Genomic DNA, 56,106 nt, shown 5'->3' with positions numbered 1-56,106 from the left:
CGGCGTCGCCCCATGGCGACATGATCTCCGTGCAGCCCATGTTGATGCCATCCTGCCGCAGCACGCCGGCCGGGCAGGCGAAGGCGTACGGGAAGACGGTGCGGCGGGTGGCCGTCACCGGATGGACGGCCGAAAGCGCGGACACGACCGACTGCGGCAGCGTCTCGTCGGCGAGGATCGCCCCGCCGCCGCTGTTGTCGATGCGCGGATGGTGGAAGGCCTCCTCCAGCGACATGCCGTAGTCCATCAGGAAGGAGGTGAGGTTGAGCACGGCGGGGAGGATCTTGCGGCCGCCGGACGCGCCGATGGCGAAGCGCCGCCCGTCCTTCTCGCCGACGGCCGGGCACACGTTCATCAAACAGGCCTTGTTCGGCGCCAGCGAGTTCGGCTTGCCGGGTTCGGGGTCGAACCACATGATGCCGTTGTTCATGAGCAGGCCGGTCGACGGCGAGACGACGCGCGAGCCGAAGACCGAGAGCAGGGTCTGGGTGACGGCGCACATGTTGCCGTGCCGGTCGACGACGCTGAAATGGGTGGTGCAGGACGGCGTGCCGGAGCCCTCCGCCTCGCCCGTGTCGCCCATTTCGCGCAGCCGCCGCTCGTAAGCGACCGTCAGCGCCCGGGCCATCTCGGAATAGCTGACCGCGTCCGGGGCGGAGGTCGGCAGGAAGGCCGCCTCCATCATCGCCAGGCACTCGACGAGATTGGCGCCCGCCGTCAGGCCGCGCGCGGCATGGACCGTGCCGCCGCGATAGGAGGTCTCGAGCGCCGGGTCCAGCACCGCCCGGTAGGCGGCAAGGTCGCCCTGCGACAGCGAGCCGCCCTTGGCCTGCACATCGGCGGCCATCGCCGCGGCGATGTCGCCCTCGTAGAAGTCGCGCGCGCCGGCCTCGGCGATGCGCCGCAGCGTGTCGGCCAGCCGGCCCTGGTCGAGGCGGATGTTGGAGAGCGCGGTCCAGCCGGCGGATTTCGGCCAGATCCCGTCGTCGAGGAACATGGCCGCCGCATCCGGATCCCTGGCAAGGTCGCGGGCGACCGAGGAAATGATCAGCGAGGCGTACCAGTCGACCAGCATGCCCTCGGCGGCAAGGTCGGCGGCCGGCATGACCAGGTCCTTCCAGCCCATCCGCCCCCAGGTGGCATGCGCCAGTTCCATGCCGGCGACGGTGCCGGGAACGGCAATGGCCGTGGCGCCCTGGACGTTGCGGTCGCCCTCCACGGCCGGCCAGGGGAAGAGATCGCTCGCCTTGCCCTCGCCCGACAGCGGATAGTCCGCCGGGTCGAGGCCGGCAGGCGAACGCATGCCGAAATTGATGCTGTGCGCCTGCTGCTCGTCCTCGCGCCAAACCACCATGGCGCCGCCCCCGGCCGGGCCGCTCATCCACGGCTCCAGCACGCCGACGGCGAAGGAGACGGCGACCGCCGCATCCACCGCATCGCCCCCGGCGGCCAGGACGGCCGCGCCGGTCTCTGCGGCCAGCCGGTGCTGCGAGGCGACGACGCCGCCGCGGGTCTCGATGACATGCTTGCGCACGGACTGGGTGCGCGAAAGATTGCTCATGGGATGTTCCTCACCACAGGCGGGACAACGGCGGGGCGACGGTGATCAGCGGGCGGGCGCCGCGTGCAGATGGCAGTCGACATGGCCCTGCGGCCCGGCGACATGGGGCGGCGGGGTGGTCTTGCAGATGTCCATCACCTTCGCGCAGCGCGGATGGAAATGGCAGCCGGACGGCGGGTCGATGGGGTTGGGATAGGCCGCGCCGAGATGGGTGTCGGGCACCGAAAGGTTCGGGTCCGGGGTCAGCACGGATTCCAGCAGCGCCTTCGTGTAGGGGTGGCGCGGGCCGGCGAAGAGCTCGGACGCCGGCGCCTCCTCGACGATCTTGCCGAGATACATGACGGCAACGCGGGTCGCCAGATGCTCGACCACCGCCAGATTGTGGCTGATGAACAGATAGGTGAGGCCCAGTTCCTCGCGCAGGTCGCCGAGCAGGTTGAGGATCTGCGACTGCACCGACACGTCGAGCGCCGAGGTCGGCTCGTCGCAGATGACGATCTCCGGGTTCATCACCAGCGCGCGGGCGATGGCGACGCGCTGGCGCTGGCCGCCCGACAGCTGGTTGGGATAGCCGCGCAGCACGCGCTGCGGCAGGCCGACGAGATCGAGCATGCGCGCGACGGACTTGGCCCGCGAGGCGCTGTCGCCGATCTTGTGGACCACCAGCGGCAGGGCGATGATGTCCTCGATGCACTTGCGCGGATTGAGCGAGGAATACGGGTCCTGGAAGATCGGCTGGATGCGCCGGGCGAGCACGGTGCGCTCGCGCGCGGTGACCTCGCGGCCGTCGATCAGCACCTGGCCGGAGGTCGGCGCCTCGAGGCCCAGCAGGATCTTGGCGAGGGTAGACTTGCCGCAGCCGCTCTCGCCGACGAGGCCGAGCACGTCCTTGCGGTGGATCTTCAGGCTGACGCCGCCGAGCGCATTCAGGGGCTTTGCGGCAGAGAACATGCCCTGCTTGACCCGGTAGGTCTTGGTGACGCCGGCAAGTTCGAGGACCGGAGCGGTGCCCGCTTCGGGTGCGACGGCTTCGGCCGTTGTGGTGGGGCTCATGACGGCGCTCCTGCCTGGACCTCGTGGATGCAGCGATACATGTGATCCTCGCCGGTCCGGCGCACCGGAACGTCCGAGGCGCAGGCGGCCTCGGCCACGTCGCAGCGCGAGCGGAAGGCGCAGCCTTCCACCTTGCCGATCAGCGAGGGCACGATGCCGGGGATCGAGCCGAGGTGCTCGCCGGGTTTGGTCTTGCCCGGAACCGGGATGCAACGCAGTAGGCCGCGGGTGTAGGGATGGCGCGGGTTCTCGAAGATCTCGCGGGCGCTGCCCTTCTCAACCACCTCGCCGGCATACATCACCACCACCTTGTCGGCGATGCGGGCGACGACGCCGAGATCGTGGGTGACCAGGATCATCGCCATGTTCATCTCGCGCTGGAGATCGGCGAGCAGGCGCAGGATCTGCGCCTGGATGGTGACGTCGAGCGCAGTGGTCGGCTCGTCGGCGATGATCAGCTCCGGCTCGCACATCAGCGCCATGGCGATCATCACGCGCTGGCGCAGGCCGCCGGAGAGCTGGTGCGGATATTGCGAAAGCCGGCTTTCGGCAGCGGTGATGCCGACCTTGCCGAGCAGCTCGATGGCCCGGGCCCGCGCCTCGGCCCGGCCGACCGGACGGTGCAGCTGGAGCGCCTCCATCAGCTGGTCGCCGATGGTGTAGGCCGGGTTGAGCGAGGTCATCGGCTCCTGGAAGATCATCGCCATGCGGTCGCCGCGCAGGGCGCGCATCGCCCGCGGCGACTGCTTGCGCAGGTCGATGCCGGAAAAATCGAGCCTCGCCGCATTGCAGCGCATCTTCTTCGACAGGAGGCCCATGATGGCGAGCGAGGTCAGCGACTTGCCGCTGCCGCTCTCGCCGACGATGCACAGGGTCTCGCCGCGCTTCAGCTCGAAGTCGATGCCGCGCACCGCATGCAGGGTGCCCTGCGCCATCGGGATGTCGATGGTGAGGTTGTCTACCTTGAGGACGGGTTCGCTCATGGATCTCAGCCCCTGTTTTCCGGTGCGGTGACGTCGCGCAGGCCGTCGCCGAGAAGGTTGATGGCCAGCACCAGGACGAACAGCGCGACGCCCGGAATGGCGATCAGCCAGGGCTCGAACAGCATCATCTGCTTGCCTTCCGAGATCATCAGGCCCCAGGACGGGGTCGGCGGCTGCACGCCGAGGCCGAGGAACGACAGCGCCGCCTCCAGCAGGATGGCGTGGGCCATTTCCAGCGTCGCGACGACGATCAGGTTGTTGACCACGTTCGGCATGATCTCGCGCAGGATGATGCGCCGGGTCGAGCAGCCGATGGCCCTGGCGGCGTTGACGTATTCGAGGTCGCGCACCTGCAGCACGGAGGAGCGCATCACCACCGCGAACCGATCCCACAGCAGCAGGCCGAGCACGCAGACCACCACCTGCAGCGAGCCGCCGAGAATGGCGACGACGGCGAGCGCCACCAGCACCACCGGCATGGCGAGGCGCACATTGATCAGGAAGGTGACGACGAGATCCACCCGGCCGCCGAAATAGCCGGCGGCAACGCCCATCGCCGTGCCGATGAGGCCGGAGATCAGCGCGGCGAACAGGCCGATGGCGAGCGAGATGCGGGCGCCGTAAAGCAGCCGCGCGAGATAGTCGCGGCCGAGATAGTCGGTGCCCAGCAGGTGGTTCGGGTCCGAGCCCGCCATCCAGAACGGCGGCTTCATGCGCGCCATCAGGTCCTGGGCGTACGGGTCGTGCGGCGTCAGGAGCGGGGCGAACAGCGCCAGCGCGACGATGATCGCCAGGACGGCGATGCCGAACACCAGGCCGTAATGGCCGAAGATGCGCTTGCGCAGGATCGCGGCCGGGCTCGGGGTGCGGAGGTCTTCCGCGACGGTTTCGATGGTGCGTGCCATGTCGGATCAGCCCACCCGGATGCGCGGATCGAGCCAGGCATTGACCAGATCCGACAGGAACGTGAAGACGATGTAGAACAGCGAGAAGATCAGGATCAGCGCCTGCACGGTCGGCAGGTCGTTGCGGGCGATCGACTCCCAGGCGAGATAGCCGGCGCCGTGCAGGGCGAAGATCGACTCGACGACGATGGAGCCGCCGAGCATGAAGCCCATCTGCACGGCGGCAAGGCTCACCACCGGCACCACCGCGTTGCGCAGCGCATGCTTGAACATCACCCGCGTCTCGCTGGCGCCCTTGGCGCGGGCGGTGCGGATGTAGTCGGCGTTCAGCACCTCCAGCATGCCGGCGCGCGTCAGGCGCATGATCGCCGGCATGGCGTAGTAGCCGAGCACGACGGTCGGCATGATGAAGTGCTTCCAGGTCGAGGAGCCGGACGGCGGCAGCCAGCCGAGCTGGATCGAGAAGACGACAATCAGCACCAGGCCGAACCAGAAGCTCGGCATCGCCTGGCCCATCACCGACAGGAACAGCGCGGTGCGGTCGATCAGCGAGTTCGGGCGCATCGCCGCGGCGACGCCGAGCGGGATGGCGGTGACCAGCGCGAAGGAGATGCCGCACACGCCGAGCAGCATCGTCGTCGACAGGCGCTCGCCGATCAGCTGGGCGACCGGCACGCGGAAATAGTAGCTCTGCCCGAAATCGCCCGACAGCGCGCCGAACAGCCAGTCGGCATATTGCACGAGGAAGGGCCTGTCGAAGCCGTAGAGGGCGCGGATCGCCTCGATGTCGGTGGCGGAGGCGTTCTCGCCGGCAATGGCCGAGGCCGGATCGCCGGACATGAACAGCAGGCTGAAGCTCAGCAGCGACACGGTGAAGGTCACCAGAATGGCGAGCCCCAGCCGTTTCAGGGTGAACATAAGCATCTCGGGTTCCGATCGTCAGGCGGCCGCATCATGCGGGGGCGGAGCGAAACGGGCTTGCCAATGGCGCAAGGAGCCGCGCTCCGGACCGGAAGGCGGACGCTCGCTCGGGCATGGCGAAGCTGCGGAAGGCACGATCCGCGCCCGGCGAGAGGAAAGCCGGGCGCGGGTCGCAGTCCGACGCTAGTTCCAGCGAACGTGGAAGAAGCGCACGACCTCGTCCGGGGTCGGGGTGAAGGTCGCCTCCTTCGTGAACACGTAGTTCGCGTTGTAGGAGAACAGCGGCACCCAGTAGGCCTCGTCGGCGATCTTGTTCAGCGCCTTGGAGTAGTTCTCCTTGCGCACCGCCGGATCGACGGAGGTGTCGGCCACGTTGAGCCACTCCAGCACCTCGTCGTCACGGGCGAAGTCTTCCTTGCCGTGCTTGAAGAACTGGCTGGTGATCGCCGAGGCGTCGTTGACCGAGTAGGAGCCCCAGGTCTGGAAGCTCATGCTGGTCTCGCCCTTGTGGCGCATGTCGCGCAGGGCCGAGTACTGCAGGAACTTCAGGTTGGCCCGGATGCCGACATTGGCGAGGTAGGACAGCATCGCCTCGGCATAGGGCCGGTCGCGATAGGCGTAGAAGTCGACCTCGAAGCCGTCCGGATAGCCGGCCTCGGCGAGCAGCGCCTTCGCCTTCTCCGGATCGAACTCGTACTTCGCGACGTCGAGGTCGCAGCCGAACTGGCTCGGGAAGCAGGCCGAATGCACGACCTTCGAGGCGCCCTTGAGCAGGTTGTCGACGATGGCCTGGCGGTCGATGGCATGGGCGATGGCCTGGCGCACCTTGGTCTTGGTCATCGGGTTGTCGGCACCGCTGCGCCCCGCAGCATCGAGCTCCAGATAGCCGATGCGCATGGTGCTCTCGTTGACGACGTTCACCCGGTCCATCACCGCGAGTTTCTCGGCCTGGTCGGCCGGCACGCCCCAGATGAAGTCGAGGCCGCCGCTGAACAGCTCGGCGAGCTGGGTGTTGACGTCCGGAATGGTGCGGATGTCGATGGTGCCGATGGAGGCCATGCCCTTCGGGCCGCCGTGATAGCCCTCGTACTTCTTCAGCACGAAATGCTTGCCCGGCTCGACGCTCTCGACCCGGTAGGGACCGGTGCCGACCGGCTTCAGCGCCATGCCGGCGGGACCGGCCTCGGCGTAATACTCGTTCGGATAGATGGAGACCGGACCGGCGAGATACTCGAGCGCGGCCGGGAACGGACCGTTGGTGAAGATGCGGACGGTGTACTTGTCGACCTTTTCCGCGCCCTTCATCCAGTTGACGTTGCGCTGGACGACGACGCCGTTCTCCGGCTTGGCGACGAACTCGACCGTGTAGACCACGTCGTCGGCGTCGAACTCCTCGCCGTTATGGAACTTGACGCCCTCGCGCAGCTTCAATTCCAGCGTGGTGTCGTCGACCCAGGTCCAGGAGGTCGCGAGGTTGCCCTCGTACTCGCCCGTCTCCTGGTTGAGATAGAGCAGGCCGTCCCAGATGGACCGCTGCAGGATCACGCCCTCGCGGGCGGAATTGAAGTAGCTGTCGACCGATTCCAGTTCCTTGGTGAAGGCGGCGTTCAGCGTGTCGTTGGCCTTGTCGGCCAGGGCGCTGCCGGCAGTCATGACGACGGCCAGCGCAACAGAGCTCATCAGGAGGCGTGTCTTCATCTGCTCAATCAACCGGCGCGGAACCGGTCCCTCTGGTTTAGATTATTATATACTAATACGTTTGACCGTATTATGGTTTAGCGTATTGGCCAGTTTGGAACGTGTCAAGAATCCAAAACTCACGTCATCCGCAAGAATCTTGCGCCAAAGACGGAGCGAAGGGACAGGGAGGGTCTATGCCGAAGGAAAAGCAGGACACTTTGTTCGTCGGCTCGCTCGACAAGGGGCTGCGCGTGCTCAGCCTGTTCAACGAGCATCACACGGTGCTGGGGCTGACCGAGATCGCCGAGCTCACCGGGCTCGACAAGAGCGCGGCGCAGCGGCTGACCAACACGCTGCACAAGACCGGCTATCTCAACAAGGACCCAGAATCGCGGCGCTACAGCCCCTCGATCAAGTTCCTGGAGCTGGGCAACGCCTATCAATGGGCCGACCCCCTGGTGCAGCTCGCCATGCCCAAGGCGATCGAGCTCGGTCGCACGCTCGGCGAGCGGGTCAATGTGGCACGGCTCGCCGGCCAGGAGATCGTCTACGTGATCCGCATTCCGACCCAGCTCACCGCCTTCGGCGCGATGGTGGCCGGACGGCGGTTGTCGGCGCTGACCACCTCGAGCGGGCGGGCGATGATCGCAAGGCTGAGCGAGGCGGAACGCAAGGAGGCGGTCGAGACCTGGCCGATCAAGGTGCTGACGCCCAAGACGACGACCGACCGCAGCAAGATCGCCGCAGCCATCGAGGAGGCGGTCGCCTGCGGCTACGGGCTCACCCATAGCGAGAACATCATGAACGAGATCGGCATCGCCGCGCCGATCATGTCCGGCGACGGGCGACCGGTCGCCACCGTGCAATGCTCGGTGTCGAGCCTGAAATGGAGCGTGGAACGGGTGCGCGGGGAACTGGCCCCGCACCTGATCGAGGTCGCCAACTCGATCCACCTGCCGCGCGGCGCGTAAGGCCGCACGTCGGGACACAGGTCAGGCGGCGAAGTCAGGCGGCGAAACGGTCGAAGAGATCCGGCGGGCCGACCTGCCCGCCCTTGAGCATCAACCGCATGCCGTCGAGCGGCGTGCCCGGCGCATGGCCGCGGCAGACGGCGACGCCGGAGCCGGCGCGCGCGACGAAGGAGAGGCTATCGAAGCCGAGCCGGCGCACCACCGCCCCCGAGGTGTCGCCGCCGGCGACCGCCAGCGCGGAGACCGGATGCAGGGCGAGAATGCGCGCGGCAAGCTCGGCAAGGCTTTCGGACAAGGCGTCGGGCGCAAGACCGTAATCCGCATCCGGATCGAGATGGGCGAGCACATGGGTGCCGGCGGCGAGCATCTGCGCGCAGCGCGCCGCGAAAAGCCCCTGCCCCTCCCCCGCGATGTCTCCCGCACCGAGGGCAAGGCGCGTGTAGCGCGATGCGGCTGCGACCTGGGCCGCCGTTGCCGCCGAACGGCTGCCGGCAAGCGCGAGGCGCGGCCCGGGAACCGGGGCGAGCGCGGACGCCTCGGACCCCGTCTCGGCCGGCTTTCCCGCAACCGCCTCGGCAACGCCGCTGGCGCCGACCAACAGCAAGGGCCGGCCGCCGGTCTCCAGCAGCGACAGGGCAAGGCCCAGCATCTCGATATCAGTGCCATCGACCGCATCGACCAGCACGCGGCGCCCGCCGCCCGCGATCATCGCCGCAAGGGTGGTGGCCGCATCGGGAAGGTCGGGCCGCGACAGCAGCGAGATATCGCCGAGCCCCTGTGCCGCCAGATGTCGGCGCAGGTCCGCCTCGCCCATCGGCGTGACCGGATGGCGGCTCATCACCGGATGGCGGTCGATGCGATGCACCTGCCCGTCGGGTGCGCGCGCAAACAGCGTGCCGAACAGGCAGAAGCGATGCAGGCCGGGCTGGCCGCCGACAATAACCGTGAGCGCCGGCGACAGCTCCTCCTCCAGCACGGCGACGGCCGCGCCGACATTGCCCACATGCGGGGCGGAATCGAAGGTGGAGCAGATCTTGTAATGCACGAAGCGGGGCAGGCATCCCCGCACCAGCGGCATCAGGGCGCGCAGGCGCGGCTCGACCTTAGACGGCGCGCAGGCGCGAAAGTCGGTGGCGATGCCGACGGCCGGAAACGCCCCCCGCCCGCGCGGCGTCTCCGGCAGGCGGTCAAGGCCTTGCCGCTCCAGGCACAGGCGCGCGCCGATGCCGGCTTCCGCGAGCGTCGCCAGCGTGTCCGACGCGCCGGTGAAATCGTCTCCGATGAAGACGTAGCCGCTCATGCCCGTTACCCGGCCGTTTTCCCGAAGAAGGACAGCGCCCCGGCAAGCTCCGGCCGGGAGCTTGCGGCCTGCTCCAGATCCTCGTTGGCGGCCACCGCCTCCCACGCTTGGCGCAGGCTGGCGACGCCGGCCGCCGGGCCCGAAGGATGGGCAAGGATGCCGCCGCCGGCCATGAACAGGAAGTCGCTGGACCCGGCAGCGCGCGCGGTGACCGGCAGAGTGCCGGCCCACTGGCCGGAGGAAAAGGCCGGCATCACCGCATCCGAGGCATCCGGGGCGTCGACGGCAAGCGGCTCAAGGCAGCGGCGCGCCGCCTCCTCGACCTCTCGGGGAGCGTCGGAGAACTTGCCGCCGATGCCGTGCACATGCATGTGGTCGACGCCGGCAAGACGGTAGAGCGCCTGGTAGGCGTCGAAGCCGATGCCGAGCAGCGGATGGCGGGCGAAGGCGCCGAAGCCGTTGCGGTGGCCATGCACGACGAGCGGCGTCGAGCGGCGCAGCGACTGCATCGCCGACAGGCCGCACCAGTTGAGGCTGGCCATGACGCAGGAGCCGCCCTCGCGCTCCACCAGGTCCGCATGGCGGCGCATGGCGTCGAGCTCGTCGGTGATGTTGAAGGCGACCATGACAGTGCGGCCGCTGCGCTCGCGATAGGCCCGCACCTGCGCCATCACCGCGCGAACGCGCGCCTCCAGCGGCGCATGGACCGGGTCGGCGCAGATCTCGTCGTCCTTGATGAAGTCGACGCCGGCCTCGCACAGGTCCGCAACCAGCGTGGCGATCTCGTCGGCGCTGAGGCCGACATTCGGCTTGATGATCGTGCCGAAGAGCGGCCGACCAGCGACGCCGAGCACCGCGCGGGTGCCGGCGACGCCGTGCAGCGGCAGGTCGAAGCGGGTGCGATAGGCCTGCGGCAGGGCGACATCGACGAGACGCAGCCCCGTGACCTCGCCGAGATCGTAGAGGTTGCCCGCGACCGTCGCGGCAAAGGTCGGCAGGTTGGCGCCGATATTGGCGAGCGGATAGGCGATGCGCACCCGCGCGCGCCGCCAGGGACCGGGCGTGCCCTGCCGCTCGAGCCAGGCGCTGGCAAGGCTCGGGGCGGTCGCCGGCTCCAGCTCTTCCACGGCGAGAACCTCGGCGCCGGCGCGCCCGCGCAGCTCGTCGCTCTCGCCGGCAACGCGCACGAAGGTGCCGCAGCTCTGCTCGCCCGCCATGATCGCCGCGACCTTTTCCGGCGCGAGCGGCGTCTCGACCAGATAGGTCGCCTCGACGCTGTCGGGTTTCAGGGGGATCGCCCGCATCGCGCGCCTCAGATCGCGGAGAGGTCGGGGAAGGGACGGACCGGATCGCTGCCGTCCCAGCCGTCGGAGGCCTTGCGGATCAGGTCGAACATGCGGCCCTTCGGCCCCATCACCTCGGACAGCTCGATCACCGTGCCGGGATGGGCCTCGCGGTCGAAATAGGCGAAGCGCCCGTTGGCGCCGACCTTGCCGCTCATCTTCACGCGGAAGCCTTCGGCCTCCATGCGGGCAAGATCGGCATCGTAAGCTTGCGTCCAGTAGGCGACATGCTGCAGCCCGCGATGGCCGGCGAGCCGGAAGTCGCGATACATCGACGGGGCGTCGTTGCGGGTCTGGATCAGCTCGACCTGCACCGGGCCGCTGTTGGCCAGCGCGACGGAATTGTGGACCTCGAAGGACTGGCCGTCGTAGCGGTAGTCCTCGATGGGCACCTTCGGATTGTAGTACCACGGGCCGACGCCCATGACCTTGTGCCAATGCTCCATCGCCGCTTCGATGTCGTCGACCACGTAGCCGAGCTGGCGGATTGCGCCGAGAAACCTGCTCATGAAGAACCCTATTGCGAGAGAAGTCGGGGAAGCCACGTCGACACGGCCGGCACGGCCGAGACGACCAGCAGCGACAGCGCGAGGGGCAGGAAGAAGGGCAGCACGCCGCGGATGACCGAATGGACCGGCATCCTGGCGACGATGGAGACCATGTAGAGGCTCATGCCGATGGGCGGCGTCAGCAGCCCGATCATCAGGTTGAGCACGAAGACGATGCCGAGCTGCAGCGGATCGACGCCGGCCTGGTGCAGCGCCGGGGCGACGATGGGCGCGATGATCAGGATCGCCGCGATGGATTCCAGGAACATGCCGACGACGAGCAGCAGCAGGTTGACCAGCAGCAGCAGCACCAGCGGATTGTCGGAGAGGCCGAGCAGCACCTGGCCGGCCATCGCCGGCACCTGGTCGAGCGTCAGCACCCAGGCGAAGACGGCCGCCGTCGACACGATGAAGAGGATGCCGGAGGTCGCCTCCACCGTTTCGCGCAGGCTCTCCCACACGGCCCTGAAGGTCAGCGTGCGATAGACGAGGAAGCCGATGGCGAGCGCATAGGCGACCGTGACGCCGGCGACCTCCGTCGGGCCGAAATAGCCGCTGAGCAGCCCGCCGATCAGGATCACCGGGGCGATCAGCGCCGGCAGCGAGATCGCCGCCTTGCGGGCGACGGCGGAAAGCGACGGGCTGACCGTGTCGCGCGGCAGGTTGTAGATGCGCGCCATGACGGCGACCTGCACCATCAGGAAGGCCGTGATCAGCAGCGCCGGGACGATGCCGGCGACCAGCAGCTGCACCGCCGAGACATTGGTGACGCTGGCATAGATGATCAGCGGGATGGAGGGCGGAAAGATCGGCCCGATGGTCGCCGCCGCGATGGTGATGCCGGCGGCGAAATCGCGCCGGTAGCCCTGCGCCGACATCTGGTCGATCTGGATCTTGCCGAGCGCACCGATATCGGCGAGCGCGGCGCCCGAGACGCCGGAAAAGATCAGGCTGACGAGGATCGACACCTGGGCGACCGCGCCGCGGATGCGCCCGACGACGAGGCGCACCAGGTCGAAGATATGGGTGGTGACGCCCATCGCGTTGAGCAGGCTCGCCGCCAGGATGAACAGCGGCACGGCGAGCAGCGGCGTCGAATCGAGCGCATTGATGCCGCGCTGCGCCAGCACATGCACCGGCAGGTCGAAGCCGACGATGGCCACCGCCGAGGCAAGGCCGAGGGCGACGGCGATCGGCGCGCCGAGCAGCAGCGCGGCGGAAAAGACGAGGAGAAGCACGAGGCTCATGGCAGGGCCTGATCGGAACCGGGGGGCGTCTCGCCGCGAAGAAGCGCGAGCAGACGGGCAAGGGTGACCAGCGCCAGCAGCACCATCGCGACGATGGCGGGCGCGTAGAACACCCAGTTGGGGATGCCGAGGGTCGGGGTGGCGAACTTCCACGCCCGCCCGAGGAAACGGTAGAGCCCGTAGAGGAAGAAGAGCGCGAAGGCGAGGACGCTGAGTTCGACCAGCATGCCGGTCCAGCGACGGGCGCCGAGGGGCAGCGACATCGGCACCAGTTCCACCGCCACGTGCCGGCCCTGCAGCGCCAGCAGCGGCACGCAGAGGAAGACGAGCGCGACGCCGCAGAAGCGGGCAAGCTCGTCCGCCCAGGGCATGCCGAGATCGAGCAGGTTGCGGCCGAGCACCTGGCCGACCACCAGCACGCTCATCGCCATCAGCAGCAGCACGGCGAGGGTGCGGCAGCTCGCCGCCGCACCCGCAAGGAGCCTGCCGCCCGGAGGCGTGCGATCGGCCCCTCCGGAATCAGGGGAGACTGGATCGGTCGCGCCGGTCATGGCCGCACCCTTTTCGCCAGTGTTCGGGGATCAGGAGATCGCCCGGATCTTCTCGTAGAGGGCACCGTATTTTTCGCCGAAGCGCTCGTCGACGAGCTTGCTGACCGAGGCGCGGAAGGCCTCCACATCGAGCCCGTCCTCGGGGCCGATCACCGTCATGCCGGCCTCGCGCAGCGCCTCAGTGTCCTTCTCCTCGTTCTCCTGGATCGCCTTGGTGGCGCGCTCGCGGATCTCCAGCGAGGCGGCAGCGACCGCCTCCTTCTGGGCCGGCGACAGGGCCTGCCAGGCGTCCTCGTTCATCACGACGACCTCGGCATTGGACATGTGGCCGGTCAGCATGAGATGCGACTGCACGTCGTAGAGCTTGACGTTGAGGATGACGTTGACCGGGTTCTCCTGGCCGGCGACAACGCCGGTGGCGAGCGCGGTCGGGACCTCGGACCAGTCGACCGGGACGGGGGCGGCACCCATGCCCTCGATGGCGGCCTGGTAGATCGGGAAAGGCACGGCGCGGATCTTCTCGCCGGCAAGGTCGGCCGGCTTGTAGACCGCCTTGTTGGCGGTGAGATTGCGGCGGCCGAAATAGTGAGCGTAGATCACGCGGACATTGGCCGCCTCGATCAGGCCCTGGTTGAGCTCCTGCATCACCGGCGAGTTGATGTCCATCACCTTCATCAGGTGGTCGATGTCGCGGTAGAGATAGGGCGTGTCGAGCGCCGCGAAGGGCTCGTAGAGCGAGCCGATGCCGCCGGCGGTGTTGTGCGAGAAGGCGATGGTGCCGAGCGAGACCGCCTCGGCCAGTTCCTGCAGCTTGCCGAGCTGCGAGGACGGATAGACCTGCACGGCGATGTCGCCGCCCGAATGCCTGCCCACCGCTTCCGCGAACCAGTCGGCCTGGGCGCCGGCGACGCTGGCCGGCTCGTTGTTGTGGCCGTAGCGCAGGGTGAGCGACTGGGCGCGGGCAAGGCCTGGCGCCATGGCGAAGGCACCCGCACCGAGACCGAGCGCAAGGGCGCCGCGCCGCGTGACGGAAAACAGCTGTCTGGTCATTGCTTCCTCCCAAGATGGTTCCATGGCCCGGATTGACCGGAGGCTCATGAGGTATTTTGACGATCCTCAACCGATGAAGGTCGCCGAAATCCGTTCCTCTTGACAAAAGGCTACGAAGCCGTGAGCATCACGTCAAACATCAAATATTGAGGTATTTTGAGGTGCCCTCAGGAGAGATCCGTCTCCCGTCCCAGACCCCCTCCATGGCGGACCTGGCCGAAGCGGCCGGGGTGTCGCTGGCAACCGTCGACCGGGTGCTGAACCGCCGCAAGGGCGTCAAGGACCGCACGGTCGCCCGCGTGCTCGCGGCGGCGGTGGAGCTCGGCTACATGAGCGCGGAGGAGCGCGAGAAGCTGGGCGGCCGGCGCCCGCCCAACGTCGCCTTCCTGCTGCCGATGGGCACCAACCCCTATCTGCGCCTGCTCGGCGACAAGGTGCGTGGCGTCGCCGACACCCAGACCCGCGACGCCCCGCCGCTGCGCTGCTTCTTCATCGAGAGCTTCGACGCCGGCGCGCTGGCCGCCGCCCTGCGCCACCACGCCCGCTGGGCCGACGGCATCGCCTTCATGGCCATCGACCACCCGCTGGTGCGCGAGGCCGCCGAAGAGGTGAGCGCGGGCGGCACCCGCCTCGTCACCATCGTCTCCGACCTGCCGCACCCGGCGCGCGAGGCCTATGTCGGGCTCGACAACCAGGCGGCCGGCCGCACCGCCGCCCTGCTGCTCGGCCGGTTCTGCGGCGCGCGCGAGGGCAGCGTCGCGCTGGTCGCCGGCAGCCGCACCTACCGTGCCCATGCCGAGCGCGAGATGGGATTCCTCGGCCTGCTGGAGGAGACCTATCCGGACCTCAGGGTCGTCGGCATGCGCGAGGGCCACGACGACCGCAACGAGAACTACAACCACACCCGCTCGCTGCTGGAGCAGAACCCGGACCTCGTCGGCATCTACAATGTCGGCGGCTCGTCCGACGGCATCGCCAGGGCGCTGGCCGAAAAGGGCATGGGCGACCGGGTCGTGTTCATCGGCCACGGCCTGACCGCCGACACCCGCCGCCTCCTCATCGAGGGCACGATGGACGCGGTGATCAACTCCGACCCGGACCAGGTGATCGGTGAGACGCTGGCCCGTTTCGCGCAGCCGGCAGACGGCGCGGGCCTGCGCCCGCCGCTGAAAATGGATCTGATCTTCCGCGAGAACATTCCCTCGCAATACCTTTAACCGGCTAATCCGGTTTTCTCCGGAAGCCTCTGCACCGGCATGCAAACTTTCCGTAGCGTCGCGGGAACCAAATCGCGCCGATGCACGTTCATCTCCCGACATCGCCTGTTTTGACAGGGCGGAACGGCGGCCGCCGGCCTCGTCCCGCGCCGCAAAGTGACGCGGTCGACCGACATGCACGCCGCCTGCGCGGCCGCAAAAGGAGTACGAACATGGGTATCGAGGTGGGGGGCCTGCTCGGCCTCGTCATTCTGGTTCTGGACGTCTACGCAATCATCAAGATCGTCGGCTCGGGCGCCTCCACGCTCGCGAAGGTCGTCTGGGTCGTCCTGATCCTGGCACTGCCCGTCCTTGGCTTCCTCATCTGGCTTGTGGCCGGCCCTTCGCGCCCCGCAACCGTTTGACGCTCCGTTCGCCAGCCCCGCAACGTCCGCATCGGTAAAAAGTACGGCGCCGGATGGAACCAAGTCCGACACCGCGCGTTTACGGTGCGGAGCTGAAGAAGGATTTTTCTGCCTATGCTAAATTACAGCGAGAAGTCCCTGAAGAAAGCGCCACCGAACACATCGGAAAGCGATGTCCACTCTCGCATCAGCAACCAGCTGCAAACCTACTACAACGAGGTGCTGACCCAGCCCCTGCCCCGAAGGTTCGAGGACCTGCTGAAGAAACTGGACGAAAACGGCGGTTCCGAGGGGGAGACCCGGTAATGAGCGAGCACAGCTTCGAGCTGAAAGAGGAAATGGTCGCCTGCATTCCCAGCCTGCGCGCCTTCGCGGCCTCGCTGGTCGGGATGGGCGACCGCGCCGACGACCTGGTCCAGGAAGCCCTGATGAAGGCGTGGTCCAATCTCGGCCGCTTCGAGCCCGGCACCAACATGAAGGCCTGGCTGTTCACGATCCTGCGCAACACGCTCTACTCGACGCATCGCAAGCGCAAGCGCGAGGTGCAGGACGTGGACGGGCGCTATTCGGCAACGCTCGCCTCCCATCCCAATCAGACGGGGCATCTCGATCTCGACGATTTCTGCCGGGCTCTCGACCAGCTTCCCGACGACCAGCGCGAAGCGCTGATCCTCATCGGGGCTTCCGGCTTTTCCTATGAGGAAGCCGCCGAGATTTGCGGCTGCGCCATCGGCACAGTAAAAAGTCGCGTCAACCGCGCCCGCGCCCGGCTGGCCGTCATCATGGGAACAGAGTCGACGAGCGAGTTCGGACCGGATCGAGCCGTGGAAGCTGTCCTCGCCCTTTCTCCCGGTACAACGGTGAAGATCAGTGCCATGGAGTAAACTGCCGCCCAACAGCACCCGGCTTGATCGACGGCTGTTCGCGCATATCGCTGCAGCCCTCATCCCCCTCGCCGCTCTCGCCTTCCTGCTGTCCTATTCCGATCTCGAGCGACGCTCCCAGGAAGAGCACAGGCGCTTCCTGGACTATGCCCGCCTGATCGGACAGTCGAGCGCCAAGGCGATTGCGCGTGCCGAAGGCTATGCCAGCGCGCTGACCTCCCAGGACTCCCAGGTCCTGGGAGATTGCCGTCGTGTGTTCTCCGCCATGCGCGAGGACCTGATCGAGGCGACCGAGCTTGCCATCTTCCGCGGCGAGGTGCCCATGTGCAACCTCGGCCTCGGCGAGGACGGCCAGATCGTGCAGCGCCCGCTCGGAACGCCGGGCGACGCCGTTTCCGAACCTTCCGCCAAGACCATCACCATCTCCAGGACCAACGAGGCCAGCGGCACCCGCATCGATATCGGCCTGCGGCCGCAGACGCTGCTGATCGCCCCGATCACCGCGACGGCGGCGACCAATATCGGCTTTGCCCTCGTCGACAAGAACAGTGCGGTGCTCGCCTCCCACGTCTACGAGGAGAACGACATCGGCAACTTCCTGCAGGTGGTCGGCGAAACCCGCGCGGACGGGGCGGACTTTTCCGAAAGCGATCGCGGCTGGTTCGTCGGCTCCAGCGTGCTGCCCGGCACCGACTACCGGGTCGTCACCGCCAGCCGGTCGCCCGAACACCGGCTGGAACTGTGGTTGACGGTGCTGCGCGCGCTGCTTCCGCCGCTCATCCTGCTGGCTGTCGTCTTCGTGGTGCTGCGCTACGGCATCCAGCGATTCCTGCTGCGCTATCTCAGCCACATCTATTCGACCTTCCGCCAGTACGGCACGGGAAACACCCGTGCGCGCGTCGGCCAGCTGGCGGGCGCCGCGCCGGAGATCGACCTGCTCGGCGTGACCTTCGACATGATGGCCGACCGGATCGAACGGCGCACCCACGACACCGAGGCCGCTCTCGCCGAGCAGCGCCGGCTGAGCCGCGAACTGCATCACCGCATCAAGAACACGCTGCAGATGATCATCAGCCTGGTCAGCATGCAGCGCCGCGACGCGACGGGCCCGCGCGAGAAGGCGGCCCTTCGGGTGACGCTGGAGCGGATCCTGGCGATCTCGGCCGCCTACCGGGTGTCCTACGCCTCGACCGAGGGCACCAATGTGGCGCTGACGGCCCTGGTGCACGAGGTGGTGGAGGCCTTGCGGGGACCGGCAACGCTGCCGCAGGGCCGGGTCCGCATCCAGACCAATGCCGGCGCCAATGCCGCGGAGATCGACCTCGACCGCGCGATCCCGCTCGCCTTCATCCTGGCCGAGCTGTTGCCGCCGCGGTTCGACTGCCTGCTGCCGGGAGAGGTCATCACCATCGAACTGGCCGGGGCCGACAGGATCGCCATGGTGATTTCCGGCGCCAGCCAGATCAACGACACGCTGGACGGCAACGAGACGGGCACGCCGGCCTCGCTGCGCTCGCGCCTGGTCCATGCCTATCTCCACCAGCTCGACGCGACCTGCGGCATGGAGGAGGCGACGGCCCGGCTGGAGATCCCGCTGCACCCGAGACCCGCGCATCAGGCTTCCGCATCGATGCACTGATGTCCCGCGCGCGTCTCGTCTTCAGTCTTTCGGGCCGGCAGGGATCTGTCGGCCTTTTTCGTCTTTCGTCCGGCACAGGAGGCCGCACGCAAAAAAGGCGCCGCGGGGGTTGAGACCCCGCGGCGCAGCAGGCAGGCGGACAGACGAGGGAGGAGTGAGCAGGCCGCCTGCGTCGACGGTCGATCGGCTGCTGTCAGACCGTCGGCGGGCGTCGGCCGCTGACCAGACCGTAGACCAGCGAAATCACGAAGAGGATGATCGCGACGACGAAGATGAGCTTGGCGATGCCCATGGCCGTGCCGGCGATCCCGCCGAAACCCAACACCGCCGCAATCAGCGCGACAACCAGGAAGGTCAGAGCCCAACCGAACATGTTACTTCTCCTTTGAACAGCTTCCCGGTAGCGCATCCGTTTCGCGAAACCGGTACTCATGTCCCATGCGGCGACAAGAACGGGTCGATTACTGAAGCAACCCGGCTTGCCTTACGCTTGCACCATCGTGCATGGTCATGAAGTCAACCCGCCAGCAGCTGATTTGTTCAATCCGGTCTGATTTTTTTTGAAGAGGCGCGCGATCGACAGGCGACACTGTCTGCCGCCCGACCGGCCGGCATTTTTCCAAGAACCTCTCCTGCAGGCGCAGGCCCCCGCCTCCCTCACGCGCGTTTCGCGCGCGCGCCCGACGCGCGCGCGGAGTCGCGCACGCGCACACCTGTTCTTTTTGCGGAGGCGCCCACCACTGTTGCCGGACGGCGTCCGCAGGGCTTGCCCATGGAGAAGAAAAGCACACGGAAAATCGAAAAATCGGGAACGCGCCCGGAACCTTTCGCCGGCGAGAGGGTTGTTCTGTCGTGACCGCAACGAAACCTGAGCCGAACCCAAGATCGGCGCGCAGGTTCGGGTTACGAGACATCAAATCAGGAGACTAAAGACATGATCCGCACGCTTCTGACGACCACCGCCCTCGCCGCCGCCCTGACCACCGGCGCCCTGGCGCAGGACCAGAAACTCAAGGAAGACACCGGCGTGACCCCGGCGGCTCCCGAGATGAACGCGACGCAGCCGGCTCCGGCCAATGACGCCGCCGCCCCGAGCGCGACCCCGAGCATGGACGCTCCGGCGACCTCCGGCGACACGGCCACCGCCCCGGCAACCCAGGAGCGCGACATCCTGGCCGAGGTCGGCGTGACCACCGCCGAGGAACTGATCGGCAGCACCGTCTACAGCGCCGACGACAGCGACATCGGCGAGGTTTCCGATGTTGTCGTGTCGAGCACGGGCGAGATCGAGTCCCTGGTGATCGACGTCGGCGGCTTCCTGGGCATCGGCGCCAAGCCGGTTGCCGTGGAGCTGTCCTCGCTGGAGGTCCGTCGAAACGAGAACGGCGATCCGCGCATCTACACCACGCAGACCCAGGAGACCCTGGAAGCAATGCCGGAGTTTTCGGCCGACGCCGTTGACGGTGTCCGCGACGCCGCGCCGGTCGAGTAATCGATCGACCCAGGCAGTCAAAGGGAGGTGCCGGCGCAGTCGGCGCCTCCTTTCTCCGTTGCCCGCCGCATGACGGCGGCAACGTTTCTTCCCTCAAGGAGACACCCATGCCGACCACCGCCGACACCAAGTCTGCCGCCGCCGCTGCCAAGGCCGCCCGCGCCGACGACGAAGCCGCGTCGATCCAGGAGAACATCGAGCGCCTGCGCGGCGACATCTCCTCCCTTGCCAAGTCGATCTCGCGCTACGGCACCGAGAAGACCGGCGAATATACCGAGCGTGCCAGCAAGGCCGGCAAGGACATTGCCGACGTTTCCCAGCAGACGCTCGACAGCCTGACCGAGGAGCTCAACCGCCTCGAGCGCTCGCTGACCGCCCATGTCCGCCGCAAGCCGCTGCAGTCGCTCGGCATCGCCGCCGGTATCGGCTTCCTGATCGCCCTGCTGTCGCGGCGTTGACCGCAATGCTGCGCCTTGCCTCTATCCTGGCACCGATCCTCTCGGTGGACCTCGGCGCAGCCCTGCGCCGAGCCCGCCGCTCCGCCCTGTTCTGGGCGCTGACCGGGCTGTTCGCCCTGGCCGCCTATGCGGCCGCGCTCGTCTCAGCCGGCCTTGCGCTCGCAGCCCACTATCCGCCGGCGACCGCAGCGCTGATGGTCAGCCTGTCGCAGGTGGGACTGGCCGCACTGGCGCTGCTCGGCCTTGCGATCAGCAATGCGGTGGAACGGCGGCGCCAGCAGAAGAGAGACAGCCAGCGGAACCTGGCGACGACCGCGGTGCTCGCCGCGGCGCTGCCGATGCTGCAGTCGCGCAAGGGCCTGGCCTTTGCGGCCCTCGCCGGCCTTGCCGTTATCCTGGCGACCCGGCGCGGCGACAGCGACGCGGACTGATCCTAGACGGAAGAGCCCGCCGCCTCGTCCTCGGGAAGCGCCATGAGCTCCCGCAGCCGCGCGCGCGCCCGGTGCACGCGGCTTTTCAGCGTTCCGGTGGCGCAGCCGCAGATCTCGGCCGCCTCCTCGTAGGAAAAGCCGGAGGCCCCGACGAGCACGATCGCCTCGCGCTGGTCGCTCGGCAGGGCATCGAGCGCGTGGCGGAATTCGTTCATGGCGATGGACGCGTGCTGGCTGGGCGCCACGGACAACTGCCCGGCGAGCTTTTCGTCCTCGTCCTGGACTTCGCGGGAGGATTTGCGCAAGAGGCTGTAGAAGCAGTTGCGCAGGATGCGAAACAGCCAGGCGCGCATGTTGGTGCCGGCAATGAAGCTCGCCCTAGCCTTCCAGGCGTTGAGGATCGTGTCCTGGACGAGGTCGTCGGCCAGGTCGGCGCGCCCGCACAGCGATACGGCGAAGGCCCGCAGGGCCGGAAGCTGCGCCAGCATCTCGCGCTTGAAATCGGCCGAGGAAAGCGCAGTTTCCGCCGTCATTTGCCGGGCTTCTCCGACGCCGCCTTCTCCGCCTCGTCGAGCTGTTCCAGCAGGTCGAGGAACCGGTCCGGGGTGCCCTCCTCCTGCACGGTGTCGTAAAGCTCCCGCAGGCGCTGCGTGATGTATTCCTGGCTCGCAGCCTCATGCGCTTCCGAGACGGCGGGGCGCCCCGTCTTCGCCGGTATCGTCGTTCCCGGTCCCGTCTTCTTCGTTCCGTTCATCCCAAAGCACCCGGTTCGTCCGTTTGACCCACTATAACCACCAGAGAAAAAAAAGCGCGAGGGAGGGAACTTTTCTCTCAGGCCCGCGTTAGACTGAATGTTGAGCGCCCGGACGGGCAGACAGGGAGTTCCACATGCCACTTTCGAACCGCATTGCGCCCCATCTTCCCTACTTGCGTCGATACGCAAGAGCGGTGACAGGGTCGCAGCAGTCGGGCGATGCCTACGTCGCCACCACACTGGAGACGCTGATTGCGGACGTTTCCTCGTTTCCCGAGACCGGCAACGACCGCGTCTCCCTGTACAAGGTCTTCGCGGCCGTCTTCGGATCCGTCCAGATGGACATTCCGCCCCTCGATTCGCCCTTCGCCTGGGAACGCCGGGCAACGGCGAACCTGTCCATGCTCCCCTCGCCGGAGCGCCAGGCATTTCTCCTGACATCGGTGGAAGGCTTCGCGCCGGAGGAAACCGCGCAGATCCTCGACGTGCCGGTCGACGAGGTGGAGGTCCTGCTGTCGGACGCGGCCCGCAACATCTCCCAGCAGATCGCGACGGACATCCTCATCATCGAGGACGAGCCGCTGATCGCCATGGATATCGAACATATCGTGACGGAGCTGGGCCACCGGGTCTGCGGCGTCGCCCGCACCCACAAGGAGGCGGTCGAGCTGTTCGCCCGCAAGAAGCCGCGGATGATCCTCGCCGACATCCAGCTGGCCGACGGCAGCTCGGGGATCGACGCGGTGAACGACATTTTGAAGAGCGAGCCGATGCCGGCGATCTTCATCACCGCCTTCCCCGAGCGCCTGTTGACGGGCGAACGCCCCGAGCCGGCCTTCCTGATCACCAAGCCGTTCAATCCCGACATGGTGCGGGCGCTGATCAGCCAGGCCCTGTTCTTCGACCAGACCGTCGAAGCCGCGGCCTGATCGGGCCTGAATGGTCTTGTCTGTCCAGATCCGGCCCCGCGCCACCGATGAGGTGGCGCGGGGCATTTCATGCGAGCGCCGGGAGGCTTACGAGCGGCCGAGCCAGTCGTCGACCTCGCGCTCGGCTTTCTCTTCCGCCATGCCGTAGCGCTCCTGGATCTTGCCCACCAGCTGCTTCCGGTTGCCGGCAATCACGTCCATGTCGTCGCCGGTGAGGTCTCCCCAGCGCTCCTGGACCTTGCCCTTGAATTGTTCCCAGTTGCCTTCGATCTGGTTCCAGTTCATGAAGCTCTCCTTGTACTTCAACGCGAGTTGACCTCGCATGAAGCGAACCCCCGGCCGGGAAAAAGGTTCCGCCGGGACTGCAGACGTACCGTTTCCGCAGGGGCCGCAGCGGGACGGAGCGCAGGCCCGGCTGCTGCGCAAACGAAGGACCCGGCGCGATGGAAAGATGACGTGATCCGGCTTCTGCCTCCGAGCATTCTGATCGTCGTCGCCCTGGCCGGCGCCGGGATGACGATGGTCGTGTACCGGGCGGAAAACGCCGCCGACCGGATCCGTTTCGAAACCATCGCGCAGGCCGCAGCCGACCGTGTCGTCGACCGCACCCGCCAGCACATCGCCCTGCTCGTTTCCACCCATGCCTTCTTCGCCGCCCACGAGAGCGAAGTGGCGCGCGATGCCTTCGCGCGCTTCACCGCCTCGCTGGGCCTGCAGAAGGACTACGAGGGCATCCGCGGCATCGGCTATGCGAGGCTGATCCGCACCGGCGAGGAGGCCGGGGCCGAACGCGACATCGCCGCAGCCTACGGGATCGACCGGGTGGTCTGGCCGGACACGGCGCTGGAGCAGCGCACGCCCATCGTCATGCTGGAGCCGCCGGACGAGATGAACCGCGCCGCCCTCGGCTTCGACATGTTCAGCGAGCCCAACCGGCGCGCAGCAATGCTGGCAGCGCTGGAAAGCGGCGCTCCTCGCGCCAGCGCGCCCGTCGAGCTCGCCCAGGAGATCACCGAGGACAAGCAGGCCGGCTTCCTCGTCTACATTCCCTTCCGCGCGGCCGCGGACGGTCCGATCGCCGGTTTCGTCTATTCCCCCTTCCGCGCCGGCGACCTGCATGCCGCCGCGCTCGGCGGCTCGACCCGCCTGCCGCTGACCTTCCAGACCGCCGACACGACCGAAGCGGAGGCGGTCGTTCTCTTCCGCTCCGAAGGCTTCGGCGACAGCGAGCCCTTCAAGAACCTGAAGACCCAGCGCACCGTCGATATCGCCGGGCGCAAATGGACGTTCAGCGCCCATGCGACACCGGACTTCCGCGGTCGGGACCAGCATCTCTATTCGATGGTAACGGGCGCGATCTCGCTGCTGCTGGCGCTGGCGCTGGCAATGTCGACGCGGTTCCAGATCAAGTCGGTGCAGGCGGCCCGCGCCCTGCAGGCCGCCTCGCAAAAGGCGGTGCAGGAAAAGGACCTGATGCTCCAGGAGATGAAGCACCGGATCAAGAACTCCATCGCGAGGGTGCTCGCCATCGCCCGCCAGACCGCCGCGAATTCCGAAAGCATCGACGAGTTCTCCCAGTCCTTCTCCGCCCGGTTGCACGCGATGGCGAACGCCCAGGACATGCTGACCCGCTCGCACTGGCGCCGGGCGGACCTGCGCGAGCTGCTGACGACCGAGCTGAATCAGGTGCTGGGCCCCGATTTCGGCGAGGAGCGGATCGAGGGGCCCAAGGTCCTGCTCGACGAGCGCACCACCCAGGCGCTCGGCCTCACCTTCCACGAACTCGCCACGAACGCGCTGAAATACAGCGGCATCGCCCGCGGCGAAGGCGACCTGCGGATTTCCTGGACCCTCGTCGGCAAGCGCAGGCACCGGGAGCTGCAACTCGACTGGGTGGAGACCTCCTCCGCGCCGGTCGAACCTTCGGGCAGCGCCGGCTTCGGTACGCGGCTCATCGACGCCAATATCCGCGGCGAGCTGGGCGGCCGGCTGGAGCGCGAGCATCGCCCCGACGGGGTGCGCGTGCGCATGATGATCCCGCTGAAGGATATCTGAGACGGAGACCGGCAAGGCCCCGTCTTTTCCCCGACCCCGCCTTGCCCTCGGGAACCTTTTTGCCGGCTGCCGCGTTGAACATCGCAGGCCGTGCGCTCCATGTTGTCGGGACAGGCGGGCGGAACCCTCGGCACGTTGCACGAACTGCATTCACGACTTTCGGGGAAGACGACCTTGTCGGCGACGGATTGGGAAACGGTGCTCGCCAATGCGGCACGCCTTGCGGTGATCGTTCTCGGCCTTCTGGCCGTGCTGCTGGCCATCGACCACGCCCAGATGATCCTCGCGCCGATCTTCCTCGCCGTGGTCATCGGGTTGATGTTCGGCCCGCTGTCGGACAGAATCGAGCAATTCGGCATTCCCACCTGGATTTCGGCACTCGGCGTCGTCGCCGCCTTCCTCACCCTCATCGCCATGACCGGAACCGCCTTCGCGGTGCCGCTGTCGGACTGGATGGACAAGCTGCCGGAGATCTGGGCGAAGCTGCAGTCGCAGCTGACAAGCTGGCAGGGTGTCATCGCGTCGTTCGGCGGCATGCAGGAGGAACTGCGCTCAGCTCTCGGCGAGACCACGGGCATGAAGGTGGAGGTGGACGACACCTCGGCGGTGGAGAGCGTCGCCTATTTCGCCCCGGCCCTGACGGCACAGATCGTGCTGTTTCTCGCCAGCATGTATTTCTTCATCGCCACGCGGAAGCAGTTCCGCGAGGCGGTGCTCGCCTTCTGCCCGACCTCGGCCCTGCGCGCCAGCGCAAGGCGCATCTTCGAGGATGTCGAGGCCAGAGTGTCGCGCTACCTGCTGTCGATCACCGCGGTGAACATCGTCCTCGGCCTTGCCGTGTCGCTGGCCCTGTGGGCGCTCGGCGTGCCCTCGCCGATGCTGTGGGGCCTGCTCGCCGGGGTATTGAACTACGTGATCTATATCGGGCCGGCGGTGATGGCCCTGCTGCTGACCGGCGTCGGCCTTGCCACCTCCGAGACGACCTTCGGCATCCTGGCGCCGCCCCTCGTCTACCTGTTCCTCAACCTGCTGGAGGCGCAGTTCCTGACCCCGGCGGTGCTGGGGCGCACGATGACGCTGAACCCCTTCGTCGTGCTGCTGGCCATCGCCCTGTGGATCTGGCTGTGGGGGCCGGTCGGCGGCTTCATCGCCGTACCGTGCCTGCTGATCCTCGATACGGTGCTGACCAACATGCTGCCCCTGAACGAGGCGACCGATGGCGCACAGGGCGACGCCTCGCCCATCGGAGTTGCCGTGCCGCCCGCCTCGGCCGCCCCGGCTCAGGCGCCGGCCGCACCCTCGGGCAGCGCATAGGTCGTCACGAACTGGCCGTCCAGCCGGTGCGCGGAAATGGGTATGTCGTAGATCGCCGTCAGGTTGGCGCCGGTCATCACCTCGCCGGCGCTGCCGTGGCACACGACCCGACCGTCCTTCATGCCGATGATGCGGTCGGAGAAGTTTCCCGCGATATCGATGTCGTGCAGGACCACCACCACCGCCTTGCCGAAGCGCCGCGAGGCGTCGCGCAAGAGGTGCATCATCGACACCGCATGGCGGATGTCGAGGCTGGCGAGCGGCTCGTCGAACAGCATGTAGTCCGTGTCCTGGGCCAGCACCATGGCGACATAGGCGCGCTGGCGCTGGCCGCCGGAAAGCTCGTCGAGGAAGCGGTCGGCGATGGGCTCCAGCCCGAGATAGGAAAGCGCCCGGCCGATCATCGCTTGGTCCGCCTCTCCCAGGCGCCCGCGCGAATGCGGATAGCGGCCGAAGGCGACGAGATCGCGCACGGTGAGCCGGGCGGCAATGCTGTTGTCCTGCTTCAGGACCGAGAGCCGGCGCGACAACTCCTCGCCCGGCGTCGTCGCGACGTTCAGCCCGTCGACGGCGACCGTGCCGCGGTCGGCGGCGAGCAGCCGCGCGATCAGGCCGAGCAGGGTCGACTTGCCCGCCCCGTTCGGCCCGATGATGCCGGTGAGCCCGCCGCGCGGAATGGTCAGGCTGACGCCGTCGACGACGACATGCCCGTCATAGGCCTTGGTCAGTCCCTCGATCTCGATCAACGCGCCATTCCCCTCAGCAGCATGACGATGAACAGGATGCCGCCGACGAACTCGGTGACGATGCCGACCGCCGAGCCGAAGCCCAGCATCTGTTCCAGCACCAGTTGGCCGCCGGCGAGCAGCAGGATGCCGATGAGCGCCGCCCCGACCAGCACATGCGCATGGCGGAAGCCCGGCACCAGCAGATAGGCGACATTGGCGACCAGCAGGCCGAAGAAACTGACCGGCTCGAAGCCGTTGAGCGGCCCGACAAGGGCGGTGGCGACGCAGACCTGCAGCGACACGAGGATGAGGATCAGCGAGACGGTGCGCCGATAGTCGAGCCCCAGGTTGATCGCCTGGTCGCGGCCGAGCAGCAACACGTCGAGCCGGCCGCGCAGGCGCCACAACACCAGCGACACGGCGACGATCACCAGCGTGGCGATACCCAGAAGGTCCGGCGCGACGCCGTTGAAACTGGCGAAGAGGCGATCCTGCAGCACGACGAACTCGTTCGGATCGATGATCCGCTGCAGCAGCACCATCGTGCCGCGGAACAACAGGCCGAAGACGACGCCGACCAGCAGCAGCACCTGCAGGCCCCGCCGCGCGCCGAGGAACAGCCAGCGATAGAGCGCGAGCGAGAAGGCCAGCATCGCCGCCGTCTCCACCGCGAAGAGCAGGCGGCTGTCGACGCTGGCGAGCCGCGCGGAGCCGAGGAAGAAGACGAACGAGGTCTGCAGCAGCGCATAGAGCGCGTCGAAGCCCATGATCGACGGGGTGAGGATGCGGTTGCCGGCAATCGTCTGGAAGATCACCGTCGAAATGGCGATGGCGCTCGCCACCACGCAGATCGCCAGCAGCTTGCGCCCGCGAAAGGCGAGCGCGAACTCCCAGTTGCCCTTGACCCCGACGGTCATGAAGGCGACCGCCACGACGAGGACCGCCAGCGCCAGCAAGGACAGCACCACGGCGGGCCGGCGTAGCGCCGCCTTGAGGCCGAAGCGGGAGGGCACGGCCGAAAGGGCGTGGTCATGCGGCACGGGAGGGACGTCCCAGCAGGAGATAGAGGAAGACGAGGCTGCCGAGCACGCCGAAGACGGTACCGGCGGGGATCTCGTAGGGCGCGACGATGATGCGGCCGGCAATGTCGCAGGCCAGCACCAGGCCGGCGCCGCAGATCGCCATCCAGGGCAGCGAGCGGCGCAGGTTGTCGCCCATGGCGAGGCTGACGAGATTGGGCACCACCAGCCCGAGGAAGGGGATGGAACCGACCGTCGTCACCACCAGCGCCGAGATCAGCGAGACGATGACGAGGCCGACGGCGAGCGTGCGTCCGTGGTCGAGGCCGAGATTGCGGCTCATGTCGCGGCCGAGCCCGGCGATGGTGAAGCGGTCGGCGGCGAGATAGGCAAGGATGCTCAGGGCCAGCGTCAGCCACAGAAGCTCGTAGCGGCCGGCGATCACCACCGAGAAGTCGCCGTTGCGCCAGGCACCGAGCGACTGGATCAGCCCGTGGTGATGGGCGATGTAGGCGGTGAGCGAACCAATGATGCCGCCAAACATGATGCCGGTCAGCGGCACCAAGAGCGGCGAGCCGGGCGGCACCGCACGCAGAAGGCGCAGGAACAGCGCGGTGCCGGCACAGGCAAAGCCGGCGGAAACCAGCGACTTCACCACCACCGGGCTACCTGGAAAGAACAGCAGCATCACCAGCATGCCGAGGCCCGCCGCCTCCGTGGTGCCGGCGGTGGTCGGCTCGACGAAGCGGTTGCGCGTCAGCATCTGCATGATGACGCCGGCAATCGCCAGGCACGAGCCGGCGAGCATCAGCGCGGCGGTGCGCGGCAGCCGGCTCTCGAGAAGCGCGACCAGCGCCGCCTCCCGCGTTGCCGGATCGAGCAGCCGGCCGGGCGTCAGGTCGGCGACGCCGACGAAGAGGCTGACGCTTGCCAGCGCCAGCAGGGCAAGGAGCCCCGCGGCAAGGCCTTCTATCGGGCCGGAACGTCTCGTCGCCATGTCAGGTGTCGCTGTTCATGGAAGGGGCCGCACCACGAAACGCTCAGTCGAGCGCGGCGGCGATCTCGTCCACCATCGCCTGCATGGCGGTGAGGCCGGTGCCGCTGAGATACCAGCTGTCCGGGTCGAGATAGACCACCCGGCCGTTGCTCCAGGCCTTGGTCCGGCGGACGATCTCGTTGTCGAGCAGGACGCTGGCCGCCTGGCCGCGCTGGCCGATGGCCGCGTCGCGGTCGATGACGAAGAGCGTGTCCGGATCGGTCTTGAGGAGGAACTCGTAGGAGACCGCCTGGCCGTGGGTGGCGACCGCAAGGTCGGTGGCGGCGGGCGCAACGCCGAACACCGTGTGGATGATGCCGAAGCGCGAGCCGGGGCCATAGGCGCTCATCCGCCCGCCGGTGGTCATGAGGATGAGGCCGGTGCCGGCGCCCTTCGCCTTGTCCCTGAGCGCGGCGATGGAGGCATCGAGCGCGGCGATGCGGCGCCCGGCCTCTTCCTCCCGCCGGGTGATGCGCGCCAGGAGCCGCACCTTGTCCTTGGCGTCCTCGATGTAGCGGGAGGCATCGACCGTGACGTCGACGGTCGGGGCGATGGCGGCAAGCTCGGCATATTTGGCGGCCGAGCGCCCGCCGGTGACGATGAGATCGGGCGCGGCGGCCGCGACCGCCTCGAAATCCGGCTCGAACAACGAGCCGATCTTGGGATAGGCGGCCTCGTCGTATTTTCGAAGGTAAGCCGGCTTCACCCCTTTCGGCACGCCGGCGACGGGAACGCCCAGCGCATCCAGCGTGTCGAGCGCGGCAAGGTCGAAGACGAGGATCGTCTTCGGGCCGAGCGGCACCTCGCTGGTGCCCTGCGCATGTTCGACCGCGATCGTTTCGGCGTGCAGCGGCGCGGCGGGGACGAGCAGCAGGGCGCAGGCCGCAAGAGCGGAGAGCAGGGAAACGCGGAAACAGGCGGGTATTTGCATGTCGTCCATCCGTTGGATGTGGGCACGGGGTATGGGCCGCGCGCTCACTCGGCGCAGTCGATGGCGAACTGCACCGCATCGAGCGCGGCAAGGATGCGGGACGTCTGGTGGGTGCGGCCCTCGTATTCCTCGTAGGAAAAGCGCAGGTGCCCCTCGCCCTTTTCCGCGACAAGGGCGGCGAGCGCGCGGGCATTGGTCACCATCGCGTTGTTGGCGATCCACCGGCGGCGGGCCTCCGCACCCTCGCCGGCGCGCGCGTCCTGCGGACCGAACTCTTCCTCCGCACCGCCCACGGTGACCCGAAGGCCCGGCACCGGTGCATCGGCGGAGGCGGCAGGCGGGCGGGCGATGGCACGCTCCAGATCGGCGAGCACCTGCCGGTCGTCGACCCAGATCGAGGGGCTGCTCGCCGCATAGCAGGCGAAGCTGCCCGGATCCGTGACGAGGCGGTGCAGCACCATCAGCCCGCCGAGCGAATGGCCGAACAGGGTCTGCGGCCCGGCGGTTTCGCCGAGCGCGCCGCGGACCAGCGGCTTCACCTCCTCCTCGATCAGGGCGAGGAACGCATCGCCGCCGCCGAGCTTCGGCCAGGGCTGGCCGTTCGGCCGCTCCGGCATGACATGGACACCGTCCGCCCGCCCGGTCGGCGGGGTCATGTCGTAAACGCGCCGGGCGACGCTGGCGCGGCCTCTCGGCCAGGCGATGGCGACAATCGCGACCGGCGAGCGGCCCGTGCGGGCCGCGAGCCCGTTGAGCGTGCGGGCGATGTCGGCGAGAAGCGCGAAACTGTCCTCTCCGTCGAAACTGTAGAGCACCGGCCAGCCGCCGGGGGGCGCCTTGCCTTGCGGCCGGTAGACCAGCAGGCGGAAGGCCTCGCCGCTCGCCTTGGCCGTGAAGGGGATCTCCACCGCGCCTTCGATCCGCGCAGGCAGGACGTCCGGCTCGGAAGCGTGCGCGAGCGTGCCCGCCGCGACCAGTACGGCGAGGGCAAGCACGATCAGGGCCCGCAGGCCGGACAGCGACATGGAGCTCAATCCTTGGGTTGCCAGACGATCTCCGGCTTTTCCCGCCAGGAAAAGCGCTCGAGATGGTCGTGGACGACGAATTTGGTGCGTGCCAACGTCTCCTCGGTCTCGGAGACGCATTCGATCTTCAGCTGCTCCGCGTCGGCCCACATGCGGCAGTCGCCGAAGGGAAAGTCGACTTCGCCGCGGGTGGCGTCGAAACGGGCCTCGACCTTGTGGGCGAAGTGCTTGCACAGCTGCTGCAGGTAGCGCGACGCGTTGGCGGTCGCAACGGTTGTCTGGATGCCCGGCATGAATGGCTGTCCGCTATCGGGTTGCGCGGGACGGGGCGAAGAGCAAGTCTCCGCCCCGCCTGTGTCGTGTGGTGCTTCCCTCGAGGGAAGCGGTCAGAACTTCGCCGAGAGCCGGAAGGTCGCGCTGCGCGGCTCGCCGTAGAAGTTGAACACCGAAGTGCCGCCGACGCGCGAATAGTACTTCTCGTCGAAGATGTTGTTCACGTTCAGTGTCGCGGTGAAGTTGTCGTTGATCCGGTAGCCGGCCATCAGGTCGGCCGTGACATAGCCCGGCGCCTTGATGGTGACGCCGCCCGACACGCTCGAGAACGAGCTGAACGCGGTGACGCCGCCGCCCACGAACACGCCCTCGAAGGCACCGAAGCGCTCGTCGAACGCGTACTTGGTCCACAGCTGGAACATGTGCTGCGGGGTATAGGTGCTGAAGGTCTGCCCGGCCTGGGCCGTGTTGAGATAGGTGCTGTCGGTATAGGTGTAGCCGCCGGCGATCTCCCAGCCCGGCAGCGGCGAGCCCGAGGCCTCGACCTCGATGCCCTGCACCTCGACCTCGCCCTGGGCGATGGAGGCGCCCGGCGTCGTCGGATCGGCCACCGCGCGGTTCGTGTCGCGCAGGTTGAAATAGGCGACCGACGCGTTGACGCCGCTGTCGAACAGCTCCGCCTTCAGGCCCGCCTCGTACTGACGGCCCTCGCGCGGGTCGATCATGTTGCCGGCCGCATCCGTCGCCGTCTGCGGCTGGAAGATCTCCGTGTAGCTGGAATAGGCGGAGAGCCAGTCGGTCAGGTCGAAGACGACGCCGGCATACGGCGTGAACTTGGCATCGACGTCCTGCTTGTCCGTGACCGCGCCGGTGATCAGGTTGGTCGTCGTGGCGCTGTACCAGCTGAAGCGGCCGCCGCCGATCAGGGTCAGCCGCTCGATCGGCTTCACCCGCAGCTGACCGTAGACGCCGAAGCGGTCGGACTCGGTGCCCGTCTGCACGGTGTAGTTGACCGTGGGCTGCGGCAGCGCGGAGTTCCAGTTGTAGATGTTCTGGTTGCCGGCGATGGTGCCGGCGCCCTGCAGCAGCGTAGCGTCGGTGTTCTGGTAGTCGACGCCGACGATGATGTTGTGCTCCTGGCCGAACAGCTCGAACGGCTTGCTGACATGCGCATCGAGAGCGAGCGAGCCGGCTTCGTAGTCGCGCGCCAGCCAGCGGGTGTCGGCCGTGTCGCCGCCGCCGGAAACGATGTCGCCGCCCGCGCCGACATAGCCGTTGGCCCAGGCGTAGAGGAAGTCGACATCCGTGTCCTGGTAGCGGGCCGAGATCTTGGCATGGCCGCCGTCGTCGAACTTGTGCTCCAGCTCGGCGATGTAGTCGGTGACGGAATTGTCGAACTGGTTCCAGTCGGCGCCGGTGAAGGTGGAGCGGTCGAGATCGAGCAAGCCGCCCGCCTGCGTCGTCGGCAGACCGTTGAACGGGGTGATGTCGCGGACCTGATGGCTGACCGAGACGGTGGCCGTGGTGCTCTCGCCGATATCGGCCTGGATCGTGCCGTAGGCGACGCCGACGCCGTTCTCGGTCGTATCGACGAAGCCGTTGCCGTGCTGCAGCACGCCGACGAAGCGGCCGCGCACCGAGCCGGACTCGTTGAGGCGGCCGGTCACGTCGACCTCGCCGCGCTTGTGTTCCCAGGAGCCGAAGGCGCCCTCGAATCTAGCCTCGAAATCGCTCTTGGCCTGCTTCAGCCGCATGTTGATGGCGCCCGCCGGCTCGCCGGCACCGCCGAACAGGCCGGCCGGGCCGCGCAGGATTTCCACATGGTCGACGATTGCCATGTCGGGCTGGGTGCCGTAGACGCTCGACAGCGGCGCCGGCAGGCCGTTGAAGTAGAGATTGTCGAACTCGAAGCCGCGCGAGAACAGGCTGGACCGGCCGTTGTCATTGTTGAGAACGACGATGCCCGGCGTCTCCCGCAGGGCCGTGTCGAGCGAGGTGTAGCCGCCGTCCTCCAGCCGCTCGCGGGTGAGAACCGTGGTCGACTGCGGGATCTGGCGGACGGGGACGACCTCCTTCTCGCCGACGCTGACGAGATTGGTGGTGTAGCTGTCGCTCTCGTCCGTCTCGTAGCTGGCGCCCTGTACGACGATGCGCTCGAGCACGGTGGGAGCCACATCCTGCGCCAGCGCCGAAGCGGGAAGGACGAGACCGAGCGCGGTCGTCGCGAGCAGAAGCCGGCCGATCCGCGGCGAAGCCTCGCCCGATACCGCCCGGTGGCCAATCTTCGTAGTCATGCACACCCCCATACACTGCCCGGCAGCGGGTGCCGAGCAGAAACTTGATAAAAACACTCATGTTTGTTAGAGGAAGCACCCGACCAATGCCACCGCCGGACCTTTGCGCAGGCGTCAAAGATGTTTGCGCGGCTCGCGGTGCCCGCAGGAGAGGCGGCCATTCAATGGCAACCGGCTGCAATATCAGGGACAACGACATTCTGGCGAACGACCTGCACGACTGCGCGGCCGTCACCGGCCCCGGATTCCAGCTGCTGCGACCGCTGACATCCTCGCGCGCGGCGGTGCTGCACGGCGATCACCGGATGACGCGCCTGCGCACGGGGCTGAACGTCCACACCTCCGACACGGTGACGCTGCAGGACATCGCCACCACCATCGAGCAGCCGCCGGGGCTCACGCTGATGCTGTTCCTGGACGGCGGCGTCGACGCGACGATCGGCGGGGTGCCGCTGAATGTCGGCCGGCACGAGGACGAGCCGGTGCGCGGCGTGATGATGTCGCGCACCCGGCCCGACCGCTTCGTCCGCCATGCCCGCAAGGGCGACCGGCTGCGCAAGGTGATCGTGACCATGTCGCCGCAGTGGCTGGCGGAAAGCGGCATCGACGACATTGCCGGCTGCGAGACGGTGCGCGCGTTCTGCAGCACGCATCTTGCCCGCTTCGACTGGATCGCCAGCCCGGCGATGATCGCCATCGCCGAGCAGATGCTGCATCCCCCGCACGACGGCAGCTATCCCGAGAGCCTCTATCTGGAAAGCCGGGCGCTGGACCTGGTCGCCGAGGCCTTCGCCGCGCTGGCAAGCGAGGGCCGCGAGGCGCTGCGCACCGGGCTGTCGCCGGTCGAGCAGCGCCGCCTGCAGGCGATCAAGGACATGCTGGCCGACCCGGAAGCCGACGGCCTGTCGCTGGAACAGGTCGCGCGGCAATGCGGGGTCAGCGTCAGCAAGATGCAGCGCCTGTTCCGTCTCGCCCATGGCGGCACGGTGTCGGAATATGTCCGCAGCACCCGCCTGGTGCGGGCGCGGCAGCTGCTGGAGCGCGAGGGCATCACCGTCGCCGAGGCGGCGCACGGCGCCGGCTACAGCAGCCCGGCCAATTTCGCCACCGCCTTCAAGCGGATGTTCGGCATCTCCCCGCGCGAGGCGCGGCGCAGCGCCCGCGCCTGAGGCAGGAGAGGCGCTTTCAGACGCCGAGGAACGGGTGCGGCCCGTCGAACCGGCCGACCGGGATCCAGTGGCTGAGCAGCACGCCGTCGCGCAGCTCGTGCAGCATCATCGCGCCCGGCTCCACCGTCAGGCTGTTGCCGGCATCGGCGCGCTGGTCGAGCGTCACCGCATGCGAGGTGCCGGGACAGACCTGGCAGATGCGCCCGTCGAGAAGACCGGCGATGGAGCGGTGCAGGTGGCCGCAGACGATCCGCACCTCGCCCCTGTAGCCGGCGATCACGTCGCGCAGCGCAGCCGCATTGTGGAGATTGTTGGCGTCCATCGCGGCGATGCCGGAAGTGATCGGCGGATGGTGCAGGCCGAGCAGCACCGGCTTGTCGCCGAGGCTGGCGAGACGCGCCGACAGGCTCTCCAGGCTCTGCGGCGCCAGCACGCCATGCGGGCGCCCCTCGACCAGCGTATCGAGGCAGATCACCGCAAGGTCGTCGAACTCGGCCACCCAGTCGATGGGCCCGCTCTCCGGCATCCAGCCGCTGACGGCAAGGCTTTCGCGCATGGGCTCGCGGGCATCGTGGTTGCCCGGCACCGCGCGCCAGGGCAGTTGCAGCGGCGCCATGATCTCCTGGAAGCGGCGGTATTCGGCTTCGGTGCCGTGCTCGGTCACGTCGCCGGTGACGATGACCATCGCCACCGGGCCGATGGCCGGTAGCCAGCGGTTGATGGTGGCGACCGTCTCTGCAAGCGCTGCGGCGGTGTCGACCTTCTCGTAGGCCAGCTGGCCTTCGGGGACGATATGGATGTCTGAAATCTGGATGATCTTGGTCATGCGGAAAACAAGGCCCTGAGCTGGGATTTACGAGCGGTCCTGGGGAAGAACGAGAAGGTCGCCGGCATCGATGCGCAGGCGCACGCTGTCGCCCGGACGCGGCGCCTGCCGGCCCGGATGGGTGGCGAACAGCGTCTCCCCGGTGATGCCGGCAATGCCGATGCGGTAGTGGCCGCCGGAAAAGGCGACCGTCTCGACGGTGCCCGCCAGCGGTCCCGCATCGTCGAGATGCACGTCCTCGGCCCGCACGAAGACCTCGGTGCCGGAGGTGCCGGCCGGCAGCGGCAGGTGCCCGCCGGGCAGCACCAGGCGCCCGTCGACGATGGAGCCGGGAAGCGGCATGGCATTGCCGATGAAGCGGGCGACGAAGGAGGAAACCGGCGTGCGGTAGAGCTCCTCCGGCGGTCCGACCTGCTGCATCCTGCCCTGCGACATGACCGCGATGCGGTCGGCGATGGCGAGCGCCTCGGCCTGGTCGTGGGTGACGAAGACCGCGGTGATGCGGAACTGCCGCAGCATGGCGGCAAGCTCGTCGCGCAGGCTGTCGCGCAGCGCCGCATCCAGCGCCGACAGCGGCTCGTCGAGCAGCAGGATGCGCGGGCGCGGCGCCATGGCACGGGCGAGCGCCACGCGCTGGCGCTGGCCGCCGGACAGCGCGGTCACCGCACGCTCGGCATAGTCGCCGAGCCGGCACAGGGCCAGCACCTCGTCGACGCGCTGCTCGCGCTCGGCCCTCGGCACCTTCCGCACCTTGAGGCCGTAGCCGATATTGGCCCTGACCGACATGTTCGGGAACAGGGCGTAGGACTGGAACACCATGCCGACATTGCGGCGCTCGACGGCAAGACGGGTCACGTCCTCGTCGTCGAAACGCACCTCGGTGCCGGCGTCCGGCGTCTCCAGCCCGGCGATGATGCGCAGCAGCGTGGTCTTGCCGCAGCCCGAGGGGCCGAGCAGCGACAGGATCTCGCCCTGGCCGACGGTGAGGTCGGTCGGCAGCAGGGCACGGGTGCCGTCGGGATAGGTCTTGCTGGCATTGCGGATGGTCAGCGTCATCGGGAAATCCTCTGTGCCCTGTCGGTGGCCCACTGCATCGCCATCAGCAGCGGCACGATCATCACGAAGAAGACGAGCGTGTAGGCCGAGGCGATCTCCAGGCGCATCGAGGCGTAGCTGTCGGCCAGGCCCACGGGCAGCGTCTTCAGGTAGGGAGTGTGCAGCATCCAGGTCAGGTTGAACTCGCCGATCGACAGCGTGACCACGGTCAGCGCGCCGGCGAGAATGCCCGGCATGGCATTGGGCACGACGATGGTGCGGAAGCGCGTCGCCGCCGAAGCGCCGAGCGTCGCCGCGCTCTCTTCCAGCGACTTCAGGTCCATCGCCATCAGCACGGCCAGCACAGAGCGCACCATGAAGGGCAGCGTGTAGAGCACGTGGCCGACCAGGATGAAGGTCCAGGACGTGCGGAAGCCCGTCATCGAGCCGTAGAGCTGCAGCAGGGCGAGCGCCAGGGCAAGGCCCGGCACCGCCAGCGGCAGCGAGATGAACTCCTCCAGGATCCGCGACAGGCGGCCTGGATTCTTGGCCAGCGCATAGGCCGCCGGCACGCCGATCACCAGCGTCACGCCGAGACAGGCGACGGCAAGGCCCATCGACAGCAGGATGCTGTCCGCATAGAGCCGCCAGACCTCGCCGACCCAGCGCAGGGTCAGGCCCGACGACAGGCCGCGGAAATAGTTGACGGTGAGACCGGCGACGATCGACTGGATCGCCGGGACGATGAGGAAGGCCGCCGTCAGCAGGGTGACGGCAAGCTGCAGGAACCGGGGAAGGGTCAGGCGCATCGCATCAGCCCCCCGCCGCGACGGTGGCGCCGGCGAAACTGCGCGCCAGCAGCAAGAGCACCCAGGTGGCGAGGCCGAGCAGCACCGACAGGGCCGAGGCCATGGCGATGTTCGCCGACAGGGTGAACTCGGTGTAGATCACCATCGGCAGCACGTCGATGTCGGTCGCCAGCGTGAAGGCGGTGCCGAACGCGCCCATGGCGGTGGCGAAGGCGATCGCGCCCGCGGCGACGAGCGAGGGCGCAAGACCCGGCAGGATCACGTCGAAGACGACGCGGTAGGGCGAGGCGCCGAGCGTGCGCGCGGCTTCCTCCAGCGCCGGATCGAGCTTCTCCGTCGCCGCCATCACCGTCAGCAGCACGCGCGGGATCGAGAAGTAGAGATAGCCGAGGAACAGGCCGAGCAGCGAATAGGCGAAGACCACATGGCCCGGCAGCAGCATGTTGAACAGGCCCTGGCGGCCGCCCAGCAGGATGATCAGGAAGCCGACCACCACGCCGGGAAAGGCCAGCGGCAGGGTCAGGATCGACAGCAGCGCACCGCGCCCGGGGAAACGGTTGCGCGCCAGGAACAGGCCTGCGGTGGTCGAGATCGCGAGCGCCGCGACGCTCACCGCCAGCGAGACGAGCACCGTCTGCAGCAGGGTCTGGAGATAGCGTGGGGTCTGCAGGATCTGCAGGTAGATGCCCCAGCCCTCGGTCCCCTCGCCAGAGGCCATCACCAGCCGCACCAGCGGCAGGGCGAGAAAGGCGAGCGAGAAGACGGCAAGCGGCAACAGGCAGAGCCCGATGAAGGTGCGGTTGGCCATGGCGATCCGTCGTCATGTTCATGTCGGAAGGCGCGCGCCGGAGGCGGCACGCGGGCAAGACCCACGGGGTTCCGGACGCGCGTTGCCGCACGCCCGGTTCCCATGGGAGGATGGCAGCGTTACTGGACTTCGTTCAGGTAGCGCTCGCCGAAGGCCGCCTGGGCCTTTTCCATCTCGGCATAATCGACCGCGACGGCCCGCTCGTAATCGGAGGCGGGAAGGAACTTCGCCGCGACCTCGGCCGGCAGCTCGACCGGACGGGCCGGCTGCAGATAGGCGTTGGTCCAGATCGCCTGGCCTTCGTCGGACAGGATGAAGTCGAGCACCTTCTTGCCCGTCTCCTCATGCGGCGCGCCGGCCACGAGGCTCATCACGTAGGGAACGCGGATCGAGCCCTCGCACGGCAGGACGAACTCGAAATTGCCGTCCTCCTCGTACTTGCCGCGATAGGCGTTGAAGTCGTAGTCGAACAGGATCGGGATCTCGCCGGACACGACGCGGGCGAACGAGGTCTGCTTGGGAACCATCGGATCGTTCTGCGCCAGGTCCTTGAAGAACTGGATGGCCGGATCGAAATTCGTCAGGTCGCCGCCGAAGGCGATGTTCGCAGCCACCGCACCGGCATAGCCGACGAAGGCCGAGGACGGGTCGAGATAGCCGACCATGCCGCGATATTCCGGCTTCTTAAGGTCGGCGAAGCACTGCGGCACCGGGGCCCCGCCCAGCGCGTCGACATTCACGAAGAAGCCGAGCGTGCCGTAGTGGACGGCGAACCAGCGGCCGTCCGCATCCTTGAGGCCAGCGGGGATCTCGTCGAAGCCGGCCGGCTTGTAGGGCGTGACGACACCCTCGTTGCCCGCCTTGATGCCGGTGGTCACGCCGTAATAGGCGACATCGGCCACCGGGCTCGCCTTCTCCGCCAGCAGCTGGCTGAGGGCCTGGCCCGAGTTCTTGTTGTCATGCGGCATCTTGACGCCGAGCTTCTCGTCGATGGCCTTCAGCATCGAGGCCCAGTCGGCCCATTGCGGCGGACAGTTGTAGCAGACGGCATCTTCGGCCTTTGCCGGCAAAACGGCGACCATTGTCATTGCGGTTGCAAAAAGCATATGTTTCACGGCGGTGACTCCTGCGGTTCGGTAGCTCGGGTTACTGTCTCGACGGCGGGGAAGTTGCCGCTTCTCCGCCGTCCGTGCTTCCCGGCGCAGGCGGTCCGAGACTGCCGCCTTGCCGGAAACTGAAAGTCCTGGCCGGATCCGGTCCTGCCGGCGGCGTCTCGCCGGCAAGCTGTGCCAGGACGGTTCGTGCCGCCCCCTCGCCCATCGCCCGCGGATCGGTCACCACGGTGGCAAGGTTCGGCTCCACCATCAGGCCCGTCGAGATGCCGTCGAAACCGACGATCGACAGGTCCCGGGGAATGCGCATGCCAAGGCCCCGCGCCGCCTTCATGGCCGCGAGCGCCAGGTAATCGTTGGATGCGAAGATGCCGGTGACGTCCCGGTTGGCGGAGAGCAGGGCGCGCAGCAGTTCCAGCAGCTGGCCCTCCTGCTCGGCGATCTCCAGCAGCACGGGCGGCGCCATGCCGAGGGCGGCACAGGCCTCGGCAAAGCCCTCGAAACGCTCGCGCGAACGATCCGAGCGGCCGAATTCCAGCGCCAGGAAGCCGGTATGCCGGTGGCCCCTTGCCGCGAATTCGCGCGCCACGGCCGCAGCGGCGGCCCGGTTGTCCACCGTCCAGGCGGGAAGATCGCCGCAGGAGCGGTTGTAGACCAGCGCGCAAGGCACGCCGCGCGCGCGCACCTGCTCCAGCCCCTCGCTCTCGTCGGCATTGCTGACCGTGACGATCAGCCCGTCGACCTGCTTGGCGAGCAGCGTGCGGATGGCCCGGCTCTCCAGCTCGGCATCGTAGTCGGAACAGGCGAGGATGAGCTGATAGCCGGCGCGGTTGGCCTCGGCCTGCGCGGCCTGCACCACATCGGCGAACACCGGATTGGCGAGCGAGGGCACGACGCAGCCGATGGTGCGGGTCGTGCTGCTTTGCAGCGAGCGCCCGAGATCGCTGAACTCGAAGCCGAGATCGGCGGCGGCGGCGAGCACCTTCTCGCGCGTTTTCTCGCTGGCCGGCCCCCGTCCGTTCAGGACACGGCTGGCCGTCGCGATACCGCAAGCGGCGCGCTCTGCCACATCCTTGATCGTCGGTGGCCGAATTTTCACCAGTCCCTCCCAAGCCGGCTACGGATCGCTACAATACCGCCGAATTTCGAAAATGGAAACGTTTCCATTCTCGATACAACGGACCGATGTCAGTTTGATGAAGGCATGCCCTGCCCGGCTTCTGCCCATAAGAGAGGCAGCGCGGCCCGGATCCGCGGCCGAGGCGGCGACGGCACCCGATGTATCAAGGCCTTGGCAGTTTTCGGGAGGAACTGGCGACGGGCATCGCCCTGCTTGCCGAGCCAAAAAAAATAAAATGGCGCCGTCCGGAGACGGCGCCATCGTCTTGCGCAGGAGACGCAAAGGGGTCAGCGGGCGAGGACCACGCCCTGGCCCGGCACCACGCGCAGCATCACGTTGGTCCCGGCAGATCGCCGGTCGCCGCCGCGCCGGTGCACCTCGTCCACCAGAACCGAACGGTCGCCGATCTCGACGAAGTAGCGAATCGTGTCGCCGAGGAACTCGCTCCCCGAGATGGTGCCGGCGATCTCGCCGGCGCCGTCATCGGCGAATTCCAGCCCGCGCGGCCGCAGCACGAAGCTCGCCTCGCCCTCGCCATGCGATCCCTGCAACGGAATCGAGGAACGCTCGTCGAGCACGAAGCGGCAGGCGCCGTCGCGCGCGATCACCCGGCCGTCGAGGATGTTGGCCGTGCCCAGGAACCGCGCCACGAAGCTGTTGGCCGGCTGGTCGTAGACATGATCAGGCTCGCCGACCTGCTGCACCACCCCGTCCGAGAGCACCGCGATCCGGTCGCAGATCGTGTTCGCCTCTTCCTGGTCGTGGGTCACGAAGATCGTGGTGATGCCGAGCCGGCGCTGCAGCGCCAGCAGGTCCTGGCGCATCTGGACGCGCAGGTTGGCGTCGAGGTTGGACAGCGGCTCGTCGAGCAGCAACACCTTCGGCTCGATCACCACGGTGCGGGCCAGCGCCACGCGCTGCTGCTGGCCGCCCGACAGCTGGGACGGATAGCGGTCGGCATAGGCATCGAGCCCGACGAGCTCCAGCGCCTCGCGCACCCGGCGGCGGATTTCCTCCGCCGGCCGGCGCCGCTCCTCCAGCCCGTAGGCGACATTCTGGCGCACAGTCATGTGCGGCCACAGCGCGTAGCTCTGGAACACCATGCCGACATCGCGCTTCCACGGCTGCAGGCCGATGACGTTGCGCTCGCCCAGCAGGATCTCGCCGCTCGGCCGCGGCCCGAAGCCGGCGATCGCCCGCAACAGGGTCGACTTGCCGGAGCCGGACGGGCCGAGGAAGGCGAAGAACTCGCCGGCGCCGATGTCGAGGTCGATGCCCTTGAGCACCTTGGTGGTGCCGAAGGACAGGGTCAGGTTGCGGATCCGGATCGGCGTCGCGCCGCTGGAGGCAGCAAGCTGGCCGGTGGTCTCAATCGCTTGAAGCATGGCTGTGCTCCCTGGTCAGTGCGAGCCGGCGGACGCGGATTGCTCCCGTCGCGCCTTCTCCACGAGATGTTGGGCGAAGTAGGTGGCAAGGCCGACGATCACGACCGTGATCACGCCGAGGGCAGCACCGGGCCCGCGCCCCGCCGCCGACTGCATGAACAGGTAGAGGCCGTAGGCGAGCGGCGCGTCGCTTTCCTGCGCCACCAGCATGATCGTCGCCGACAGTTCGACGGCGGCCGTTGCGAAGCTGGTGACGAAGCCGGCGACGAGACCGGCAGCCATCAGCGGCAGCACGATCCTGCGCACCGTGCGCAGCTTCGGGGCACCGAGGTTCTCCGAGGCCTCCTCCAGCGACGGGCTCACCTGCTGCAACGCCGCCGAGCAGGAGCGCAGCGCGTAAGGCAGACGCCGTGTCGCCAGCGCGATGACGATGATGCCCCACCATGTGGCCAAAGGCGCTCCGGTGAACGGTATGTCGACGCTGTAGAACAGGCGCAGATAGCCGATGCCGAGCACGACGCCGGGAACCGCCAGCGCGGCCATGGCGATATAGTCCAGCCACTTGCGCCCGATCAGCGTCGTGCGCGCCGCCAGATAGGCGATGGCCGTGCCCAGCAGCACGTCGATCAGCGCGGCGATGCCGGCATAGAGCAGCGTGTTCTTGATGAACGGCCAGGCCTTGTTGACCGCCACCGCATAGTGCTCGGTGGTGAAGCCGTCCGGCAGCACCGAGAAGGACCAGACCGTGCCGATCGACAGCAGCAGCAGGCCGATATGCGGCGCCAGCACGATGGCCAGCAGCGCCAGCACCACGAGATAGCAGCCGGCCGTTTCAAGCGCGCCGAGATCCCGCTTGGATAGGCCGCCGCCGCCCTTCTGGGTGGTGGAATAGTCCTTGCCGCGCATGGCGCTGATCGACACCCACATGGCGAAGATCGAGCAGACGATGAGGATGACCGAGATCACATAGCCCATCGGGTCGGAGATGCCGACCGAGGAGATGCGCAGGTAGGCCTGCGGCGCCAGCATGTTGTTGACGTTGAGCAGCAGGGGCGTGCCGAGGTCGTCGAACACCTTGACGAAGACCAGCGAAGCGCCGGCGATGTAGCCGGGCATGGCCAGCGGCAGCACGATCCGGCGGAACAGCCGCATGCCGTGCGAGCCGAGCATCTGCGCCGACTCCTCCATCGACCGGTCGATGTTGCGAAGGCTCGCCGACAGGTTGATAAGGATGAAGGGGAAGTAGTGGATCGACTGGACGAGGATCACCCCGTTCAGCCCCTCCATGAAGGGCAGCGTGAAGCCGAACCAGTCGCGCAGCAGCAGGTTGACGCTGCCGTTGGCGCCGAACAGCAGCTGCATCGCCACCGCGCCGATGAAGGGCGGCATGATCAGCGGCACGAAGCCGAGCGTCTGGATCAGCACCGCGCCGCGGAAGTTGAAGCGCGAGGTGATGTAGGCGAGCGGCAGGGCGAAGACGGTGGCAAGGACCACCGACATCGCCGCCACGTAGAAGGAATTGTAGAAGGACTCGCGGAACAGCGCGCTCCGGAAGAAGTCCATGAAATTGGCAAGCGTCAGCTGGCCGCTGCCGGGATCGGTGAAGGCGACATAGATCACCATCGCCACGGGCAGGATCAGGAAAGCGACAAGGAAGAGCAGGATACCGAGCGCGGCCGTCAGCGGCCCCCAGGATATGCGCTGCCCGAAACTTGCACGCGAAGAGACGGTCGACAGCGCGGCCATGCGCGGTCCTCCTCATCAACGGGCGGAATGTGCGGGACTTAAGGAACCGGGGCGGGCGACCCCTCGCCGGGACCGCCCGCAGACGCTTTTGGGCGTCAGTTCGCGGACTTCGCCTTTTCGGCGAGGTCCACCGCCTTCGCATAGTTCTCGACGATGCGGGCGTCCCACTCCTGCTCGACCTCGGCCTGACGGCCGCTGGACTTGTCGTCCTCGCTCTTGCGCTTGGTCGTGAAGATGGCGCCGAAGGCCGGGTCGTTCGCCGTCTCCAGGTCGACCGGGGTCCAGGCCACCAGGGCGCGCGCCTCTTTGATCAGGTCCTTGGCCGCCTGCGAGCCGCCCTCGCCCACGGCCGCCTCGGCCTCATGGATGGCCTTCACGGCCGCGGCCAGCTCCTTGTGGCGATAGGTGATCATGCTGTCGAACAGCGCGTTGACCGCGTTGTAATGCGCCTTGGAGGCGTCGCTGTCGAAGCTGACGCTGGCCTTGATCGTGTCGCCGACGAACGGGTTCGGGAAGCCTTCAGGCGCGTTGGCATAGGCTTCCGGGTTGACCGGCAGACGCATGATCTTCGGGTCGAGCAGCAGCTCCTGGCCCTTCGCCGACAACAGGAAGTCGACGAACTTCCGGGCGTTGTCCTCGTTCGGCGCGTTGGTGACGACGCCGACATTGGCCGGCACCAGGGCGGTCACGTCCGGATAGACGAAATCGACCGGGAAGCCCGAGGAGCGCGAGGAGAAGCCGAAGAAGTCGATCACCACGCCGAAGCCGAAGGAGCCGGTGTTGACGCCGTCCGGCACGCCGAAGGAGCGCTCGGTGATGGTGTAGGAGTTGCCGCCGATCCACTTGATCTGCTCCCAGCCCTTCTCCCAGCCCTCGCCCTGCAGGATCGTCTCGATCGTCAGGTGCGTGGTGCCGGAGCGCGAGGGCGAGGAAATGCCGACATGGCCGAAATACTGCGCCTTGGTCAGGTCCGACCACTGCTTCGCCGGCTCCAGGTCATAGGACTGGGCGTAGCGGGTGTTCCACATGATGCCGTAGCCCGACAGGGCGAAGCCCGTGTAGAAGCCGTCCGGATCGTTGATCGGATAGGCGCCGATCTTCTCCGGCAGGCCCTCGACCGACGAGGTGTACTTGACCAGAAGGCCGTCGCCCTTCAGCACCTCGAACGCATCCGGGGCCGAGGCCCAGAAGATGTCGGCGGAATTGTTCGACGCGGTTTCCTTCAGGAACTTCACGCCCGAGCTGGTGCTCTTGTTGACCACCTCGACGGTGACGCCGGGATTGGCCTGCTCGAAGGCGCTCTTGTAGACGTCGGTGACGTCGGCCGGATAGGACGTGACGATGGTCAGCTTGTCGCTGGCGGCCGCGAGCGTGGTCATGGACACGGACGCGAACAGGGCGGCCGCTCCCGCGGCAGCTTTCAGGGCAAAAGAGCTCACTTGTATTCCTCCCAATGGATCCGGCCTTTGCCGGCCGGTGCCCTTTCCCCTCTCAAATGCCGTGCCAGAACCGGAAATCCGGCCGATAAAATCGATAACTCAATAATTTCAATGAACTATAGAACAGACGCACAGGCGGCGCCGGGCACACCTGTTCCGAAAATGACTCAGCCCGGCGTCAGCGGTTGAGTCGAAATCGACTCACTCCGACGCGCCGCGCTCGGGCAGCTCGATGCCGAGCTTTTCCATCCGGAGATAGAGCTTCTTGCGCGGAATGCCGAGCTGGCGCGCGACCGCCGACAGGTTGCCGGACGAAGCCTCGATGGCCTCGCGGATCGCCGCTTCCTCGAACCTGTCGAGCCGCTCCGGCAAGCTTGCCGCCGTCCCGCTCCCGCCCGCCGGCTGGCGGGATCCGAGACCCAGCGCCAGCCGTTCGGCCCGGTTGCGCAGCTCGCGCACATTGCCCCGCCAGCGCTCGCCGATCAGCCCGGCCATCACCGCCGGCGCGATAGCCGGACATTCGCGCCGGCGCGCGGCCGCCGCCTCGCCGGCGAAATGGCGGAAGAGGACGGGAATGTCCTCCGCCCGCTCGCGCAAGCTCGGGATGCGGATCTCCGCCATGTTGAGGCGGTAGAACAGGTCCTCGCGGAACGTGCCCGCGTCCGCCGCCTCGCGCAGGTCGACCTTGGTCGCCGCCACCACCTTGACGTCGATGGGCACCGGCTCGTTGCTGCCGACCCGCTCGATGGCCCGCTCCTGCAACGCGCGCAAGAGCTGGGTCTGCAGGTGCAGCGGCATGCTCTCGATCTCGTCGAGAAACAGCGTTCCGCCCGAGGCATGCTCGAACCGGCCGATGCGCCGCTTCACGGCACCGGTGAAGGCGCCGGCCTCATGGCCGAATAGCTCGCTGGCGATCAGGTTTTCCGGGAGCGCGCCGCAGTTGATCGCGACGAACTGGCCCTGGCCACGCGGGCTGAAACGGTGCAGGCACCGCGCCACCAGCTCCTTGCCGGTGCCCGTCTCGCCGTGGATCAGCGTGTCGACATCGGCCGCGGCCACCGCTAGCACCTCGTCGCGCAAGAGCGCCATCGCCCGCGAGATGCCGATCAGAACGCCGGAGATCTCGCGATCCGCCGCCCGCTCGCCGCGCAGGCGCCGGTTGTCGAGCTCCAGCGCCCGCAGCCGCAACGCATTGGCGGCGAGCGCGATCAGGTAGTCGGGATCGGCCGGCTTTTCCAGGAAATCGAAGGCGCCCGAGCGCATCGCCTCCACGGCGCGCGGCACGTCGCCATGGCCGGTCACCAGAATGACGGGGATCGCCGGGTCGATGCCATGCACCCGCGCCATCAGCTCCAACCCGTCCATCTCCGGCATGCGCAGGTCCGAGATCACGATGCCGGCAAAGCGGCTGTCGAGGCCGGCCAGCGCCGCCAGCGGCTCGCCATGGGCCCGTACCGCGTAGCCCTCCAGCACCAGGGTCTCGCGCATGGCCTCCAGCACGGCCGGATCGTCGTCCACCAGCACGACCGTGCCGCCACTTGCCCTAGACCCCGCCATGCGCCGCGCCTCGTGCCTCCTCGTCATCCGCCAGGTGCAATTCCAGGATGGCGCGCGTGCCGCCGCCCGCCGCAGGGGCAAGGCGCAGGCTGCCATCGAAATCGCGGACGATGTTGTAGGTGATCGACAGGCCGAGACCAAGCCCTCGTCCCGGCCCCTTGGTGGTGAAAAACGGGTCGAACACCTTGTCGAGCACATCTTCGGGGATGCCGCAGCCGTTGTCCGCGACCTCGATCACCGCCCTCTCTCCGGCCGCGCGCACGCAGACTGCAACCCGCGGCGCCTCGCACTCCTCGACCGCGTCGACCGCATTGCCGATCAGGTTGATCAGCACCTGTTCCAGCCGGTTGGCATCGGCCCGCACCAGGGGGCCGCCGGCCTCTTCCGGCAGGTCGAAGGCGATGCGCGCCGCGCCGGGCTGCATGCGGAACAGCTCCGCTGCCCGCAGCGCGATGGGCACCGGATCGCAGCTCGCTGCCTCGCGGGTGCGCCGGCGCGCCAGCGTCTTGAGATGGTTGGACGTATCGGCCAGCCGCAGCACCAGGCCCGAGACCTGTTCCAGCTTCTCCCGCACCTTCTCGGGATTGGCCTGGTCGAGATAGCGCCGGGCATTGTGCAGGTAGGAGCGCATGGCCGCGAGCGGCTGGTTGAACTCGTGGGCGATGCCCGCCGACAGCTGGCCGAGCGCGGCCATCTTGCCGGCCTGCACCAGTTCTTCCTGGGTTTCCAGGAGCTTGGCCTCCACCTGCCGGCGCTCGCCGATCTCGTGGGTCAGCCGCTCGTTGATCTCCACCAGCTCCAGCCGCCGCCGCCGGGCCAGCTGGCTGCGCCCCTGCAGCGTGCGCAGCGCATCGGCGAGCTGGCCCATCTCGTCCCGCCCGGTGACGTTGACCGGCGCGTCGAGCTCGCCTTGCGCGATCGCCCGCATGGATGTCAGCAGGCTGGACAGGCGCGGGATGAACTGCCGGCCGACCGTCAGCCAGCCGACGACCAGCGCCACCACGGCGAGCGAGCCGCCGAGGGCGAGCAGCAGCACCGTGCCGCGCGCCAGCGCATCGCGCGCGGAGGCCGCCGCCTCGACCGAACGCCGGCCGGCGGAGGCGACCGCCCCGCTGACGAGACGCGACAGCCGGTCGAGCTTGTCGCCGGCCTCGTCGACGATCACCGCGCTCTCGCCCGCCAGCGCCGCCTCGCTGAGCTTCAGGTCGAACAGCTCGCCCCCCGGCGCGCCGAGCCTTGCGATATCCGCCAACGCCTGGCGCAGGGTCACCGTGCTGGCGGCCTGCGCCAGCAGCGAGATCATGTCGCCGGTGCCGGCCACCGCCTCGCCGACGTCCTGGCGCAGCAGCTCGATCACGTCGCGGTCCTGCGCCTGGGCAACGCGCAGCAGCTTGCCGATCAACAGGTTCACATGGGCATGGGCGTCCCACAGCGTCTCGGCGAAACGCAGCTCGCCTTGCAGCAGCTCCGTGCGGGGCGCCGCCCCTTGCGCCGCCGGAGCCGCCCCCTCCAGCGCGTCGAGCGCAACGCGGATGTTGAAATCCGTATCGACGGTCAGCGGCTCGATCTCGCGCAAGGCCTCGTCATGCAGCCGGTTGAGGCGCACGACCAGCGCGTCCACCCGCTGGCGGATCTCCAGATGCCGGGCGACGTTGACATCGATCCGGGCGATGTCGGCGGCGAGCGCCTGAGGCAGGTCGGCGGTCGCACCGGCGCTGCCCGGAAGGTCGTCGTCGAGCGTGCGGCCGATGCGTTCCAGCAATTCGGCAAGGCTGCCGACGGCCGCCTCCAGCCGCTCCCGGCTTTCCTGCCGGGTCTCCGTGCTGCGGGCGAACACGAGGCGCGGCATATCGGCGCGAATGCCCGTCGCCACCTCGGCGAAGCGCGAGATGTCCGCCTGTCGCCCGCTCTCGATGGCGACGAGATCGCTCACCGTCTCGCCATAGCTGGAGAAGACGTAGACCGAGAGCGCCGCCGTGCCGAGGCCGACCGTCGCGATGATCGCCAGCGCCGCGATGAGGCGAAAGCCGATGAAGGAATGCAGCCGCTCCGGCCGCGAGGAAACGCCGTCCTGCCCACCGTCCTGCCCACCGTCCAGCATGAGCGCGGTCACTGGGCGGCCAGAGGGGCGGCGAGAGCAGCTGCCATACGTCGCTGCGCCTGCTCGACCAGCGCGCCCGCTTCGGCCAGCCGTTCGCGCGTTTCCCGGTGCCAGCTTTCCATCAGCCGCTCGCGGAAGGCGCGGTTTTCCAGCCGCTCGGGGCCGCCGGGCGAGAACACGCGCACCAAGGCCGGATCATGCGCCATGAAGGCGCGCACGGGCACGCCGGTCGCCCGGCGATAGGCCCGATCCAGCAGGGCGCGGGCCTCGCGCGCCGCATCGCCCTCGCCCTCGCCCTCGCCGGGGACCATCGCCCCGACTTCCCGCCACCGGCGCCAGAACCGCCGGTGCTCGTCGAGCTGGTAGGTCACCAACTGGTCGAACAGCGACACCACCACGTCGCGCCGGGTGGAGGCGAGCAGATAGTCGAACCGCTCCTCGAAGGGCGTTGCCTGCCGCGCCTCGGCCAGCGGAATGCGCGCCACCTGCGGCTCGACCAGCAGCGCCTGTCCCGCCTCCCCTTGCAGGAAGGCGACGAAGCGACGCGCGCCCTGCGCGTGACGGGCGGTGCTGAGCGCGGCAACGCCGGCCGGCAGCATCACATCCCCGGGCACGGCGAGAAAGGCGAGCGGCTCGCCATTGGTCTGCTGGGTGCGGGCAAGGAAGCCGACGCCGATGCCGACCGGGAAGCGGCCATGCGCCAACCCTTCCGGCACGCCGAAGGAGCGCGCCGTCACCGTCGCCAGATTGCCGGCCAGCTGCTGCAGATAGGCCCAGCCCTCGTCCCAGCCGAGCGATTGCAGCACCAGCTCGACGAAAAGCAGCGTCGTGCCCGAGCGCGCCGGCGCCGACATGGCGACCATGCCGGCATAATCCGGCGCCAGCAGCGAGGCGAGGCCGGTGGGCGCGGGCAACCCCTTGGTGCGGACCAGGTCCGGCCGCCACATGATGCCGAACTGCGAATAGGCGAAGGCATGCAGGCGCGGGGCGGACGGCTGCGCCGCGGCTCCCTCGGCACCGCCTGCAGGGGCGGGCGGCGACAGCAGCCTCAGCCGCGCCAGTTCGGCAATACCGATCGGCGAGCTCATCCACACCACATCGGCGCGCGGCAGGCGCTCGCTCGCCACATGCTCGATGATCGCGTGGGTCGACTTGTGCAGGAAGCGCAGCTCCTCGCCCGGATGGACACGGGAATAGGCGGCCGCAACCGCCTGGGCGAACGGCTCGGGATAGGAGGTCAGCACGATGGTCGGCGGTGCGTCCGGGCTGTCGCCGGGCGCGCCGGCATCCTGCGCGACGAGAGGGCTGGGCAGCAGGGCGAGGGCGAGCACCGCCAGTCCGGCAACGATTCCGGCGACGATCATCCACGGGCGGCCGCCCCCTCCTCCCGGGGCGGACCGGACTGCAGGACGTGAGGGTGTCATTGTCTTTCCTGTGCCCGGCCCGGCGCACTGCTCCTCCGCAAGGCCCGCAATACCGGTCACGATGATCACGATGGCGGCCATTTGGCCACAAGGACGCCGGCTCTTCAAGGCGTGGCACCTGCGCTTCTGACATCGGAATTTCTGCGCAGGCTTGCCTTGGCGGCCGGACCGTGCCCCTATTTGCAGGCATAAAATGTTCGATTTCGAACAAAATAGTGGAAGCTGAAGGGCTTCAAGGCCACGGGACGGCAAGAGACACGGCGGATGCGGACGGGCGAGACTCCCAAGAAGAAGACCCTGCGCCAGCAGCAGGTCATGAGCTTCCTGGAGAAATCCGGTTATGCCTCGGTCGAGGAACTGACCCAGCGCTTCGCCGTCACCTCGCAGACGATCCGTCGCGACATCGGCGAACTGGAGGAGAGCGGCCGCGTGCGGCGCCACCACGGCGGCGTCGCGCTGGCAAGCCCGATCGACGCCCATACCTACCGCCAGCGGCGGGTCGAGCGCGCCAGCGCCAAGCGCCGCATCGCGCGGCGGGTCGCCGAACTGGTGCCGGACGGAGCCTCGGTCTTCCTCGACACCGGCTCGACCTGCGAGGCCGTTGCCGAGGCCCTGTGCGAGCGCACCGGCCTCAGGGTCGTCACCTACGGACTGCGGGCGGCGGTCACGCTGATCGACCGGACGGACTTCACCGTCGCCGTTCCCGGCGGCTTCGTCCAGAACGTCGCCGGCAGCGTCAGGGGCGAGGACATCGCCGAGTTCATTCGCCGGTTCCGCTTCGACGTGGCGATCATCGCCGTCAGCGGCATTGCCGAGGACGGTGGCATGGGCGACGACGACCAGAACGAGGTGTCGATCGTGCGTGCCGCCATCGGCCAGGCCCGCTCGACGCTGCTTGCCAGCGATTCCAGCAAGTTCTGCCGCACTGCCCTCGTGCATCTGGGGCCGGTGACGGAGGTTTCCGATCTCGTCACGGACGCGGCTCCCCAAGGTGCACTGCAGCAGATCCTTGCCTCATCTGAGGTCAGGCTGCACATTGCGTGACCGCAAGCCGGCCGGAAATCCGTTCGTCGGCTAAAAAATCTCGAAAGTTTCATTTAGACTGTTGTGAAGCTGCGCCGTTTGCGCATTAAATGTCGTAAAAAGAAAAATGTTGTCTTTTGAACAGAGGAGAACCGAGATGCACCTGACAAAGCGGTCCGCACTGGCCGCCCTTGCAGCGATGATGCTGTCGGGCACGGCGATGGCCGACACGATCACGGTCTATACGTCTTATGAGGAGGACGAGGCCGCGGCCTTCCTCGAGGAGGCGAAGAAGGCGCTTCCCGACATCGACGTGAACATGCTGCGCCTCTCGACCGGCGACCTTGCTGCGCGCATCATCGCCGAGAAGGCGAATCCCCAGCACGACGTGCTGTGGGGCTTTGCCGTCACGTCGATGGTCAATCCGGAAATCCTCGAGGGTCTGGAGGCCTACAAGCCCGCCGGCATCGACCAGGTTCCCGAGCGCTTCCGCGATCCCGACGGCAAGTGGTTCGCCGTCACCGGCTATATGGCCGCGCTTTGCGTCAACAACGAGCGGCTGAAGGACAAGGGCCTGAAGATGCCCACCTCCTGGGCCGACCTGACCGATCCGTCCTTCAAGGACGAGGTGGTGATGCCCAACCCGGCCAGTTCCGGCACCGGCTATATCCAGATCAACTCGCTGCTGCAGCTGATGGGCGAGGAGAAGGGCTGGGAGTTCCTCGACAAGCTCGACAAGAACGTCGCCCAGTATATCAAGTCGGGCTCGCGTCCCTGCAACGCCGCGTCCGCCGGCGAATACACCGTCGGCGCGTCCTTCGGCCTGCGCGCCGTCAAGAACATCGAGGAAGGCTATCCGATCACGCTCGTGGTCCCGTCCGAAGGGGCCGGCAACGAGATGGAGGCCAACGCGCTGGTCGCCGCCTCCAAGAACAAGGACGCCGCCAAGCGCTTCCTCGACTGGACCTTGAGCGAACAAGCAGCCAACGCCTATTACGACTGGAAGGCGATCGTCACCGTGCCGGGCGGTAAGATGCCCGAGCGCTTCACCTCTGCCGGCCTGCCGGACGACGTGTCGAAGGTCCTGTTCCCGGTCGACTTCAAGGCCGCGGCCGAGGAGCGCTCCCGGATCATCCAGACCTGGCAGGAAAAATACGAGCGTTGAGAACGGCTTGAGCCGAAACTCGTAAGGGCATTCCGGCGGTCTTGCGCATGGCGCGGGACCGCCGGGTAAGCCGTCCCGCCTCGTGATCCGTTGCCGCCGGCGCCGCTCCCTGGCGGACGGGCGCCGGCCGCCATCCTTTTGAAAAATCGCGCCCGCAGGGAAAACCCCATGGACCTTTCGATCCACGATCTCGTCAAGCGCTTCGGAAAGCTGACCGCGCTCGACCATGTCTCGCTGGAGGTGGCCCAGGGCTCCTTCGTCTGCTTCCTCGGCCCCTCGGGCTGCGGCAAGACCACCTTGCTGCGCGTCATCGCCGGGCTGGAAGAGGCCGATGGCGGCAGCATTCGCCTCGGCGATTCCGACCTGTCCGCGATCCCCGCGCGGAACCGCAATTTCGGCGTCGTCTTCCAGTCCTACTCGCTGTTTCCCAACATGACGGCCGCCCGCAACGTCGGCTACGGGCTCGAATGCCGGCGCTGGGACAGGCCGAGAATGCAAAATAGAATCAAGGAGATGCTCGACCTCGTGCATCTCGCCGACCAGGCCGAGAAGCTGCCCTCGCAGATGTCCGGCGGCCAGCAGCAGCGCATCGCGCTGGCCAGGGCGCTGGCGCCCGATCCGTCCGCGCTGCTGCTCGACGAGCCGCTGTCGGCGCTCGACGCCAAGGTCCGCGAGGAACTGCGCATCGAGATCCGCGCGGTGCAGAAGCGGCTCGGCATCACCACCATCATGGTCACCCACGACCAGGAGGAGGCGCTGGCCATGGCCGATCTGATCGTGGTCATGAGCAAGGGCCGGATCGAGCAGATCGGAACGCCGCAGCAGCTTTACCGCGAGCCGGCCACCGCCTTCGTCGCCGACTTCATCGGCCGCATGAACGTGCTGCCCCTCGATCCCGGCGCAGCAGCCGGGAGCTACAGTTTCGGCGGCACGGCACTGGAGGTGGCGACAACTGTAAACGGCAGCAAAGGTCCCTCGGCGCCCGCCGCGCTCGGCATCCGCCCGGAGGCCGTCGCCCTGCACGAGGCCGGTGCGAGCGGGGAAAATATCCTCGCGGCAAACGTGCGCTCCGTCAGCTTCCTCGGCAACATCACCCGCATCGAACTGGCACCGGAAAACCGGCCGGAAATCGCCATTGTCGCTGAGCTGCACGGCACCGCCGCCGTGCCGGAAACCGGCGCGCGGCTGGCCGTCTCTCTCCCCGCCGACGCGCTGCGGGTGCTGTCATGAGCGCAACAGTGGAACGCGGATCGCAGTCGGTCGGCAGGACCGCCGGCTGGGCCAGCGACCGCTCGATCACCATGGGCCTGTCGGTCCTCGCGGCGATCCCGATCCTGCTGTTCCTGCTGCTGCCGTTGACCGGCATCCTGCTGCGCGGCTTCGAGACGCCGACGGGCTTCGGCATCGGCAACTTTACCGAGACCTTCGGTGCGGAGCGCTTTTGGGGGCTGGTCGGCAACAGCATCTCGATGTCGCTGACCTCCACCCTGGCCGCCGTCGGCCTTGCCTATTTCTACGCCTACGCCCTGCAGCGGGCAGCCATTCCGTTCAAGCCGTTCCTGCGGATCGCGGTGCTGACGCCGCTCTTCGCTCCCTCGCTGGTGCAGGCGCAGGGACTTATCCTCCTGCTCGGCCGCAACGGCGTGTTCAACCGTTTCCTCGGCTTCGACATTGATATCTATGGCTTTTGGGGCACGGCAATCGCCAATGCGCTCTACGCCTTTCCCTATGCCTACCTGATCCTGTCCGCGGCGCTGGCGGTGGCCGATGCGCGCATCTACGAAAGCGCCGAGACGCTCGGCGCGGGACCTGCGCGCATCTTCCGGGACGTGACGCTGCCGGCGACCCGCTTCGGTCTGGCGGCGGCGATCTTCGTCGTCTTCACCCTGGTGATGACCGATTTCGGCAACCCGATGGTGATCGGCGGCGACTTCAGCGTCCTGGCCACCGAGGTCTACAACCAGGTGATCGGACAGGCGCAATTCGGCCTCGGCGCGGTGATCGGCATCGTCCTCCTGGTGCCGGCTATCCTCGCCAAGCTGATCGAGAAGCGCATCTCCAGCCGCCAGCACGCGCTGGTCACCGCCCAGTCCAAGCCCTTGGAAACAAAGCCGTCCCGCGGCCGCGACATCGCCTTCTCGCTCTATGCCTACACGGTCGTATCGCTGATCCTCAGCGTCCTTGTCATCGTCGTGGTGGCGAGCTTCGTGCGGCTGTGGCCCTACAATATGAGCTTCACGCTGAAGCACTACGAGTTCGACGTCCAGAACGGCACGGCGCCGCTGTGGAACAGCGTCGGCGTCTCGCTCGCCACCGCCGTCGTCGGCGTCGCGATCACCGGCCTCACCGCCATCGTGGTGCAGAAGTTCAAGAACCCTCTCACCGGTCCGCTGTCGCTGCTGGCGATCCTGCCGGCCGCCGTTCCCGGGATGGTGCTGGGCCTCGGCTACGTGCTGACCTTCAACGATCCGGCCAACCCGCTGAATGTGCTCTACGGCAGCTTCACGCTGATCGTTATCCTCAGCGTCTACTACAACCACGCCCACGCTTTCCTCATTTCCTCGACCAGTCTCAAGCAGATAGGCCCGGTCTTCGACGAGGCCTCGACGACGCTCGGCGGCAGCACGCTGACCACCTTGCGCAAGGTGACGCTGCCGCTTTTGTGGCCGACGCTGCTCGGCGTCGGCGTGTTCTATTTCATGCGCACGATGGTCTCGCTCTCGGCAGTTATCTTCCTGGTGACGCCGTCGACGCAGCTCGCCGCCGTCTCGGTGCTGCAGCTCTCCGACCGCGGCGCGATCAACCAGGCGGCGGCCTTCTCGGTCTGCATCATGGCCATCGTGATCGGCTGCCTTTTGGTCGTGCGCGCCATCCTGTGGCTCGCCGGCGCGAAGAACGTCACCCTGATCCGCTAGAGGCGCGCGCCAAAAAGATCAGCGGACGCAAGGACTTGCTCTCTTGCGTCCGCTGACAGCGCGCGGCTTGTCCCCGTGCCCGAAAAATCGAGAAATTTCGAGACGGATTTTGCAAAATTCCGCGCCGAAATCGCCGAATTTCGAGAAATGCGTCTCAATCTCCCCTTCCCTGACAAGTCACCTGACAAAATGACGGAACCTCGTGGCGTCCGACCGGTTAGGTCGGTTCAACCACAGGAGTTCCACATGGCCGAATCCCTCTGGCTGCTTGTTGTCCTCGGCGGGCCCGTGATCATGGGCCTGTTCTTCTTTTACGCGCTGATGCGCCGGCGCAAGCGCGCCGAGCAGGCGCAGCGCCCGCGCGGCGAGGAGGTGACGAAGGAGATGTACCGGAAGGACGCAACCGAAGGCGACCGCACCAAACCGCCGGAATACTGACGGCGGGCGGGAAGGATCCTCCGCCGCTGCCCCGATGGGGGACAAGGATCGCCGGTCCCCGGGGACAAGGGACCGCGGCCAGGTCGTCTCAGGCCATCTCGTCCAGAAAGGCGAGGAAGCGGGCCTCGGCGGCGAGAAGACCGGAGCGGCCGCGCGCCGACCCGGCGCGCGCAAGGCTCGCCTCGATCCGCTCGCGATCCTCTCCGGCGAGCGACAGCACCGCCGGGTGAACGTAGCTGGCGCGGCAGACCGCCGGCGTGTTGTGAAGGACGGAGGCCGCCGCATCGCAGATCGCCTTGACCCGCACTGCTTCATCCTTGCGCAAGGCCGCCAGCACCGCCTCGAAGGCCGCGACGCTGCCGCCCCAGGTCCGGAACATCTTGGCGCTGGTGGCAACGCCAGCGATTTCCGACAGATAGGCGTTGAGCCGCCCGGTCTCGATCCGGCAGATCTCGCCCGCCTCGTCCTTCCAGGAAAACAGCTCGCGCCCCGGAATCTCGGTGAGCTCGTCCAGCGCCTCGAACAGCACCCGATCCCGCAACTCGTAATCCTCGACCGTTCCGCCCTTGCCGCGAAAGCGCAGGCGCACGACCCCGTCCTCGGGAAGGTCGACGTGGTTCTTCAGCAGAGTTGCGGCGCCATAGGTGCGGTTCTCCCGGACGTAGCGGCGCTTGCCGATCCGGATCCGGGTCTTGTCGATCAGCGAGACCATCGCCGCCAGCAGCCCTTCCGGGCAGGGCAGTTCCCGCTGCAGGTCGCGGCGGACGCGGCGGCGGATGCGCGGCAGGGCACGGCCGAAGTCGGCCAGGCTGTCGTATTTGAGCGTTCGGCGCTCTTCTTCCCATGCAGGATGGTAGCGGTACTGCTTGCGCCCGCGGTCGTCCAGTCCGGTCGCCTGCAAGTGGCCTTGCGGATCGAGACAGATCCAGACGTCGCGCCAGGCCGGGGGGATCGCCAGACCGGCGATGCGTTCCAGCGTTTCCCAGTCCTTGACCGGCGCGCCGTCGGCAAGGCTATAGGAGAAGCCGCGCCCGCGCT

General features: G+C 67.7%; 54 protein-coding genes (2 of these 54 only partly in view). 18 read left to right on the top strand and 36 right to left on the bottom strand.

Going from position 1 to position 56,106, the window contains the following annotated elements:
• The 6 genes from MNI96_RS05730 to MNI96_RS05705 all read right to left on the bottom strand — a co-directional run.
• A protein-coding gene (locus MNI96_RS05730) for a gamma-glutamyltransferase (protein WP_249691144.1) crosses the window boundary here: on the bottom strand, positions 1-1,561 show its 5' portion. The gene continues 23 nt to the left of window position 1, outside the view; the window shows 1,561 of its 1,584 coding nt (coding positions 1-1,561); its start codon is at positions 1,559-1,561; its stop codon lies beyond the left edge, outside the window.
• A 45-nt stretch (positions 1,562-1,606) separates the two neighbouring features.
• Positions 1,607-2,614, bottom strand: coding sequence for an ABC transporter ATP-binding protein (locus MNI96_RS05725; protein WP_249691142.1), 1,008 nt, complete (start codon positions 2,612-2,614; stop codon positions 1,607-1,609).
• Entirely contained in the window at positions 2,611-3,597 is a 987-nt protein-coding gene (locus MNI96_RS05720) for an ABC transporter ATP-binding protein (protein WP_249691140.1), read from the bottom strand. The genes MNI96_RS05725 and MNI96_RS05720 overlap by 4 nt, the downstream gene beginning before the upstream one ends.
• Positions 3,598-3,602: 5 nt before the next feature.
• Positions 3,603-4,502 carry an ABC transporter permease gene (locus MNI96_RS05715; RefSeq protein ID WP_249691138.1) on the bottom strand — a complete coding sequence of 300 codons (900 nt, stop codon included), beginning with the start codon at positions 4,500-4,502 and terminating at the stop codon, positions 3,603-3,605.
• Between the two features lie 6 nt (positions 4,503-4,508).
• Positions 4,509-5,426 carry an ABC transporter permease gene (locus tag MNI96_RS05710; protein ID WP_249691137.1) on the bottom strand — a complete coding sequence of 306 codons (918 nt, stop codon included), beginning with the start codon at positions 5,424-5,426 and terminating at the stop codon, positions 4,509-4,511.
• A gap of 180 nt (positions 5,427-5,606) precedes the next feature.
• Positions 5,607-7,103: an ABC transporter substrate-binding protein gene (locus MNI96_RS05705; protein WP_249691135.1), complete on the bottom strand. Its 1,497-nt coding sequence runs from the start codon at positions 7,101-7,103 to the stop codon at positions 5,607-5,609.
• Positions 7,104-7,297: 194 nt separating this feature from the next.
• On the opposite strand from MNI96_RS05705, the gene MNI96_RS05700 reads away from it, so the two are divergent.
• Complete coding sequence (locus MNI96_RS05700; protein ID WP_249691133.1) at positions 7,298-8,074, top strand: IclR family transcriptional regulator; 777 nt, start codon at positions 7,298-7,300, stop codon at positions 8,072-8,074.
• Between the two features lie 34 nt (positions 8,075-8,108).
• Here MNI96_RS05700 and MNI96_RS05695 read toward each other — a convergent pair whose 3' ends face one another.
• Genes MNI96_RS05695 through MNI96_RS05670 form a run of 6 tightly spaced genes read right to left on the bottom strand, consistent with a single transcriptional unit; the run spans position 8,109 to position 14,113 of the window.
• Entirely contained in the window at positions 8,109-9,374 is a 1,266-nt protein-coding gene (locus tag MNI96_RS05695; protein ID WP_249691132.1) for a four-carbon acid sugar kinase family protein, read from the bottom strand.
• 5 nt (positions 9,375-9,379) lie between these two features.
• Entirely contained in the window at positions 9,380-10,678 is a 1,299-nt protein-coding gene (locus tag MNI96_RS05690; RefSeq protein ID WP_249691131.1) for a ribulose-bisphosphate carboxylase large subunit family protein, read from the bottom strand.
• Between the two features lie 8 nt (positions 10,679-10,686).
• A complete protein-coding gene (locus tag MNI96_RS05685) occupies positions 10,687-11,226 on the bottom strand; it encodes a VOC family protein (RefSeq protein WP_249691130.1) in 540 nt (179 codons plus the stop codon).
• Between the two features lie 8 nt (positions 11,227-11,234).
• On the bottom strand, positions 11,235-12,512 hold the full coding sequence (locus MNI96_RS05680) for a TRAP transporter large permease (RefSeq protein ID WP_249691129.1): 1,278 nt from the start codon (positions 12,510-12,512) through the stop codon (positions 11,235-11,237).
• Positions 12,509-13,063: a TRAP transporter small permease gene (locus MNI96_RS05675; RefSeq protein ID WP_249691128.1), complete on the bottom strand. Its 555-nt coding sequence runs from the start codon at positions 13,061-13,063 to the stop codon at positions 12,509-12,511. The genes MNI96_RS05680 and MNI96_RS05675 overlap by 4 nt, the downstream gene beginning before the upstream one ends.
• A gap of 30 nt (positions 13,064-13,093) precedes the next feature.
• Positions 13,094-14,113, bottom strand: a complete 1,020-nt coding sequence (locus MNI96_RS05670) for a TRAP transporter substrate-binding protein (RefSeq protein ID WP_249691127.1) — start codon at positions 14,111-14,113, stop codon at positions 13,094-13,096.
• Positions 14,114-14,316: 203 nt separating this feature from the next.
• On the opposite strand from MNI96_RS05670, the gene MNI96_RS05665 reads away from it, so the two are divergent.
• The 5 genes from MNI96_RS05665 (at position 14,317) to MNI96_RS21970 (ending at position 18,257) form a co-directional block, all read left to right on the top strand.
• Positions 14,317-15,330, top strand: a complete 1,014-nt coding sequence (locus MNI96_RS05665) for a LacI family DNA-binding transcriptional regulator (protein ID WP_249691126.1) — start codon at positions 14,317-14,319, stop codon at positions 15,328-15,330.
• Between the two features lie 212 nt (positions 15,331-15,542).
• Positions 15,543-15,734, top strand: a complete 192-nt coding sequence (locus MNI96_RS05660; RefSeq protein ID WP_249691124.1) for a PLD nuclease N-terminal domain-containing protein — start codon at positions 15,543-15,545, stop codon at positions 15,732-15,734.
• Positions 15,735-15,848: 114 nt separating this feature from the next.
• Complete coding sequence (locus MNI96_RS05655) at positions 15,849-16,040, top strand: NepR family anti-sigma factor (protein WP_249691122.1); 192 nt, start codon at positions 15,849-15,851, stop codon at positions 16,038-16,040.
• Positions 16,040-16,618 carry a sigma-70 family RNA polymerase sigma factor gene (locus MNI96_RS05650; RefSeq protein WP_249691120.1) on the top strand — a complete coding sequence of 193 codons (579 nt, stop codon included), beginning with the start codon at positions 16,040-16,042 and terminating at the stop codon, positions 16,616-16,618. The genes MNI96_RS05655 and MNI96_RS05650 overlap by 1 nt, the downstream gene beginning before the upstream one ends.
• Complete coding sequence (locus MNI96_RS21970) at positions 16,605-18,257, top strand: sensor histidine kinase (RefSeq protein ID WP_249691118.1); 1,653 nt, start codon at positions 16,605-16,607, stop codon at positions 18,255-18,257. The genes MNI96_RS05650 and MNI96_RS21970 overlap by 14 nt, the downstream gene beginning before the upstream one ends.
• Before the next feature lie 193 nt (positions 18,258-18,450).
• Here MNI96_RS21970 and MNI96_RS05640 read toward each other — a convergent pair whose 3' ends face one another.
• Complete coding sequence (locus MNI96_RS05640; RefSeq protein ID WP_249691116.1) at positions 18,451-18,630, bottom strand: DUF1328 domain-containing protein; 180 nt, start codon at positions 18,628-18,630, stop codon at positions 18,451-18,453.
• Positions 18,631-19,191: 561 nt separating this feature from the next.
• Here MNI96_RS05640 and MNI96_RS05635 point away from each other — a divergent pair.
• From MNI96_RS05635 to MNI96_RS05625, 3 genes are all read left to right on the top strand, one after another.
• Complete coding sequence (locus tag MNI96_RS05635; protein WP_249691112.1) at positions 19,192-19,749, top strand: PRC-barrel domain-containing protein; 558 nt, start codon at positions 19,192-19,194, stop codon at positions 19,747-19,749.
• 107 nt (positions 19,750-19,856) lie between these two features.
• Positions 19,857-20,207 (top strand): ElaB/YgaM/YqjD family protein, encoded by a 351-nt coding sequence (locus MNI96_RS05630; RefSeq protein ID WP_249691111.1) that lies wholly within the window; start codon positions 19,857-19,859, stop codon positions 20,205-20,207.
• A 5-nt stretch (positions 20,208-20,212) separates the two neighbouring features.
• Entirely contained in the window at positions 20,213-20,638 is a 426-nt protein-coding gene (locus MNI96_RS05625; RefSeq protein ID WP_249691109.1) for a hypothetical protein, read from the top strand.
• Between the two features lie 2 nt (positions 20,639-20,640).
• Here MNI96_RS05625 and MNI96_RS05620 read toward each other — a convergent pair whose 3' ends face one another.
• The gene (locus tag MNI96_RS05620; RefSeq protein ID WP_283776334.1) at positions 20,641-21,171 is read right to left on the bottom strand and encodes a sigma-70 family RNA polymerase sigma factor; all 531 of its coding nucleotides are present in this window, start codon (positions 21,169-21,171) and stop codon (positions 20,641-20,643) included.
• A complete protein-coding gene (locus MNI96_RS05615) occupies positions 21,168-21,392 on the bottom strand; it encodes a NepR family anti-sigma factor (RefSeq protein ID WP_249691106.1) in 225 nt (74 codons plus the stop codon). Before MNI96_RS05615 ends, MNI96_RS05620 begins: the two co-directional genes overlap by 4 nt.
• Positions 21,393-21,526: 134 nt before the next feature.
• On the opposite strand from MNI96_RS05615, the gene MNI96_RS05610 reads away from it, so the two are divergent.
• Positions 21,527-22,321 (top strand): response regulator, encoded by a 795-nt coding sequence (locus MNI96_RS05610; protein ID WP_249691105.1) that lies wholly within the window; start codon positions 21,527-21,529, stop codon positions 22,319-22,321.
• An 87-nt stretch (positions 22,322-22,408) separates the two neighbouring features.
• On the opposite strand, the gene MNI96_RS05605 is transcribed toward MNI96_RS05610, so the two are convergent.
• Complete coding sequence (locus tag MNI96_RS05605; RefSeq protein ID WP_249691103.1) at positions 22,409-22,606, bottom strand: CsbD family protein; 198 nt, start codon at positions 22,604-22,606, stop codon at positions 22,409-22,411.
• Between the two features lie 171 nt (positions 22,607-22,777).
• On the opposite strand from MNI96_RS05605, the gene MNI96_RS05600 reads away from it, so the two are divergent.
• On the top strand, positions 22,778-24,376 hold the full coding sequence (locus MNI96_RS05600; RefSeq protein WP_249691101.1) for a CHASE domain-containing protein: 1,599 nt from the start codon (positions 22,778-22,780) through the stop codon (positions 24,374-24,376).
• Between the two features lie 174 nt (positions 24,377-24,550).
• Positions 24,551-25,690 carry an AI-2E family transporter gene (locus MNI96_RS05595; RefSeq protein WP_249691099.1) on the top strand — a complete coding sequence of 380 codons (1,140 nt, stop codon included), beginning with the start codon at positions 24,551-24,553 and terminating at the stop codon, positions 25,688-25,690.
• Here the strand turns inward: MNI96_RS05595 and MNI96_RS05590 are convergent.
• The 7 genes from MNI96_RS05590 to MNI96_RS05560 form a co-directional block, all read right to left on the bottom strand.
• A complete protein-coding gene (locus MNI96_RS05590; protein ID WP_249691097.1) occupies positions 25,657-26,436 on the bottom strand; it encodes an iron ABC transporter ATP-binding protein in 780 nt (259 codons plus the stop codon). The two genes, MNI96_RS05595 and MNI96_RS05590, sit on opposite strands and share 34 nt — an antisense overlap.
• Positions 26,433-27,458, bottom strand: a complete 1,026-nt coding sequence (locus MNI96_RS05585) for an iron chelate uptake ABC transporter family permease subunit (protein ID WP_502960303.1) — start codon at positions 27,456-27,458, stop codon at positions 26,433-26,435. Before MNI96_RS05585 ends, MNI96_RS05590 begins: the two co-directional genes overlap by 4 nt.
• Entirely contained in the window at positions 27,448-28,410 is a 963-nt protein-coding gene (locus tag MNI96_RS05580) for an ABC transporter permease (protein ID WP_249691378.1), read from the bottom strand. The genes MNI96_RS05585 and MNI96_RS05580 overlap by 11 nt, the downstream gene beginning before the upstream one ends.
• A 67-nt stretch (positions 28,411-28,477) precedes the next feature.
• Complete coding sequence (locus MNI96_RS05575; RefSeq protein ID WP_249691095.1) at positions 28,478-29,404, bottom strand: siderophore ABC transporter substrate-binding protein; 927 nt, start codon at positions 29,402-29,404, stop codon at positions 28,478-28,480.
• A gap of 44 nt (positions 29,405-29,448) precedes the next feature.
• Entirely contained in the window at positions 29,449-30,429 is a 981-nt protein-coding gene (locus MNI96_RS05570) for an alpha/beta hydrolase (protein WP_249691093.1), read from the bottom strand.
• A gap of 5 nt (positions 30,430-30,434) precedes the next feature.
• Complete coding sequence (locus MNI96_RS05565; RefSeq protein ID WP_249691091.1) at positions 30,435-30,722, bottom strand: DUF2218 domain-containing protein; 288 nt, start codon at positions 30,720-30,722, stop codon at positions 30,435-30,437.
• 93 nt (positions 30,723-30,815) lie between these two features.
• Positions 30,816-32,996 carry a TonB-dependent siderophore receptor gene (locus MNI96_RS05560; RefSeq protein ID WP_249691089.1) on the bottom strand — a complete coding sequence of 727 codons (2,181 nt, stop codon included), beginning with the start codon at positions 32,994-32,996 and terminating at the stop codon, positions 30,816-30,818.
• A 164-nt stretch (positions 32,997-33,160) separates the two neighbouring features.
• Here MNI96_RS05560 and MNI96_RS05555 point away from each other — a divergent pair, with 164 nt between their 5' ends.
• Positions 33,161-34,165, top strand: coding sequence for a helix-turn-helix transcriptional regulator (locus tag MNI96_RS05555; protein WP_249691088.1), 1,005 nt, complete (start codon positions 33,161-33,163; stop codon positions 34,163-34,165).
• Between the two features lie 16 nt (positions 34,166-34,181).
• Here MNI96_RS05555 and MNI96_RS05550 read toward each other — a convergent pair whose 3' ends face one another.
• From MNI96_RS05550 to MNI96_RS05495, 12 genes are all read right to left on the bottom strand, one after another.
• Complete coding sequence (locus tag MNI96_RS05550) at positions 34,182-34,991, bottom strand: phosphodiesterase (protein WP_249691087.1); 810 nt, start codon at positions 34,989-34,991, stop codon at positions 34,182-34,184.
• Between the two features lie 27 nt (positions 34,992-35,018).
• On the bottom strand, positions 35,019-36,047 hold the full coding sequence (locus tag MNI96_RS05545; RefSeq protein WP_249691086.1) for an ABC transporter ATP-binding protein: 1,029 nt from the start codon (positions 36,045-36,047) through the stop codon (positions 35,019-35,021).
• Entirely contained in the window at positions 36,044-36,835 is a 792-nt protein-coding gene (locus MNI96_RS05540; RefSeq protein WP_249691085.1) for an ABC transporter permease, read from the bottom strand. Before MNI96_RS05540 ends, MNI96_RS05545 begins: the two co-directional genes overlap by 4 nt.
• A 4-nt stretch (positions 36,836-36,839) precedes the next feature.
• On the bottom strand, positions 36,840-37,643 hold the full coding sequence (locus MNI96_RS05535; protein ID WP_249691084.1) for an ABC transporter permease: 804 nt from the start codon (positions 37,641-37,643) through the stop codon (positions 36,840-36,842).
• A gap of 119 nt (positions 37,644-37,762) precedes the next feature.
• The gene (locus MNI96_RS05530; protein ID WP_249691377.1) at positions 37,763-38,749 is read right to left on the bottom strand and encodes an ABC transporter substrate-binding protein; all 987 of its coding nucleotides are present in this window, start codon (positions 38,747-38,749) and stop codon (positions 37,763-37,765) included.
• 40 nt (positions 38,750-38,789) lie between these two features.
• Positions 38,790-39,854 carry a LacI family DNA-binding transcriptional regulator gene (locus MNI96_RS05525; protein WP_249691083.1) on the bottom strand — a complete coding sequence of 355 codons (1,065 nt, stop codon included), beginning with the start codon at positions 39,852-39,854 and terminating at the stop codon, positions 38,790-38,792.
• Positions 39,855-40,162: 308 nt separating this feature from the next.
• A complete protein-coding gene (locus tag MNI96_RS05520) occupies positions 40,163-41,260 on the bottom strand; it encodes an ABC transporter ATP-binding protein (protein WP_249691082.1) in 1,098 nt (365 codons plus the stop codon).
• Between the two features lie 15 nt (positions 41,261-41,275).
• Complete coding sequence (locus MNI96_RS05515; protein WP_249691081.1) at positions 41,276-43,006, bottom strand: ABC transporter permease; 1,731 nt, start codon at positions 43,004-43,006, stop codon at positions 41,276-41,278.
• Positions 43,007-43,101: 95 nt separating this feature from the next.
• Positions 43,102-44,445 (bottom strand): ABC transporter substrate-binding protein, encoded by a 1,344-nt coding sequence (locus MNI96_RS05510; protein WP_249691079.1) that lies wholly within the window; start codon positions 44,443-44,445, stop codon positions 43,102-43,104.
• A gap of 201 nt (positions 44,446-44,646) precedes the next feature.
• On the bottom strand, positions 44,647-46,029 hold the full coding sequence (locus MNI96_RS05505) for a sigma-54-dependent transcriptional regulator (RefSeq protein WP_249691076.1): 1,383 nt from the start codon (positions 46,027-46,029) through the stop codon (positions 44,647-44,649).
• A complete protein-coding gene (locus MNI96_RS21965; RefSeq protein ID WP_249691075.1) occupies positions 45,989-48,115 on the bottom strand; it encodes an ATP-binding protein in 2,127 nt (708 codons plus the stop codon). The genes MNI96_RS05505 and MNI96_RS21965 overlap by 41 nt, the downstream gene beginning before the upstream one ends.
• Positions 48,112-49,467, bottom strand: a complete 1,356-nt coding sequence (locus MNI96_RS05495) for an ABC transporter substrate-binding protein (RefSeq protein WP_249691074.1) — start codon at positions 49,465-49,467, stop codon at positions 48,112-48,114. Before MNI96_RS05495 ends, MNI96_RS21965 begins: the two co-directional genes overlap by 4 nt.
• Before the next feature lie 324 nt (positions 49,468-49,791).
• On the opposite strand from MNI96_RS05495, the gene MNI96_RS05490 reads away from it, so the two are divergent.
• From MNI96_RS05490 to MNI96_RS05470, 5 genes are all read left to right on the top strand, one after another.
• Positions 49,792-50,571, top strand: a complete 780-nt coding sequence (locus MNI96_RS05490; protein WP_249691073.1) for a DeoR/GlpR family DNA-binding transcription regulator — start codon at positions 49,792-49,794, stop codon at positions 50,569-50,571.
• Between the two features lie 136 nt (positions 50,572-50,707).
• A complete protein-coding gene (locus MNI96_RS05485; protein ID WP_249691072.1) occupies positions 50,708-51,715 on the top strand; it encodes an ABC transporter substrate-binding protein in 1,008 nt (335 codons plus the stop codon).
• A 168-nt stretch (positions 51,716-51,883) separates the two neighbouring features.
• Entirely contained in the window at positions 51,884-52,945 is a 1,062-nt protein-coding gene (locus MNI96_RS05480) for a putative 2-aminoethylphosphonate ABC transporter ATP-binding protein (protein ID WP_249691071.1), read from the top strand.
• Positions 52,942-54,630: an ABC transporter permease subunit gene (locus MNI96_RS05475; RefSeq protein ID WP_249691070.1), complete on the top strand. Its 1,689-nt coding sequence runs from the start codon at positions 52,942-52,944 to the stop codon at positions 54,628-54,630. The genes MNI96_RS05480 and MNI96_RS05475 overlap by 4 nt, the downstream gene beginning before the upstream one ends.
• A gap of 246 nt (positions 54,631-54,876) precedes the next feature.
• The gene (locus MNI96_RS05470) at positions 54,877-55,068 is read left to right on the top strand and encodes a hypothetical protein (RefSeq protein ID WP_249691069.1); all 192 of its coding nucleotides are present in this window, start codon (positions 54,877-54,879) and stop codon (positions 55,066-55,068) included.
• 88 nt (positions 55,069-55,156) lie between these two features.
• Here the strand turns inward: MNI96_RS05470 and MNI96_RS05465 are convergent, their stop codons facing one another.
• On the bottom strand, positions 55,157-56,106 hold the 3' portion of the coding sequence (locus MNI96_RS05465) for a DNA topoisomerase IB (protein WP_249691068.1). It continues 52 nt past the right edge of the window; the window shows 950 of its 1,002 coding nt (coding positions 53-1,002); its start codon lies off the right edge, out of view; its stop codon occupies positions 55,157-55,159.

The sequence above is a fragment of the Stappia sp. WLB 29 genome (assembly GCF_023507705.1).
In the GTDB taxonomy this organism is placed as follows: Bacteria; Pseudomonadota; Alphaproteobacteria; order Rhizobiales; family Stappiaceae; genus Stappia.
This window is presented reverse-complemented; position numbering and strand designations above follow the sequence as displayed.

What these genes read in the sequence shown, in the direction of transcription:
- MNI96_RS05725 (WP_249691142.1), bottom strand. Translation starts at nt 2,614, where the DNA reads ATGAGCCCCACCACAACGGCCGAAGCCGTCGCACCCGAAGCGGGCACC.
- MNI96_RS05720 (WP_249691140.1), bottom strand. Translation starts at nt 3,597, where the DNA reads ATGAGCGAACCCGTCCTCAAGGTAGACAACCTCACCATCGACATCCCG.
- MNI96_RS05715 (WP_249691138.1), bottom strand. Translation starts at nt 4,502, where the DNA reads ATGGCACGCACCATCGAAACCGTCGCGGAAGACCTCCGCACCCCGAGC.
- MNI96_RS05710 (WP_249691137.1), bottom strand. Translation starts at nt 5,426, where the DNA reads ATGCTTATGTTCACCCTGAAACGGCTGGGGCTCGCCATTCTGGTGACC.
- MNI96_RS05705 (WP_249691135.1), bottom strand. Translation starts at nt 7,103, where the DNA reads ATGAGCTCTGTTGCGCTGGCCGTCGTCATGACTGCCGGCAGCGCCCTG.
- MNI96_RS05700 (WP_249691133.1), top strand. Translation starts at nt 7,298, where the DNA reads ATGCCGAAGGAAAAGCAGGACACTTTGTTCGTCGGCTCGCTCGACAAG.
- MNI96_RS05695 (WP_249691132.1), bottom strand. Translation starts at nt 9,374, where the DNA reads ATGAGCGGCTACGTCTTCATCGGAGACGATTTCACCGGCGCGTCGGAC.
- MNI96_RS05690 (WP_249691131.1), bottom strand. Translation starts at nt 10,678, where the DNA reads ATGCGGGCGATCCCCCTGAAACCCGACAGCGTCGAGGCGACCTATCTG.
- MNI96_RS05685 (WP_249691130.1), bottom strand. Translation starts at nt 11,226, where the DNA reads ATGAGCAGGTTTCTCGGCGCAATCCGCCAGCTCGGCTACGTGGTCGAC.
- MNI96_RS05680 (WP_249691129.1), bottom strand. Translation starts at nt 12,512, where the DNA reads ATGAGCCTCGTGCTTCTCCTCGTCTTTTCCGCCGCGCTGCTGCTCGGC.
- MNI96_RS05675 (WP_249691128.1), bottom strand. Translation starts at nt 13,063, where the DNA reads ATGACCGGCGCGACCGATCCAGTCTCCCCTGATTCCGGAGGGGCCGAT.
- MNI96_RS05670 (WP_249691127.1), bottom strand. Translation starts at nt 14,113, where the DNA reads ATGACCAGACAGCTGTTTTCCGTCACGCGGCGCGGCGCCCTTGCGCTC.
- MNI96_RS05665 (WP_249691126.1), top strand. Translation starts at nt 14,317, where the DNA reads ATGGCGGACCTGGCCGAAGCGGCCGGGGTGTCGCTGGCAACCGTCGAC.
- MNI96_RS05660 (WP_249691124.1), top strand. Translation starts at nt 15,543, where the DNA reads ATGGGTATCGAGGTGGGGGGCCTGCTCGGCCTCGTCATTCTGGTTCTG.
- MNI96_RS05655 (WP_249691122.1), top strand. Translation starts at nt 15,849, where the DNA reads ATGCTAAATTACAGCGAGAAGTCCCTGAAGAAAGCGCCACCGAACACA.
- MNI96_RS05650 (WP_249691120.1), top strand. Translation starts at nt 16,040, where the DNA reads ATGAGCGAGCACAGCTTCGAGCTGAAAGAGGAAATGGTCGCCTGCATT.
- MNI96_RS05640 (WP_249691116.1), bottom strand. Translation starts at nt 18,630, where the DNA reads ATGTTCGGTTGGGCTCTGACCTTCCTGGTTGTCGCGCTGATTGCGGCG.
- MNI96_RS05635 (WP_249691112.1), top strand. Translation starts at nt 19,192, where the DNA reads ATGATCCGCACGCTTCTGACGACCACCGCCCTCGCCGCCGCCCTGACC.
- MNI96_RS05630 (WP_249691111.1), top strand. Translation starts at nt 19,857, where the DNA reads ATGCCGACCACCGCCGACACCAAGTCTGCCGCCGCCGCTGCCAAGGCC.
- MNI96_RS05625 (WP_249691109.1), top strand. Translation starts at nt 20,213, where the DNA reads ATGCTGCGCCTTGCCTCTATCCTGGCACCGATCCTCTCGGTGGACCTC.
- MNI96_RS05620 (WP_283776334.1), bottom strand. Translation starts at nt 21,171, where the DNA reads ATGACGGCGGAAACTGCGCTTTCCTCGGCCGATTTCAAGCGCGAGATG.
- MNI96_RS05615 (WP_249691106.1), bottom strand. Translation starts at nt 21,392, where the DNA reads ATGAACGGAACGAAGAAGACGGGACCGGGAACGACGATACCGGCGAAG.
- MNI96_RS05610 (WP_249691105.1), top strand. Translation starts at nt 21,527, where the DNA reads ATGCCACTTTCGAACCGCATTGCGCCCCATCTTCCCTACTTGCGTCGA.
- MNI96_RS05605 (WP_249691103.1), bottom strand. Translation starts at nt 22,606, where the DNA reads ATGAACTGGAACCAGATCGAAGGCAACTGGGAACAATTCAAGGGCAAG.
- MNI96_RS05575 (WP_249691095.1), bottom strand. Translation starts at nt 29,404, where the DNA reads ATGCAAATACCCGCCTGTTTCCGCGTTTCCCTGCTCTCCGCTCTTGCG.
- MNI96_RS05570 (WP_249691093.1), bottom strand. Translation starts at nt 30,429, where the DNA reads ATGTCGCTGTCCGGCCTGCGGGCCCTGATCGTGCTTGCCCTCGCCGTA.
- MNI96_RS05565 (WP_249691091.1), bottom strand. Translation starts at nt 30,722, where the DNA reads ATGCCGGGCATCCAGACAACCGTTGCGACCGCCAACGCGTCGCGCTAC.
- MNI96_RS05560 (WP_249691089.1), bottom strand. Translation starts at nt 32,996, where the DNA reads ATGACTACGAAGATTGGCCACCGGGCGGTATCGGGCGAGGCTTCGCCG.
- MNI96_RS05555 (WP_249691088.1), top strand. Translation starts at nt 33,161, where the DNA reads ATGGCAACCGGCTGCAATATCAGGGACAACGACATTCTGGCGAACGAC.
- MNI96_RS05550 (WP_249691087.1), bottom strand. Translation starts at nt 34,991, where the DNA reads ATGACCAAGATCATCCAGATTTCAGACATCCATATCGTCCCCGAAGGC.
- MNI96_RS05545 (WP_249691086.1), bottom strand. Translation starts at nt 36,047, where the DNA reads ATGACGCTGACCATCCGCAATGCCAGCAAGACCTATCCCGACGGCACC.
- MNI96_RS05540 (WP_249691085.1), bottom strand. Translation starts at nt 36,835, where the DNA reads ATGCGCCTGACCCTTCCCCGGTTCCTGCAGCTTGCCGTCACCCTGCTG.
- MNI96_RS05535 (WP_249691084.1), bottom strand. Translation starts at nt 37,643, where the DNA reads ATGGCCAACCGCACCTTCATCGGGCTCTGCCTGTTGCCGCTTGCCGTC.
- MNI96_RS05530 (WP_249691377.1), bottom strand. Translation starts at nt 38,749, where the DNA reads ATGCTTTTTGCAACCGCAATGACAATGGTCGCCGTTTTGCCGGCAAAG.
- MNI96_RS05520 (WP_249691082.1), bottom strand. Translation starts at nt 41,260, where the DNA reads ATGCTTCAAGCGATTGAGACCACCGGCCAGCTTGCTGCCTCCAGCGGC.
- MNI96_RS05515 (WP_249691081.1), bottom strand. Translation starts at nt 43,006, where the DNA reads ATGGCCGCGCTGTCGACCGTCTCTTCGCGTGCAAGTTTCGGGCAGCGC.
- MNI96_RS05505 (WP_249691076.1), bottom strand. Translation starts at nt 46,029, where the DNA reads ATGACGAGGAGGCACGAGGCGCGGCGCATGGCGGGGTCTAGGGCAAGT.
- MNI96_RS05495 (WP_249691074.1), bottom strand. Translation starts at nt 49,467, where the DNA reads ATGATCGTCGCCGGAATCGTTGCCGGACTGGCGGTGCTCGCCCTCGCC.
- MNI96_RS05490 (WP_249691073.1), top strand. Translation starts at nt 49,792, where the DNA reads ATGCGGACGGGCGAGACTCCCAAGAAGAAGACCCTGCGCCAGCAGCAG.
- MNI96_RS05485 (WP_249691072.1), top strand. Translation starts at nt 50,708, where the DNA reads ATGCACCTGACAAAGCGGTCCGCACTGGCCGCCCTTGCAGCGATGATG.
- MNI96_RS05480 (WP_249691071.1), top strand. Translation starts at nt 51,884, where the DNA reads ATGGACCTTTCGATCCACGATCTCGTCAAGCGCTTCGGAAAGCTGACC.
- MNI96_RS05475 (WP_249691070.1), top strand. Translation starts at nt 52,942, where the DNA reads ATGAGCGCAACAGTGGAACGCGGATCGCAGTCGGTCGGCAGGACCGCC.
- MNI96_RS05470 (WP_249691069.1), top strand. Translation starts at nt 54,877, where the DNA reads ATGGCCGAATCCCTCTGGCTGCTTGTTGTCCTCGGCGGGCCCGTGATC.